The 57671-nt window shown below is 68.3% G+C and carries 50 protein-coding genes and 1 pseudogene (1 of these 51 running past the window's edge); 34 read left to right on the top strand and 17 right to left on the bottom strand.

Annotation, left to right across the window (positions count from 1 at the left end; translation table 11 throughout):
- On the bottom strand, positions 1-141 hold the 5' end (the start) of the coding sequence (locus J0J01_RS25910) for a GNAT family N-acetyltransferase (RefSeq protein ID WP_296386030.1). The gene continues 279 nt to the left of window position 1, outside the view; the window shows 141 of its 420 coding nt (coding positions 1-141); its start codon is at positions 139-141; its stop codon lies off the left edge, out of view.
- Between the two features lie 79 nt (positions 142-220).
- Between J0J01_RS25910 and boxC the strand changes: the two genes are divergently transcribed.
- Complete coding sequence (gene boxC / locus J0J01_RS25905; RefSeq protein ID WP_296386027.1) at positions 221-1879, top strand: 2,3-epoxybenzoyl-CoA dihydrolase; 1659 nt, start codon at positions 221-223, stop codon at positions 1877-1879.
- A gap of 9 nt (positions 1880-1888) precedes the next feature.
- The gene (gene boxB, locus J0J01_RS25900) at positions 1889-3307 is read left to right on the top strand and encodes a benzoyl-CoA 2,3-epoxidase subunit BoxB (protein WP_296386025.1); all 1419 of its coding nucleotides are present in this window, start codon (positions 1889-1891) and stop codon (positions 3305-3307) included.
- On the opposite strand, the gene J0J01_RS25895 is transcribed toward boxB, so the two are convergent.
- A complete protein-coding gene (locus J0J01_RS25895) occupies positions 3304-4965 on the bottom strand; it encodes a SulP family inorganic anion transporter (RefSeq protein ID WP_296386024.1) in 1662 nt (553 codons plus the stop codon). The two genes, boxB and J0J01_RS25895, sit on opposite strands and share 4 nt — an antisense overlap.
- A gap of 111 nt (positions 4966-5076) precedes the next feature.
- Between J0J01_RS25895 and J0J01_RS25890 the strand changes: the two genes are divergently transcribed.
- The 7 genes from J0J01_RS25890 (at position 5077) to J0J01_RS25860 (ending at position 11931) form a co-directional block, all read left to right on the top strand.
- The gene (locus J0J01_RS25890) at positions 5077-5331 is read left to right on the top strand and encodes an addiction module protein (protein ID WP_296386022.1); all 255 of its coding nucleotides are present in this window, start codon (positions 5077-5079) and stop codon (positions 5329-5331) included.
- Positions 5332-5663: 332 nt separating this feature from the next.
- Positions 5664-7217 (top strand): benzoate-CoA ligase family protein, encoded by a 1554-nt coding sequence (locus J0J01_RS25885; RefSeq protein WP_296386020.1) that lies wholly within the window; start codon positions 5664-5666, stop codon positions 7215-7217.
- A gap of 47 nt (positions 7218-7264) precedes the next feature.
- Positions 7265-8443 (top strand): ABC transporter substrate-binding protein, encoded by a 1179-nt coding sequence (locus tag J0J01_RS25880; protein WP_296386018.1) that lies wholly within the window; start codon positions 7265-7267, stop codon positions 8441-8443.
- A 167-nt stretch (positions 8444-8610) separates the two neighbouring features.
- The gene (locus tag J0J01_RS25875) at positions 8611-9525 is read left to right on the top strand and encodes a branched-chain amino acid ABC transporter permease (RefSeq protein ID WP_296386016.1); all 915 of its coding nucleotides are present in this window, start codon (positions 8611-8613) and stop codon (positions 9523-9525) included.
- On the top strand, positions 9525-10484 hold the full coding sequence (locus J0J01_RS25870; RefSeq protein WP_296386096.1) for a branched-chain amino acid ABC transporter permease: 960 nt from the start codon (positions 9525-9527) through the stop codon (positions 10482-10484). The genes J0J01_RS25875 and J0J01_RS25870 overlap by 1 nt, the downstream gene beginning before the upstream one ends.
- Positions 10481-11230: an ABC transporter ATP-binding protein gene (locus tag J0J01_RS25865; protein ID WP_296386015.1), complete on the top strand. Its 750-nt coding sequence runs from the start codon at positions 10481-10483 to the stop codon at positions 11228-11230. The genes J0J01_RS25870 and J0J01_RS25865 overlap by 4 nt, the downstream gene beginning before the upstream one ends.
- The gene (locus J0J01_RS25860) at positions 11230-11931 is read left to right on the top strand and encodes an ABC transporter ATP-binding protein (protein WP_296386012.1); all 702 of its coding nucleotides are present in this window, start codon (positions 11230-11232) and stop codon (positions 11929-11931) included. Before J0J01_RS25865 ends, J0J01_RS25860 begins: the two co-directional genes overlap by 1 nt.
- Here J0J01_RS25860 and J0J01_RS25855 read toward each other — a convergent pair.
- From J0J01_RS25855 to J0J01_RS25845, 3 genes are all read right to left on the bottom strand, one after another.
- A complete protein-coding gene (locus J0J01_RS25855; RefSeq protein WP_296386010.1) occupies positions 11916-13280 on the bottom strand; it encodes an MmgE/PrpD family protein in 1365 nt (454 codons plus the stop codon). The two genes, J0J01_RS25860 and J0J01_RS25855, sit on opposite strands and share 16 nt — an antisense overlap.
- Before the next feature lie 110 nt (positions 13281-13390).
- Complete coding sequence (locus J0J01_RS25850; protein WP_296386008.1) at positions 13391-14980, bottom strand: ATP-binding protein; 1590 nt, start codon at positions 14978-14980, stop codon at positions 13391-13393.
- A 9-nt stretch (positions 14981-14989) separates the two neighbouring features.
- Positions 14990-15661 (bottom strand): response regulator transcription factor, encoded by a 672-nt coding sequence (locus tag J0J01_RS25845; RefSeq protein WP_296386006.1) that lies wholly within the window; start codon positions 15659-15661, stop codon positions 14990-14992.
- A gap of 132 nt (positions 15662-15793) precedes the next feature.
- Between J0J01_RS25845 and creD the strand changes: the two genes are divergently transcribed.
- The 7 genes from creD (at position 15794) to J0J01_RS25810 (ending at position 22831) form a co-directional block, all read left to right on the top strand.
- Positions 15794-17086 carry a cell envelope integrity protein CreD gene (gene creD, locus J0J01_RS25840; RefSeq protein ID WP_296386004.1) on the top strand — a complete coding sequence of 431 codons (1293 nt, stop codon included), beginning with the start codon at positions 15794-15796 and terminating at the stop codon, positions 17084-17086.
- A 74-nt stretch (positions 17087-17160) separates the two neighbouring features.
- On the top strand, positions 17161-18243 hold the full coding sequence (locus J0J01_RS25835; protein ID WP_296386002.1) for a polyamine ABC transporter substrate-binding protein: 1083 nt from the start codon (positions 17161-17163) through the stop codon (positions 18241-18243).
- Positions 18244-18252: 9 nt separating this feature from the next.
- On the top strand, positions 18253-19245 hold the full coding sequence (locus J0J01_RS25830; protein ID WP_365738327.1) for an ABC transporter ATP-binding protein: 993 nt from the start codon (positions 18253-18255) through the stop codon (positions 19243-19245).
- Positions 19246-19248: 3 nt separating this feature from the next.
- A complete protein-coding gene (locus J0J01_RS25825; protein WP_296386000.1) occupies positions 19249-20085 on the top strand; it encodes an ABC transporter permease subunit in 837 nt (278 codons plus the stop codon).
- On the top strand, positions 20082-20894 hold the full coding sequence (locus J0J01_RS25820; RefSeq protein WP_296385998.1) for an ABC transporter permease subunit: 813 nt from the start codon (positions 20082-20084) through the stop codon (positions 20892-20894). Before J0J01_RS25825 ends, J0J01_RS25820 begins: the two co-directional genes overlap by 4 nt.
- Positions 20895-21212: 318 nt before the next feature.
- Entirely contained in the window at positions 21213-22394 is a 1182-nt protein-coding gene (locus J0J01_RS25815; RefSeq protein WP_296385995.1) for a sulfite oxidase, read from the top strand.
- 32 nt (positions 22395-22426) lie between these two features.
- Complete coding sequence (locus tag J0J01_RS25810) at positions 22427-22831, top strand: hypothetical protein (protein ID WP_296385994.1); 405 nt, start codon at positions 22427-22429, stop codon at positions 22829-22831.
- A 1-nt stretch (position 22832) separates the two neighbouring features.
- Here the strand turns inward: J0J01_RS25810 and J0J01_RS25805 are convergent, their stop codons facing one another.
- Together J0J01_RS25805 and J0J01_RS25800 are read right to left on the bottom strand one after the other, a co-directional pair.
- Complete coding sequence (locus J0J01_RS25805; RefSeq protein ID WP_296385992.1) at positions 22833-24200, bottom strand: hypothetical protein; 1368 nt, start codon at positions 24198-24200, stop codon at positions 22833-22835.
- On the bottom strand, positions 24197-24505 hold the full coding sequence (locus J0J01_RS25800; RefSeq protein WP_296385990.1) for a helix-turn-helix domain-containing protein: 309 nt from the start codon (positions 24503-24505) through the stop codon (positions 24197-24199). Before J0J01_RS25800 ends, J0J01_RS25805 begins: the two co-directional genes overlap by 4 nt.
- A gap of 64 nt (positions 24506-24569) precedes the next feature.
- Here J0J01_RS25800 and J0J01_RS25795 point away from each other — a divergent pair, with 64 nt between their 5' ends.
- Entirely contained in the window at positions 24570-25133 is a 564-nt protein-coding gene (locus J0J01_RS25795; protein WP_296385988.1) for a carboxymuconolactone decarboxylase family protein, read from the top strand.
- On the opposite strand, the gene J0J01_RS25790 is transcribed toward J0J01_RS25795, so the two are convergent.
- Both J0J01_RS25790 and J0J01_RS25785 read right to left on the bottom strand, forming a co-directional pair.
- Positions 25069-26238: a benzoate/H(+) symporter BenE family transporter gene (locus J0J01_RS25790; protein ID WP_296385986.1), complete on the bottom strand. Its 1170-nt coding sequence runs from the start codon at positions 26236-26238 to the stop codon at positions 25069-25071. The genes J0J01_RS25795 and J0J01_RS25790 overlap by 65 nt on opposite strands.
- Positions 26235-27473 (bottom strand): Zn-dependent hydrolase, encoded by a 1239-nt coding sequence (locus J0J01_RS25785; RefSeq protein ID WP_296385984.1) that lies wholly within the window; start codon positions 27471-27473, stop codon positions 26235-26237. The genes J0J01_RS25790 and J0J01_RS25785 overlap by 4 nt, the downstream gene beginning before the upstream one ends.
- 326 nt (positions 27474-27799) lie before the next feature.
- On the opposite strand from J0J01_RS25785, the gene J0J01_RS25780 reads away from it, so the two are divergent.
- From J0J01_RS25780 to J0J01_RS25735, 10 genes are all read left to right on the top strand, one after another.
- The gene (locus J0J01_RS25780; protein ID WP_296385982.1) at positions 27800-28972 is read left to right on the top strand and encodes a CaiB/BaiF CoA-transferase family protein; all 1173 of its coding nucleotides are present in this window, start codon (positions 27800-27802) and stop codon (positions 28970-28972) included.
- Between the two features lie 13 nt (positions 28973-28985).
- Entirely contained in the window at positions 28986-29870 is an 885-nt protein-coding gene (locus J0J01_RS25775; protein WP_296385980.1) for a dienelactone hydrolase family protein, read from the top strand.
- Positions 29867-30883 carry a histone deacetylase family protein gene (locus J0J01_RS25770; RefSeq protein ID WP_296385978.1) on the top strand — a complete coding sequence of 339 codons (1017 nt, stop codon included), beginning with the start codon at positions 29867-29869 and terminating at the stop codon, positions 30881-30883. The genes J0J01_RS25775 and J0J01_RS25770 overlap by 4 nt, the downstream gene beginning before the upstream one ends.
- A gap of 98 nt (positions 30884-30981) precedes the next feature.
- Entirely contained in the window at positions 30982-31752 is a 771-nt protein-coding gene (locus J0J01_RS25765) for a FadR/GntR family transcriptional regulator (protein WP_296385976.1), read from the top strand.
- Positions 31749-32195: a ribose 5-phosphate isomerase B gene (gene rpiB / locus J0J01_RS25760; protein WP_296385973.1), complete on the top strand. Its 447-nt coding sequence runs from the start codon at positions 31749-31751 to the stop codon at positions 32193-32195. Before J0J01_RS25765 ends, rpiB begins: the two co-directional genes overlap by 4 nt.
- A 24-nt stretch (positions 32196-32219) precedes the next feature.
- A complete protein-coding gene (locus J0J01_RS25755; RefSeq protein WP_296385971.1) occupies positions 32220-33011 on the top strand; it encodes a transporter substrate-binding domain-containing protein in 792 nt (263 codons plus the stop codon).
- A gap of 8 nt (positions 33012-33019) precedes the next feature.
- The gene (locus J0J01_RS25750) at positions 33020-33808 is read left to right on the top strand and encodes a transporter substrate-binding domain-containing protein (protein ID WP_296385969.1); all 789 of its coding nucleotides are present in this window, start codon (positions 33020-33022) and stop codon (positions 33806-33808) included.
- A 122-nt stretch (positions 33809-33930) separates the two neighbouring features.
- Positions 33931-34614, top strand: coding sequence for an amino acid ABC transporter permease (locus J0J01_RS25745; protein WP_296385967.1), 684 nt, complete (start codon positions 33931-33933; stop codon positions 34612-34614).
- On the top strand, positions 34611-35258 hold the full coding sequence (locus J0J01_RS25740) for an amino acid ABC transporter permease (RefSeq protein ID WP_296385965.1): 648 nt from the start codon (positions 34611-34613) through the stop codon (positions 35256-35258). The genes J0J01_RS25745 and J0J01_RS25740 overlap by 4 nt, the downstream gene beginning before the upstream one ends.
- Entirely contained in the window at positions 35245-35991 is a 747-nt protein-coding gene (locus tag J0J01_RS25735) for an amino acid ABC transporter ATP-binding protein (RefSeq protein ID WP_296385963.1), read from the top strand. The genes J0J01_RS25740 and J0J01_RS25735 overlap by 14 nt, the downstream gene beginning before the upstream one ends.
- A gap of 62 nt (positions 35992-36053) precedes the next feature.
- Here the strand turns inward: J0J01_RS25735 and J0J01_RS25730 are convergent, their stop codons facing one another.
- From J0J01_RS25730 to J0J01_RS25710, 5 genes are read right to left on the bottom strand one after another with little or no spacing between them, the layout of a single operon-like run.
- Positions 36054-36893 (bottom strand): MBL fold metallo-hydrolase, encoded by an 840-nt coding sequence (locus tag J0J01_RS25730; protein ID WP_296385961.1) that lies wholly within the window; start codon positions 36891-36893, stop codon positions 36054-36056.
- Positions 36894-36939: 46 nt separating this feature from the next.
- Entirely contained in the window at positions 36940-37626 is a 687-nt protein-coding gene (locus J0J01_RS25725; RefSeq protein WP_296385960.1) for a Crp/Fnr family transcriptional regulator, read from the bottom strand.
- Positions 37627-37643: 17 nt separating this feature from the next.
- Positions 37644-37904: a DUF4242 domain-containing protein gene (locus tag J0J01_RS25720; RefSeq protein ID WP_296385958.1), complete on the bottom strand. Its 261-nt coding sequence runs from the start codon at positions 37902-37904 to the stop codon at positions 37644-37646.
- A 14-nt stretch (positions 37905-37918) separates the two neighbouring features.
- Positions 37919-41515, bottom strand: a complete 3597-nt coding sequence (locus J0J01_RS25715) for an adenylate/guanylate cyclase domain-containing protein (RefSeq protein WP_296385957.1) — start codon at positions 41513-41515, stop codon at positions 37919-37921.
- Positions 41516-41560: 45 nt separating this feature from the next.
- Positions 41561-42733, bottom strand: coding sequence for an acyl-CoA dehydrogenase family protein (locus tag J0J01_RS25710; RefSeq protein WP_296385955.1), 1173 nt, complete (start codon positions 42731-42733; stop codon positions 41561-41563).
- A 399-nt stretch (positions 42734-43132) separates the two neighbouring features.
- Between J0J01_RS25710 and J0J01_RS25705 the strand changes: the two genes are divergently transcribed.
- The 3 genes from J0J01_RS25705 to J0J01_RS25695 are packed head-to-tail and all read left to right on the top strand — an operon-like array spanning position 43133 to position 48756.
- Positions 43133-43840, top strand: coding sequence for a damage-inducible mutagenesis protein (locus tag J0J01_RS25705; RefSeq protein ID WP_296385953.1), 708 nt, complete (start codon positions 43133-43135; stop codon positions 43838-43840).
- Positions 43758-45395, top strand: a complete 1638-nt coding sequence (locus J0J01_RS25700; protein ID WP_296385951.1) for a DNA polymerase Y family protein — start codon at positions 43758-43760, stop codon at positions 45393-45395. The genes J0J01_RS25705 and J0J01_RS25700 overlap by 83 nt, the downstream gene beginning before the upstream one ends.
- On the top strand, positions 45379-48756 hold the full coding sequence (locus J0J01_RS25695) for an error-prone DNA polymerase (RefSeq protein ID WP_296385949.1): 3378 nt from the start codon (positions 45379-45381) through the stop codon (positions 48754-48756). The genes J0J01_RS25700 and J0J01_RS25695 overlap by 17 nt, the downstream gene beginning before the upstream one ends.
- Here J0J01_RS25695 and J0J01_RS25690 read toward each other — a convergent pair.
- Positions 48753-49865, bottom strand: coding sequence for a serine hydrolase domain-containing protein (locus tag J0J01_RS25690; protein ID WP_296385946.1), 1113 nt, complete (start codon positions 49863-49865; stop codon positions 48753-48755). The two genes, J0J01_RS25695 and J0J01_RS25690, sit on opposite strands and share 4 nt — an antisense overlap.
- A 23-nt stretch (positions 49866-49888) precedes the next feature.
- Positions 49889-52339: a ligase-associated DNA damage response DEXH box helicase gene (locus tag J0J01_RS25685; protein ID WP_296385944.1), complete on the bottom strand. Its 2451-nt coding sequence runs from the start codon at positions 52337-52339 to the stop codon at positions 49889-49891.
- A gap of 28 nt (positions 52340-52367) precedes the next feature.
- Here J0J01_RS25685 and J0J01_RS25680 point away from each other — a divergent pair, with 28 nt between their 5' ends.
- From J0J01_RS25680 to moaA, 4 genes are all read left to right on the top strand, one after another.
- Positions 52368-53393 (top strand): ligase-associated DNA damage response exonuclease, encoded by a 1026-nt coding sequence (locus tag J0J01_RS25680; RefSeq protein WP_296385942.1) that lies wholly within the window; start codon positions 52368-52370, stop codon positions 53391-53393.
- A 118-nt stretch (positions 53394-53511) separates the two neighbouring features.
- A complete protein-coding gene (locus J0J01_RS25675; RefSeq protein ID WP_296385940.1) occupies positions 53512-55104 on the top strand; it encodes a cisplatin damage response ATP-dependent DNA ligase in 1593 nt (530 codons plus the stop codon).
- A complete protein-coding gene (locus J0J01_RS25670) occupies positions 55097-56476 on the top strand; it encodes a DUF2252 domain-containing protein (protein WP_296385937.1) in 1380 nt (459 codons plus the stop codon). Before J0J01_RS25675 ends, J0J01_RS25670 begins: the two co-directional genes overlap by 8 nt.
- Before the next feature lie 51 nt (positions 56477-56527).
- Positions 56528-57520, top strand: a complete 993-nt coding sequence (gene moaA / locus J0J01_RS25665) for a GTP 3',8-cyclase MoaA (RefSeq protein WP_296385935.1) — start codon at positions 56528-56530, stop codon at positions 57518-57520.
- A gap of 42 nt (positions 57521-57562) precedes the next feature.
- On the opposite strand, the pseudogene J0J01_RS25660 reads toward moaA, so the two are convergent.
- Positions 57563-57671 (bottom strand): annotated as a pseudogene (locus J0J01_RS25660) (IS110 family transposase); the annotation flags it as partial.

The raw sequence follows: 57671 nt of genomic DNA, 5'->3' as shown, positions 1-57671 counted from the left end.
GGTCTCGGCCAGCAGGAAGTGCCGGCCCGGGGCCTCCAGCATTTCCCGCCAGTAATCGGGCTTCTCCGACCCGGTCAGGCGCGCATCCAGGGCGGAAATCGCCGGTAAATCAGAGGCTTGTACGGGACGGATGGCGGCCATAGGTCTGCGCAGAGAATGCGCTTGCAGCGGCGAAAGTAAATAGGTATTTCAGTACCGAATTACAGAAATAGGGAACGCCATGGCTGACACCATCGACTTCCGCACCGAGCCGGCCGCTTACAAGCACTGGAAGCTCGAGACCGAGAACGGCGTCGCCTATCTCACCATGGACGTGAACGAGGATGGCGGCTTGCGGCCCGGCTACAAGCTCAAGCTCAACTCGTACGACCTCGGCGTCGACATCGAGCTCGCCGACGCCGTGCAGCGGCTGCGCTTCGAGCATCCGGAGATCGGCGCGGTGGTGATCCGCAGCCAGCGCGACCGCATCTTCTGCTCCGGCGCCAACATCAACATGCTTGGCCTGTCGAGCCACGACCACAAGGTCAACTTCTGCAAGTTCACCAACGAGACGCGTCTGGCCATCGAGGACGCGACCGAGCATTCGGACCAGACCTACATCTGCTCGATCAACGGCATCGCCGCCGGCGGCGGCTACGAGCTGGCGCTGGCCTGCGACCAGATCCTGCTGGCCGACGACGGCTCGAGCGCGGTGTCGCTGCCCGAGCTGCCCTTGCTCGCCGTGCTGCCCGGCACCGGAGGTCTCACGCGACTCGTCGACAAGCGCCTGGTGCGGCGCGACCACGCCGACTTCTTCTGCACCACCGCCGAGGGCGTGCGCGGCAAGCGTGCCCAGCAATGGCGCCTGGTCGACAAGCTGATCCCGCCGAGCAAGCTCACGGCCGAGACGCAGAAGATCGCGCAAGAGGTCGCCACCAAGTCCAAGCGCCCGAAGGACGCAAAGGGCATCGCCCTGCCCGCCGTCGAGCGCACCGTCGAGGGCGACACGCTGCGTTACCCGCATCTCACGGTCGAGCTCGACCGCGAGCGCCGCGCCGCCCACTTCCGCATCGGCGGCCCGTCCTCCGCAGCCCCGGCCGATGCCGCGGCAATCCAGGCGCAAGGCGCCGCCTTCTGGCCGCTGGCACTGGCCCGCTCGCTCGACGACGCGATGATGCATCTGCGGCTGAACGAGACGGAGATCGGCACCTGGGTGCTGCACAGCCAGGGCGACGCCGCGCTGGTCGAGGCCTACGATGCGCTGCTCGCGAAGGAACAGGCGAACTGGCTGGTGCGCGAGATCGTTCTGTACTGGAAGCGCACGCTGAAGCGGCTCGACGTCTCCTCGCGCAGCCTGATCGCGCTGGTCGAACCCGGCTCGTGCTTCACCGGCACGCTGTTCGAGCTCGTGCTGGCGGCCGACCGCTCCTACATGCTGGATGGCGTGTTCGAGGGCTCGAACCTGCCGGCCGCGGCGATCAAGCTGACCGGCATGAACTTCGGCCCCTACCCGATGGGCAATGGCCTGACGCGGCTCGGCACGCGCTTCCTCAGCGAGCCCAAGCACGTCGGTAACCTGAAGAATGAGATTGGCGAAGCGATCGATGCCGAAGCGGCCGACGAACTCGGCCTCGTGACCTTCACGCCCGACGACATCGACTGGGAGGACGAGGTGCGCCTCGTCCTCGAGGAGCGCGCCGGCTTCTCGCCCGATGGGCTGATCGGCATGGAGGCGAACCTGCGCTTCGCCGGCCCGGAGACGATGGAGACCAAGATCTTCTCCCGCCTCTCGGCCTGGCAGAACTGGATCTTCCAGCGGCCCAACGCCACCGGACCGGAGGGCGCGCTGAAGCTCTACGGCACCGGCAAGCAAGCCAAGTACGACCGCAAGCGCGCGTAGGAGGAAACAATGGCCATCGACTACACCCAGCGCATCCCCAACAACGTCGACCTCTCGTCCGACCGCCGCCTGCAGCGCGCGCTCGAGAACTGGCAGCCGCGCTTCCTCGACTGGTGGAAGGACATGGGGCCGGACGGCACGTTGAACTTCGACGTCTATCTGCGCACCGCGATCTCGGCCGAAGCCAACGGCTGGGCGAACTTCGGCTACGTCAAGATGCCGGACTATCGCTGGGGCATCTTCCTCGCCGGCCAGGACCCCAACCGCGTGATCGCCTACGGCGACAACAAGGGCAAGCCGGCGTGGCAGGAAGTGCCGGGCGAGCTGCGCTCGACCCTGCGCCGCCTGATCGTCACCCAGGGCGACACCGAGCCCGCGTCGGTCGAGCAGCAGCGGATGCTCGGCAAGACCGCGCCGTCGCTCTACGACCTGCGCAACGTCTTCCAGATCAACTGCGAGGAAGGCCGGCACCTGTGGGCCATGGTCTACCTGCTGCACGCCTATTTCGGCCGCGACGGGCGCGAGGAGGCCGAGATGCTGCTGGAGCGCCATTCCGGCGACCCCGACAAGCCGCGCATCCTCGGCGCCTTCAACGAGCAGACGCCGGACTGGCTCTCCTTCTTCATGTTCACCTACTTCACCGACCGCGACGGCAAGTACCAGCTCGCCTCGCTCGCCGAGTCGGGCTTCGATCCGCTGGCGCGCTCTTGCCGCTTCATGCTGATCGAGGAGGCGCACCACATGTTCGTGGGCGAATCGGGCGTGCAGCGCATCGTCCAGCGCACCTGCGACCTGATGAAGGAGCACAAGACCGACGACGTGCGCAGCCTGGGCGCGATCGACCTCGCGACCATCCAGAAGTACCTCAACTTCCACTTTTCCGTGTCCTTGGACCTTTTCGGCCAGGAGGCGTCGACCAACGCCGCCAACTACTACACGATGGGCGTCAAGGGCCGGTACCTCGAGACCCGGATCGAGGACGACCACGTCCTGACCGCCGCCACCTTCGAGATCGACACGGCCGACGACGGCCGCATCGTGCGCAGGACCGTGCCGGCGCTGTCGGCGCTGAACGAGCGGCTGCGCAACGACTATGTCGAGGACTGCGCCAAGGGCCTGCTGAAGTGGAACAAGGCGATCGCCGATTCAGGCATCGCCTTCGAGCTCGAGCTGCCGCATCGCGCCTTCAACCGCCGCATCGGCGCCTTCAACGAGCTGCACGTCTCGCCCGAGGGCAAGCCGATGAGCGCCGAGGCGTGGAAGGCCAACGCCCACAAGTGGCTGCCGACCGACGAGGACCGCGCCTACGTCACCTCGCTGATGGGCAGCGCGGTGGTCGAGCCCGGCAAGTTCGCCAACTGGATCGCGCCGCCGCAGCACGGCATCAACCGCCAGCCGGCCAACTTCGAATATGTCCGCTTCAACTAGAGCCTGATCGCTTGCACGGCGGCGGCGACACTGGGATAGGTCGGGTCGGGCTCGTCGGGCCCGAGCGCCAGGCCGCGCTCGATGTCGCGCTTCACGCGGTCGCGCAGGTTGCCGAACAGGAGCTGGATGCCGCGCTCGCGCAGCTCGCCGTCGAGCTCGACCAGCATGTCGCAGGCCATCAGGTCGATGTCGTTGATCGCGCTGCAATCGATCACGACCGCCTTCACCGGCGGCGCGGCGCCGGCGACCAGCGCCTCGATGCGCTCGCGGAAGAGAGTGCTGTTGGCGAAGAAGATCAGCGCCGAGAAGCGATAGACCACCACGCCCGGCACCGGCACCGCGTCGGGACGGTAGGCCGGGTCGTGCCACTCGCCGTCCGGCGTGCGGCCGAGCACGGCGTCGGGCGGAAAGGCGAAGGCGCGCAGCAGCAGCACGATCGCGAACACCACGCCGAGCAGGATTCCCTCCATGACGCCGAGCGTCACTACGCCGACCAGCGTCACCAGCGCGCCGACCAGCTCGACGCCGCGGAAGCGCCACAGCCGGCCGAACTCGTGGAACTCGCACAGGCTCCAGGCCGCCGCCATCAGCACGCCGCCCAAGGCCGCCATCGGCAGGTAGGCGAGGAAGCGCGACAGCCACAGCATGACGGCGACGATCACCAGCGCGGCGACCAGCGACGTCACCTGGCTGCGCGCGCCGGCCGCCTCGGCGACGGCAGTGCGCGAATCGCTGGCGCTGATCGGCAGGCCCTGGCTCGCCCCCGACACCAGGTTGGCGATGCCCAGCGCCACCAGCTCCTGGTTGGCGTCGATGCGGTAGCGGTTGCGCGCGGCGAAGGCGCGGGCGGCAATGACGGTGTCGGAGAAGGACAGCAGCGCCGTCACGAAGGCGATCGGCAGCAGGTCGTCGAAGTCCTGCAGCGACGGGATCGGCAGGACCAGCGACGGCAGGCCGGCCGGCACGTGGCCGACCAGCGCGACGCCGTAGCGGTCGAGCCCGAGCAGCGGCACCGCCGCGGCCGCGGCAGCGAGCGCGACGACGGCGCCCGGCACGCGCCTGGCGAAGCGGCGGCACAGCAGGATGACGGCGAAGCAGGCCGCGCCGATCGCCAGGCTCGCGAGATTGGACTGGCCGAGATGCGCCAGCAGGCTCAGGAACTGCTCGAGCGTGGTCTCGCCTTGGGCCTTGATGCCCAGCACCTTGGGCAGCTGGGCGCCGACGATGACCAGCGCCAGGCCGTGCATGAAGCCGACGATCACCGGCTTGGACAGGAAGTTGGCGATGAAGCCCAGCCGCAGCAGGCCGCCCAGCAGGCAGAGCACGCCGACCATGAGGCCGAGATCGGCGGCCAGCATGGCGAGCCGCATCGGGTCGCCCTTGGCCAGTGGGATCAGGGTAACGGCGACGATCGCCGCCATCGCCGAATCGGGGCCGACGATCAGTTGCCGCGAGCTGCCGAACAGGGCGTAGGCCAAGAGCGGCAGCATGCTGCCGTAGAGGCCGGCCATCGGCAGCCCGGCCAGCTCGCCGTAGGCGAGCCCGACCGGCACCATCACGGCGCCCAGCGTCAGGCCCGCCGCGAGATCATGCGGCAGGAACGACGGCTGATAGGTTCGAAGAGCCGCCAAGCCCGGCAGCCAGCGCGCAAAATCCATGGCGATCTCCCCACCCCGATATGACATTTGCCGGCCGGTTAAGCTACACGGCGGCCGTGACGACACGCTGGCCGTTGGGAGACAGCAAGAAAGGGAGGTAAACTCGCAGCCATGGCACAACCTACTGACCCCGCTTCGCTCACTGTCGAAGAGCGGCTTCGTCTCATCGAGGAGCTGTGGTCCAGCATCGAGAAGGACGCTGAACGCGGCGATCCTGCTGCCCTGGAGGCGCTGGCATTCGACGACACGATCGACCCCAAACTGCTCGCCGAATTTGAACGGCGGGCGGACGAGTTGGAGCGTGACCCGTCGAAGGGCGTCCGATGGGAAGACCTGCGTGAGGAGCTGCGGCGCAAGTACGGATGAAGCGCGCCGTCATCCTCGCCGACGCAACCGCGGAAGAATTGAAGGATCGTCTTTCCTATCTTGCGGAGGTCTCTCCAGGCACCGAACGGGCGCTTTGGCGCGATTTCGCCCGCCTCCTCGACCTGCTGTCGGAGTTCCCCGAGCTGCACGAAGAGTATGCACGCCGTCTCCGTCGAGCCGTACTCAAGCGCTGGTCGCTCGGCGTTTTCTACCGGACGACCGAGCGCTTCGTCATCGTCACCGGATTGATGGATCTCCGCCGAGATCCGGCTGCCATCCGCCGACGCTTCGGTCTACATGAAGAACCTGCAACCTTTGCTTCGCATCCTGCCATGACCCTTCCGCACGATATCTCCTTCGGTCCGGACAACAAGGTCCGGCTGCCCCAGCGCTTCAACGTCGCGGTGCCGTTCATCGACCGGCATCTGACCGAAGGTCGCAGCGACAAGGTCGCGATCCGCACGGTGCACGGCGAGGCCGTCACCTTCGGCGCGCTCGCCGAGCGGGTGAACCGCGCGGGCAACGCGTTGCTGGCGCAGGGGCTCAGGCCGGGCGACCGGCTGCTGATGGCGGTGAAGGATTGCCCGGCGTTCTTCTATCTGTTCTGGGGCGCGATCAAGGCCGGCATCGTGCCGGTGCCGCCCAACACGCTGCTGCGCGCCGCCGACTACGCCTACATGTTCGAGGATTCGGGCTGCGGCCTGGTCGTCTACTCGACGGAGTTCGCGGGCGAGATCGAGCCGGCGCTGAAGCAGTTCCCGGTCAAGATGCTGACGGTCGATGCCTTCCTCGCCGAGATGGCGAAGGCGTCACCGCAGCTCGAGGCGCGATTGGCGGCGCCGACCGACGACTGCTTCTGGCTCTATTCCTCCGGCTCGACCGGCCGGCCGAAGGGCGCAGTGCACGGCCATCGCGACATGGTGGTGACCAGCGAGCTCTACGGCGTGCGCGTGCTCGGCGTCACCGACAAGGACGTCTCCTACTCCGCCGCCAAGCTGTTCTTCGCCTACGGTCTCGGCAACGCCATGACCTTCCCGCTGTGGACCGGCAGCACCGCGATCCTCGACGACCGCCGGCCGACGCCGGACACCACCTTCGACAACATCGAGAAATTCCAGCCGACGCTCTATTACGGCGTGCCGACGCTCTACGCCGCGCAGCTCGCGGCGCTCGACCAGAAGCCGCGCCAGCTCGACAGCATCCGCGCCTGCGTCTCGGCGGGCGAGCCGCTGCCGGCCGACATCTTCCGCCGCTGGAAGGAGAAGACGGGCACGGTGATCCTCGACGGCATCGGCTCGACCGAGTGCCTGCACATCTTCATCGGCAACCGGCTCGACGACTATCGCCCCGGCACCAGCGGCAAGCCGGTGCCCGGCTACGAGGTCAAGGTGGTCGACGATGCCCGCCAGCCAGTGAAGAAAGGCGAGAGCGGCGCGCTGTGGATCCGCGCCGAATCGGCGGCCAAGTATTACTGGAACAAGCCCGAGAAGACCGCCGAGACCATGATCGACGGCTGGCTGAACACCGGCGACACCTACCGCGAGGATCCCGACGGCTACCTGGTCTACGAGGGCCGCAGCGACGACATGCTGAAGGTCGGCGGCATCTGGTGCTCGCCGATCGAGATCGAGAGCTGCCTGATCACCCATCCGGCGGTGCTCGAGGCCGCGGTGATCGGCCAGGCCGACGCCGACCAGCTCATCAAGCCCAAGGCGATCGTGGTGCTGAAGCAGGCGGGCGGCGGCGGCGCGGCCCTCACCGACGAACTGACCGACCTCTGCCGGAAGAGCCTGGCGCCCTACAAGTACCCGCGCTGGATCGAGTACGTCGCCGAGCTGCCCAAGACGGCGACCGGCAAGATCCAGCGCTTTAAATTGCGCGCATGAAGGTTTTCGGCTCATATACAGACCGACTGAAACAGGGAGTGGGGCACATGACGGCCAAATTGTTTGGGTCCGCAACAATCGCGTTGGCGGCGCTCGCGCTGCAGCCCGCGGGGGCGCAGCAGAGCGTCAAGATCGGTTTCGTCAGCACCTTCTCGGGCCCGCAGGCGGCGATCGGCGAGGACATGCGCCGCTCGGTCGAGCTCGCCAAGGAGCATCTCGGCGGCAAGATCGCCGGCAAGCCGATCGAGATCGTCTACGAGGACGACCAGTTCAAGCCCGACGTCGGCAAGGCGCGGTCGGAGAAGCTCGTGCAGCAGGACAAGGTGAGCTTCGTCGCCGGCTACATCTGGTCGAACGTGCTGCTCGCCTCGCTCAAGACCGTGACCGACGAGGGCGACACCATCCTGATCTCGGCCAATGCCGGCCCGTCGCAGATCGCGGGCGAGCTGTGCAACAAGAACTACTTCTCGACCTCGTGGCAGAACGACCAGACGCCGATGGCGATGGGCGACTACCTCAACACCAAGGGCGTCAAGAGCCTCTACGTCGTCGGCCCGAACTACGCTGCCGGCAAGGACATGCTCGCGGGCGTCAAGCGCACCTACAAGGGCAAGCTGCTCGGCGAGGACTACACCAAGTGGCCCGACCAGCTCGACTTCTCGGCCGAGCTGACCAAGATCGCCCAGGCCAAGCCCGACGGCATCTTCATCTTCTATCCCGGCGCGCACGGCGTGCAGTTCGTCAAGCAGTGGGTGCAGGCCGGCCTCAACAAGACCGTGCCGCTCTACCAGGTGTTCTCGATCGACGCGATCACGCTGCCGCAGCAGGGCGAAGCGGCGCTCGGCACGCTCGGCGCCCAGGAGTGGGTCAACGACCTGCCGAACGAGCAGAACAAGCGCTACGTCGCCGACTTCAAGAAGAAGCACAACGTCTACCCGTCCTACTACGGCGCGCAGAGCTACGACGCGATCATGCTGATCGCCTCGGCCGCCGAGGCGCTGAAGGGCGACCTCTCCAACAAGGACAAGGTGCGGGCCGAGCTGAAGAAGGCCAACTTCAAGTCGCTGCGCGGCGACTTCAAGTTCAACACCAACCAGTTCCCGATCCAGAACTTCTACATCCAGGAGACGGTGAAGGACGCCGCCGGCATGATGACGGTCAAGACCATCGCCACCGCGGTCAAGGACGGCAAGGACGCCTACTACGACAAGTGCTCGATGAAGTGAGGCATGGATTCCTCCCCAGTCTTCTGGGGAGGTGTCAGCGTCTTACGCTGACGGAGGGGTCATGAGTCTTGACCCCGCCGTCGCCGTGAGGCGGCGACACCTCGCCATCGGAATGGGGAGGAAAGGAATGGGAGCGCTCTCGCGCTCCCGTTTCGTTTGAGGGGACAATGGACTATCTCCTGATCCAGGTGCTGAACGGCGTCCAACTCGGGCTGCTGATGTTCCTGCTCGCGGCCGGGCTGACGCTGACCTTCGGCATCATGGACCTCGTCAACCTGGCGCACGGCTCGCTCTACATGGTGGGCGCGTACCTCGCCTGGACCTTCATCACCTGGACCGATTCGTTCGTGCTGGGTGCGCTGCTCGCCCTCCCGGCGACCTTCGTGGTCGGCGTGCTGCTCGAGATGACGGTCGTGCGAAGGCTGTACGCGCGCGACCATCTCGACCAGGTGCTGGCGACCTTCGGCCTGATCCTGTTCTTCAACGACCTGGTGCGCCTGGTCTGGGGTCCGGCCGGCAAGAGCATCGCCGTGCCGTCGTTCCTGAGCCACACCGTGCAGATCCTGCCGGGCGTGCCCTACCCGGCCTACCGCTTCGCCCTGATCGTGGTCGGCAGCCTGGTGGCGCTGCTGCTCGCCTGGCTGGTGGCGCGCACCCGCATGGGCATGCTGATCCGTGCCGGCGCCTCCAACCGGCGCATGATCGCGGCGCTGGGCGTCAATATCGAGCTGCTGTTCAGCCTGGTGTTCGGCCTCGGCGCGGTGTTCGCAGGCCTGGCCGGCCTGATGGCGGCGCCGATCGCCTCGGTGAAGATCGGCATGGGCGACGACATCCTGATCCTCGCCTTCGTGATCATCGTCATCGGCGGCATCGGCTCGATCAAGGGCGCGTTCGTCGCCGCCATGATCGTGGGCCAGATCGACATCGTCGGCCGCGCCTTCCTGCCCGAGCTGCTCAAGGCCTTCCTGCCGCCCGCCTCGGCGTCGGCCGCCGCGCCCGCGATCAGCCAGGTGCTGATCTACGTCCTGATGGCCGCCGTGCTGGTGTGGCGGCCGACCGGCCTGTTCGGGCAGCGCACGTGATCGAGCGTCTCAAACAGCCGCGCGCGATCGTCACGGCACTGCTGCTGGTGCTGCTGGCGGTCCTGCCGCTGCTCACCCAGGCGTTCGACCAGCGCTACCTGCTGTCGGTCGGCACGCGCATCGTCATCTGGTCGATCGCCGCGGTCAGCCTGAACATGATCCTGGGCTATGGCGGGCTGGTGAGCTTCGGCCATGCCGCCTTCTTCGGCATCGGCGGCTACGCCGTCGGCATCCTCTCGGCCGAGGGCATCCAGAGCGGCTGGATCCAGTGGCCGGTCGCGCTCGCCGTCTCGATCGCGTGGGCGACGCTGGTCGGCGCGCTGTCGCTCAGGACCCGCGGCGTCTACTTCATCATGATCACGCTCGCCTTCGCGCAGCTCGTCTACTACCTCGCCTCGGGACTCGAAGGATATGGCGGCGACGACGGCCTGAACATCAGCCGCAGCCGCTTCGGGATCATCGACCTGCGCGACAAGGCGCAGTTCTACTGGCTGTGTTTCGCGCTGCTCTGCGGCACCCTGTGGTTCTGCGGCCGGCTCGCCCATTCGCGATTCGGCTACGTGCTGCGCGGCGCCAAGTCGAACGAGCTGCGCATGACCGCGCTCGGCTTCCCGGTGTTCCAGGTCCGCCTGGTCGCCTGCATCATCGCCGGCGCCTTCGGCGGGCTGGCCGGCATCCTGCTCGCCAACGAGGGCGCCTATGTCTCGCCCGCGATGATGTCGTGGGTGAAGTCGGGCGACCTGATCGTGATCGTCGTGCTGGGCGGCATCGGCGTACGCTTCGGGCCGCTCTACGGAGCCGTCGTCTTCTTCGCGCTGGAGGAGCTGCTGAAGCCCTTCCTCGACCTGCTGCACAAGGGCTGGGGCGAATACTGGCAGCTCGCATTCGGCCCGCTGCTGGTGATCGTCGCCCTCTATGCCCGGGGCGGCATGGCCTCGCTGCTGAGGGCGCGCGAATGACCGCCCTGCTCACCGCCGACCGGCTGGTCAAGCGCTTCGGCGGCCTGATCGCCACCGACAACGTCTCGATCGACGTGGCGGACGGCGAGATCCACGCCCTGATCGGTCCCAACGGCGCCGGCAAGACGACGCTGGTCGGCCAGCTCACCGGCAACCTCGCGCCCGACTCAGGGACGATCCGCTTCGCCGGCCGCGACGTCACCCACCTGCCGACGCATGCGCGGGTACGGCTGGGCCTCGGTCGCTCGTTCCAGATCACCTCGGTGCTGCGCGAGTTCTCCGCTCTCGACAACGTGGCGCTCGCCCTCCAGGCACACGACGGCCATTCCTTCCGCTTCCTCGCCGACGTCCGCCGCGACCGCGCACGGCGCGCCAAGGCGCAGGCCGGCCTCGACGCCGTCGGCCTCGGTGCGCGCGCCACGACGCCCGCCGCGGCGCTCAGCCATGGCGAGCAGCGCCAGCTCGAGATCGCCATGGCGATGGCGGGCGAGCCCAAGCTGCTGCTGCTCGACGAGCCGATGGCCGGCATGGGCGCCGAGGAGAGCCAGCGCATGGTCGAAACCTTGCGCGGCCTCAAGAGCCGCTGCGGCATGCTGCTCATCGAGCACGACATGGATGCGGTGTTCGCGCTGGCCGACCGCATCACCGTGCTGGTCTATGGCCGCGCCCTCTTCTGCGGCACGCCGGACGAGATCCGCCGCCATCCCGAGGTCCGCCAGGCCTATCTCGGCGAGGACGGCGCGTGATGCTGAAGGTCGAGAACCTCGAAGGCTTCTACGGCGCCAGCCAGGCGCTGTTCGGCATGGCCTTCGCGGTCGATGCCGGCGAGGTCGTGACCCTGATGGGCCGCAACGGCATGGGCAAGACCACGACCGTGCACGCCGTCATGGGCCTGCTGGCGGCGCGCCGCGGCACCATCGAATTCGAGGGCCAGCGCGTCGACCAGCTCCCCGCCTTCCGGATCGCGCGGCTCGGCCTCGGGCTGGTGCCCGAAGGCCGCCAGATCTTCCCCAACCTCTCGGTGCGCGAGAACCTGGTCGCGGCGTCGGCCAACCGCACCGCCCGGCCGAGCCCGTGGACGCTCCGGCGCGTGTTCGAGTTCTTCCCGCGGCTCAAGGAACGGCAGGCCAATCGCGGCAACCAGCTCTCGGGCGGCGAGCAGCAGATGCTGGCGATCGGCCGCGCGCTGATGACCAACCCCAAGCTGCTGATCCTCGACGAGGCGACCGAAGGCCTGGCGCCGCTGATCCGGCAGGAGATCTGGGCCTGCCTGCGACGGCTCAAGGCCGAGGGCCAGGCGATCCTGGTGATCGACAAGAATGTCGGCGCCCTGATCGGCCTCGCCGACCGCCACTACATCGTCGAGAAAGGCCGCGTGGTCTGGTCCGGCCCGTCATCGGCGCTGGCCGCCGATCCCGAGCTGCAGCACCGCTATCTCGGGGTGTAGCCCGCCGCCAATTCGCCGAGCGCGCCGACATCGTCAGCGCTTTCCAGGCGGTCAACGGTTTCGATCAGGCGGTCGGCCGTGCCCGGCGGCAGCGGGGTCGCGGCGAACGCGAGGCAGCGGTGGAACTTGGCGAGGTGCTGATCGCGCGTCAGCGGCCGCGCCGGATGGGCAAGCATGGTCTTGCAGCGCCAGGAGAGCGCCGCGCCATTCTTGAGATGGACGGTCACGGTCTGCGGCGCGAGGGCATTGGGATCGGGATTGCCGTCGTCGCGGGTCGCGACGCGCGCGGCGAGCACATGCGTCTCGGGATCGGTCAGCGCCTGCCCGCGGAAATCCGACAGATCGATTGCGCCGTTCTTCAGCACCCTGGCCACGGCGTAGGCCACGCAGAGGCGCAGGTAGCTCGCCCTCGCATCGGCCCGCGGCGGGCGCCCGACCAGGCGGACGATCAGCGGCGGCGCATCGATTTCCACCTTGGCCACGTCGGCAGCCGCGAAGCCGTGGTCGGCCTGCAGCGCCATGACGCCTTCGATCCCGCCATGGGTGGCGCGGCCGGCCGGGAACGGCTTGTGGCTGAATTCGGCGATCCGCCAGTCGCGGCCGAGGCTCTCGAGGATCGGTTCCAGCTCGAAGGCGCCCTCGAACAGGCTGAGATAACCGTAGGGTCCCTCGAAGATCGCCTGCGGCGGCGCCCAGCCGAGTGTCGCCAGCTCGCAGGACTGCAGCGCCGCCCGCGCATTGAACGCGACCTGTGCCGGCAGGATGGGGCTGCCCTCGGTGTGGGCCTGCATGGTGCCGCTGACCTGAGCGAGCTGCCAGGCGAAGGCCGCTTCCAGTGCCTTCCGATCGAGCCCCAGCAGGCGCGCGGCTGCCGCGACGGCGCCGAAACCTCCGGCCGTCCCCGGCCGGAAGAAGCGAAACCCGGCCTTCGAGGCGAGGCCGAGCCCCGCCGCGATATCCGCGCCGACCGCGACCGCGGCGATCAGCTTGCGGCCCGTCACGCCGCGCTGAGTCGCGGCGGCCAGCGCCACCGGCAGGGTCGTCGCCAGGGCATGCACCACGGCGCCCTCGTGCAGGCAGTCGTATTCCTGATTGTGCATCTGCCAGGCGTTGAGGAAGGCGGCCGCCGGCGCCGCGAGCCGCGTCGCCCGTCCCCAGACCGGCACCGCCGGCGCGCCCCAGCCGGACGCGACGCGCAGCAGCCCGTCGCCGCCGTCGACCGAGGAGCCGGCGATGCCGACCCCGAGGCTGTCGAGGACGTACACCTTGGCTCGTTCGACGGCCGTCGCCGGCAGATCGGAAAAGCGCATCTCGAGCGCATGGGCGGCAAAGCGGGCGGCAACGGTCATACGCGGTATCCTAACACCATGGGGGAGGGAGGGTGTGTCGGCAGGATTCCCGGAAAAGCCTTGTGCCAAGTGCATCGGAGGCTTCCCACGGCGGTGGGAAGTCTCGGCCCTTAGGCCGGTTTCAGCCGAATCCGGAACAGGGCGCCCTTCTCGGCCGCCTCCAGCGACAGCTCGCCGCCGAACGCCTGAACGCGGCGCTGGGCGATAGCGAGGCCCAGCCCCGTGCCGCCGGCGTCACGCCGGGTGGTGAAGAAGCGGTCGAAAATGCGCTGGGCATTGCCCGGCGAGACGCCGACGCCGTCGTCGCGCACCTCGACCACAACGCCGTCGGCCAGGCGGCCGGAGATCGTCACCGAGGCTTGGGCACCGGCATGCTGGCGCGCATTGTCGAGCAGGTTGGCCAGCGCGATGTCGAACGAGGTGCGGTCGATGGTGGCGGGCAAGGATGCCGGCATAGCCTCGACCGCGACCCGCTGCCCGGCCTTGCGCGCCTCGGCCGCGATCTCGGCCGCCGCCGCGGCGACATCGCAGCGCTCGTCGCCCTGCGGCGTGACGGCGTCGGCGCGGGCCAGCTCGAGGATGCGGGTGACCAGCCGCTCCAGCCGCGCGGTGTCGGCCAGCATGTTCGACAGGAAGCGCCGCCGCTCGTCCTCCGACATCTCGCCGAGATGGTCGCGCAGCAGCTCGGCGCCGCCGCGGATGCCGGTGAGCGGCGTCTTGAACTCGTGGCTGATGCCGAGCGCCAGCTCGCGCACATAGTCGGCGCGCGCCTCGAGCTTGCGCGCCATGGTGACGATCGAGTCGGAGAGCTCGCGCGCCTCGCGCATCAGCGGCCGGTGCAATGGCTCGACGGCGCGGATCTCGCCGCGCGCCACCCGCCGCGCCATCGCCGCGAGCTGGCGGGTCGGCCGGATCACCGTCTGGCCGGTGAACCAGGCGAGCGCCGTCACCGTCGCCAGCAGCACGATCGCCAGCTCGAGCAGCGCATAGCGCTTGCTGTACAGCGTCTGCACGATGTTGCGCGGCGTGCGCGACACCAGCACGGCGCCCAGCACATGGCCCTCGGCCAGGATCGGCACCGCCACGAACACGCGCAGCGCCGTGTTTCGGCTGATCGAGATCATGCTGTAGTCGGCCGGATCGACGTCGCGCTCGCGCAACGCCGCCTTGGGTGCGCCGCGCAGCGCATGCGCCACCTCGTCCTGCGCCGCCAGGCTCTTGCCGAGGTCCTCGTCCTGCGTCGCCGCCACCACGACGCCGCTTGCGTCGAGGATGCGCATGCCGGCGAGCGTCATGCGCCGCGCCTCCTTGACCACGGGGTCGAGCGAGCGCGCGACCGCCAGCGCCACCGGATCGGCGGGCTGCGGCGGCGGCACGGCGTCGGCCGGCCGCGGCAGGATCGGCGCGTCGGCAAGGTCGAGCTGCGGCAGCAGCGGGATCCAGCCGGCGCCATACTGGACGCTGCCCGCCCATTGCAGCTCGACCTTGGGCATCGCCTCGAGCGCGCCGGCCGGCGCGCGTTCCAGCCAGGTGGCGCGGTAGGACGCGGACAACACCGCGGCCTGCGCCATCAGCTCGGCCTCGGTCTGGCGGATCAGCGCGCTCTCGTAGAGCCGCAGGATGCCGATGCCCGCGACCGGCAGCAGCAGGACGGCGAGATAGGTCGCCAGCAGCAGCGTGCGGATGCCGGGCAGACGCAACGGACCGGCTCAGCTCGCGAGCTTGTAGCCGACGCCGTGCACCGTCTCGATCGGGTCGCCGCCCAGCGCCTGGAACTTGGCGCGGATGTGGCGGACGTGGCTGTCGATCGTGCGGTCGCTGACGAAGCGGGCGTTGGCATAGGCCGCCGTCATCAGGTTGTCGCGGGTGAAGGCGCGGCGCGGCTGGGCGGCGATCGCCTTGAGCAGCGAGAACTCGGTGGCGGTGAGCGGCACCTCGGTGCCGGCCCACGAGGCGGTGTGGGCCTCGAGGTCGATCACCAGCGCGCCGCGCACCAGACGCTCGGTCTCGGGCGCGGCGCCGCCCTTGCGCCGCAGCACCGCCTTGACCCGCGCCACCAGCTCGCCCGGGCTGAACGGCTTCACGACATAGTCGTCGGCGCCGAGCTCGAGCCCCAGGATGCGGTCCATCTCCTCGTCCTTGGAGGTGAGGAAGATGATCGGCACATCGGACTGGCTGCGCAGGCGGCGGCAGACCTCGGTGCCGTCGAGCTCGGGCATCAGGATGTCGAGGATCACCAGCGCCGGCAGCTCACGCGCCGCCGTCTCCAGCCCGGCCTTGCCGTCGCCGGCGGCGCGCGGCTGGAAGCCCGCCCGCCGCAGGGCGAAGCACACCACGTCCCGGATATGCGCATCGTCGTCGACGACCAGAACCTTTCGCATGGGTTGCAACTCTAGCGCCGGCCCGCGGCCTGTCGACGGGGGCGCCGCGCTTTGCATCGAAAATCCATGACTCCTGCGCCTTCCCTGCACGCCCCGGCCGCACGGTCCCGCCGTCACAACCGGAGACCGCCGATGATCTTCCGCCTTGCCTACGAGTTTCTGTCGGGCGGCAGCCTGCTCGCCCGCGCCCTCTTGCTGGCCGCGCTCACGCTGGCGCTCAAGATCCCGCTCGACCTGGTCGGCACCGTGGTCGCCGACCGTCAGGGCTACCAGGAGGAAGCGATCAAGAGCGTCCAGACGTGGTGGGGCAAGGCGCAGACCTTCGTCGGCCCGCGCATCCTGGTGCCCCACAAGGAGCGGCCGGTGTCGCGGCAGGCCATCCTGCTGCCGCAGAAGCTCACCCTCAACGGCGAGATCATGCCCGAGCAGCGCCGGCGCGGCCTGTTCGCCGTGCCGGTCTATCGCGCCAGCCTCGACGTGGTGGCCGAGTTCGACCTGCGCGAGCTGCGCGCGCTGTCGGCCGGCGACAACGAGCTCGACTGGAGCGCCGCCCGCCTGCTGGTCGGCGTCAGCGAGGACCGTTCGCTCTCCGCCGAGACGGTCGATGTCGACGGCACGCCGGTCGAATGGACCGCCGATACCGGCAGCTGGCTCAGCTCCCTGCAGGCGAGCCTCGGTAGCGGCCTCGCCGCGCGCGACTCCGTGACCGTGCGTTTCCGCATCACCTTCGCGGGCAGCGGCCGGTTGTCGCTGGTGCCGCTCGGCAAGCGCACCGAGGCGACGCTGGTCTCGCCGTGGCCGTCGCCGAGCTTCGTCGGCCCCTACCTGCCCGCGAGCCAGACGGTCGGCCGGGACGGTTTCCGGGCGACCTGGATGACCTCGTCGCTGGGCCGCGGCTATCCGCAGCTCTGGGGCCGCCTGCCCGCCGATGGACCGGCGCCGTCGGCGGTGCTCGAATCGGCGTTCGGCGTCACCCTGGTCACGCCGATCGACGCCTATCGCGAGACCGACCGGGCGATCAAATACGGCGTGCTGTTCATCGGCCTGACCCTGGCCGCCTGCCTGCTGTTCGAGCTGGCGACCGGCACGCGGCCGCATCCGCTGCAGTACGGCCTGATCGGCCTGTCGCTCTGCGTCTTTTACCTCCTGCTGCTGTCGTTCAGCGAGCAGATCGGCTTCGGGTCAGCCTATCTGGTGAGCGCCGCCGCCGTCGCCGGCCAGGCCGCGGTCTATACCGGCGCCGTGCAGCGCCGGTTTGCGCCGGGCCTGGCCTTCGGCGGTTTCCTCGCCGTCCTGTACGCCGCGCTCTACGCCCTGCTGCAGCTCGAGGACGTCGCCCTGCTGGCGGGCTCGCTGCTGCTGTTCGCCATGCTGTCGCTCGCCATGTGGTTCACGCGCAACCTGCATCGCCCGCAGACAGCTTGAACCTCGAACGGGGCAGGCGCTTGCCTTTCGGCCGAGCCGCCGGGATCATGCGCCCGCCCCGTTCGGAGTATTCGATGCGCTTTCTTGCTGGCCTGCTGCTGTTGCTGACATTGGCGTCGCCCGCGACCGCCCAGAAGCAGGTCAATGTCTACAACTGGTCGGATTACATCGCCGAGGACCGGCTCAAGGTCTTCACTGCCGAGACCGGCATCAAGGTCAACTACACGACCTACGACAGCAACGAGATCCTCGATGCCAAGCTGAAGGCCGGCCGTTCGGGCTACGACGTCGTCGTGCCGACGGCCTCGCCTTTCCTGGTGCGCCAGCTCGCCGCCAAGCTCTACCAGCCGATCGACAAGGCCAAGCTCAAGAACCTGGGCAACCTCGATCCCAAGCTCATGGCCGAGCTCGCCAAGTACGATCCCGGCAACCGGCACGCCATCCCGTGGATGTGGGGCACGATCGGCGTCGGCTACAATGTCGCCGAGATCAGGAAGCGGATGCCCGACGCGCCGGTCGAGTCGCTCGGCATGATCTTCGATCCCAAGATCGTCAGCCGCTTCGCCGATTGCGGCGTCATGGTGCTCGACAGCGCCACCGACATGTTCCCGGCGGCGCTGAAGTATCTCGGGCTCGATCCCGATTCCAAGAGCAGCGCGGATCTCGCCAAGGCGGCCGAGGTGATGAAGGCGATCCGGCCGTCGATCCGCAAGTTCCATTCGTCGGAGTACATCAACGCGCTGGCCGGCGGCGACATCTGCCTGGCCTTCGGCTACTCGGGCGACATCCTCCAGGCACGCGACCGCGCCGCCAAGGCCGCGCAGAAGCGCGAGATCGCCTACGGCCCGCCCAAGGAAGGCGCGATGCTGTGGATCGATACAGCGGCGATCCCCAAGGACGCGCCCAACCCGGAGCAGGCCCATCGCTTCCTCGACTTCATGCTGGAGCCCAAGGTCGCGGCGGCGTCGAGCACCCTCACCGGCTACGCCAACGCCAACCTCCCGGCAACGGCGCTGCTCGACAAGGCGATCGCCGGCAACCCGTGGATCTACCCGCCCGCCGAGGCGCGGGCCAAGCTCTACACCATCACCGCCGCCAACGCCGAGCAGACCCGCGAACGCACGCGGCTGTGGACCGCGATCAAGACCGGCCGCTAAGTTGGCCGGGTGAGCGGACCCATCGTCAAGATCGACGGCGTAGCCAAGAGCTTCGGCGCCGTGCAAGCCGTTGCGGGTGTCGATCTCGAGATCGCCCGCGGCGAGCTGTTTGCGCTGCTGGGCGGCTCGGGCTGCGGCAAGACCACGCTGCTGCGCATGCTGGCGGGCTTCGAGACGCCCGACTCGGGCCGCATCGTCATCGACGGCCAGGACATGACCGGCGTGCCGCCGCACCTCAGGCCGGTCAACATGATGTTCCAGTCCTACGCGCTGTTCCCGCATCTCGATGTCGCGAACAACGTCGGCTACGGCCTGAAGCGCGAGGGCGTGGCGAAGACCGAGATCGCCGAGCGCGTCGCCGCGGCGCTGGCGCTGGTCAAGCTCGACGGCCTGGGCGCGCGCCGGCCGGCGCAGCTCTCGGGCGGCCAGCGCCAGCGCGTCGCGCTCGCCCGCGCATTGGTCAAGCGACCCAAGCTGCTGCTGCTCGACGAGCCGCTGGCGGCGCTCGACCGCAAGCTGCGCGAGGGCACGCGCTTCGAGCTGGTGCGGCTGCAGGAGCAGCTCGAGCTCACCTTCGTCATGGTCACCCACGATCAGGAGGAGGCGATGGGCATGGCCAGCCGCCTCGCCGTGATGAAGGACGGCCGGATCGTGCAGACCGGCACGCCGCACGACGTCTACGAGCGGCCGGCGACGCGCTTCGTCGCCGACTTCATCGGTGTCGCCAACATCCTGCAGACCGCGCCACGCCGCTGGCTGGCGCTGCGACCCGAGAAGATCGTGCTGGCCGCCAATCGGCCGGCCACGGCGCACGCCGCGACCGGCAAGATCGTCGACATCGCCTACGAGGGCGACCGCTCGCTCTACCGGGTGGCGATCGGCAACGGTCCCGTCATGCTGGTGGCGCAGATGAACACCGAGCGTGTCCGAGAGAGCCATCGCCGCGGCGACGCGGTATGGCTCGGCTGGAGCGACGATGCCGGCCAGCCGCTGGAGGAGTAGGCGGTGAGGCTGGTCATCGCGCTTCCCTATCTCTGGCTGGTCGTGTTCTTCCTGCTGCCGCTCGGCCTGGTCCTCGGCCTGTCGCTCGCCACCAACGCGCCGGACCTCGCACCGCCGGTCGAGCTCGGCCTCTCCTTCGCGAGCTTCAAGCTCCTGTTCACCGACGATCTCTATCTCGCGGCGTGGCTGTCGTCGCTGCGCATCGCCGCGACCTCGACGCTGGTCTGCCTGCTGCTGGGCTATCCGATGGCCTATGCCATCGCCCGCGCGACACCGCCGCGCCGGCCGCTGCTGCTGATGCTGGTGATCCTGCCGTTCTGGACCTCGTTCCTGATCCGCGTCTATGCCTGGATGGGCCTGCTGGCCGAGAACGGCATCCTCAACCAGTTCCTGCGATGGTCGGGACTGATGAGCGATCCCGGCACCATCCTCGGCACCGAATGGGCGATCCATCTCGGCATCGTCTATGCCTATCTGCCCTTCATGGTGCTGCCGCTCTACACCGCGCTGGAAAAGCTCGACTGGAGCCTGCTCGAAGCCGCGTCCGATCTCGGCGCCAGGCCGCTGCCTGCCTTCCTCACCGTCACCCTGCCGCTGTCGTTGCCCGGCATCGTCGCCGGCTGCCTGCTGGTCTTCATCCCGGCAGTCGGCGAGTTCGTCATCCCCGACCTGCTGGGCGGCACGCGCACGCTGATGATCGGCAAGGTGCTGTGGGACGAGTTCTTCACCAATTCCGACTGGCCGCTCGCCTCGGCGGTCGCGATCTGCCTGCTGATCCTGCTGGTCGGGCCGATCCTGCTCTTCCAGCGCCAGCAGCAGCGCAGCCTGGAGCGGACATGACCATCGGCCGCGCCCGCTTCGCCTTCACGGTGCTGGCCTTCGGCTACGCCTTCCTCTACCTGCCGATCGCGCTGGTGATCGTCTATTCGTTCAACGAATCGCGGCTGGTGACGGTGTGGGGCGGCTTCTCGACCAAATGGTGGATCGCGCTGTTCCACAACGACGCGATGCTCGACGCCGCCTGGCTGTCGCTGCGCATCGCCCTGGTGAGCGCCACGCTCGCCACCGCGCTCGGCCTCGCCGCGGGCTATGTGCTGGCGCGCGTGCCACGCTTCATCGGCCGTACCCTGTTCGCGAGCCTGGTCATCGCGCCCATGGTGATGCCGGAAGTCGTGATGGGCATCTCGATGCTGCTGCTGTTCGTCGGCAGCGACCAGCTGCTGGGCGGGCCCGAGCGCGGGTTCCTGTCGATCACCGCCGCGCACGTCACCTTCTCGCTCGCCTTCGTCGCCATCGTCGTGCAGGCCCGCCTCGCCGACTTCGACCGCACGCTCGAGGAGGCAGCGATGGATCTCGGCGCGACGCCGTGGACGACCTTCGTCACCGTCACCCTGCCGATGATCGCGCCGGCGCTGGTGTCGGGCTGGCTGCTCGCCTTCACGCTGTCGCTCGACGACCTGATCCTCACCCAGTTCGTCGCCGGGGCGCAGTCGCAGACCCTGCCGATGCGCGTCTATTCCAGCGTTCGCCTGGGCGTCGATCCGCAGATCAACGTGCTCGCGACGATCGTCATCGCCGTCGCCGCGAGCACGCTCATTGCGTCAACAGTCTTGACCCGAAGAATCGTTGACAAGCGCGGCGCGCGGTGACGAGATATCTCTACGCAGCAACGGATACGGAGGTTTAGATGCTTCCACCGGACAAGCGTGCCGCGTTGACTGCCGGGGCAGCCATTCGGGCAACGGCACAGCGGTAACTCGCGAATGACGCACCGGGAGCGGCCCCCGCGGGTCGCATCAGTCAGGCTAGACCCCACCATGGCCGCTCCCGTTGTGCCGTCCTCCTTTTCCCATCTCTTCCCATCATCCTGTTGATTTTTCACAACATGTGCTGACACGCGGCACGGCGATGGGTTAACGTTTTCCCAAACGGGGGAAACGATGGGACACACGACGACAAGGCGCACGATGCTGAAGGGAACTGCGTTCGTCGCAGCGAGCGCCGCGCTGCCGGCTGCCGCCTTGGCGCAGAGTGCGCCCGCCTCGAAGGGCCCCAAGCTGCTCGAGATGGACGGCAAGGCCAAGCTTCACGTGCTGGGCGACAGGCCGCTGGTGGCCGAGACGCCGGCGGCGCTGCTCGACGACGACGTCACACCGACCGAGAAGCTGTTCGTCCGCAACAACGGCCAGTTCCCCGAGATGCCGGCCGACCTCAAGGCCTGGAAGATCAAGATCGACGGCGAGGTCAACACGCCGCTGGAGATCAGCCTCGGCGACCTGATGGCGAAATACGAGAACGTGACCCTCCAGCTGATGCTGGAATGCGGCGGCAACGGCCGTTCCTTCTTCACGCCCGAGGCGCGCGGCAACCAGTGGACCAACGGCGGCGCGGGCTGCCCGCAATGGACCGGGGTGCGGCTGGCCGACGTGCTGAAGGCGGCCGGCCTGAAGTCGAGCGCGGTCTATACCGGCCACTACGGCGCCGACCCGACGCTTGCCGGCGAGACCGACAAGCCGACCCTCTCGCGCGGCATGCGGATCGACAAGGCGATGGACCCGCACACGCTGATCGCCTTCAAGCTCAACGGCAAGGATCTGCCGCTGGCGCACGGTGCGCCGGTGCGGCTGATCGTGCCGGGCTGGGCGGGCTCGCTGTCGACCAAGTGGCTGACCCGCATCTGGGTGCGCGACAAGGAGCATGACGGCCCGGGCATGGGCGGTTTCTCCTATCGCACGCCCAAGAAGCCGATCGTCCCCGGCAGCAAGGGCGACGACAAGGACATGGCGGTCCTGGAAGCGATGCCGGTGCGCTCGGTCATCACCTCGCCGGCCGACGGCAGCAAGCTCAGCGGCCGCAAGATCGAGCTGCGCGGCCATGCCTGGGCAGGCGACCACGAGGTCAAGACCGTCGAGGTCTCGATCGACCACGGCACGACCTGGAAGCCGGCCAAGGTCAATCCGCCAGCCAACAAATTCGCCTGGCAGCGTTTCACCGCCACGGTCGACCTGCCGAGCGGCGGCTACTACGAGGTGTGGTCGCGCGCCACGGACGCGGCCGGCAAGACCCAGCCGTTCGCCGCGACCAACTGGAACCCGCAGGGCTACGGCGCCAACCCGGTCACCCCCGTTCGCGTGCTCGCCGAAGCTTGAAACTCACGATAGCCCATGTCTGCGTCATAACCATGGGCGCGACATTCCTGCTGCTGGCGTTCGATCGCGCGGGTCACCTGCGCGGCAAGCAACCTGCCTGGACGCCAGCCATTGCGGTCGCACCGCGCGTCGCCGATGCAAAGCCATCGCCCGACGCCGGCAAGCCGCCGCCGCATAACGACAAGGTCGAGGACATGCCCGAGGGCAAGGGGCGCGAGGTCACCTTCTACACCTGCACCGCCTGCCACGGCGTGGCGCTGATCAAGGCGCAGGGCCTGACCCGCGATCTCTGGGACAACACCTTCGACACGATGCTGGAGAAGCATCGCATGCCGCCGGTGAAGGCCGACGAGCGGGCCGAGATCCTCGACTATCTCGCCGAGCAGTTCCCGCCGCGCCGCAAGGGCCGCGGCGCCGGCAACCCGTTCCTGAAGTAGCTCAGCAACCGACATTCTCGAGCAGGGTCCAGGGGCCCGACGCCTTGCGCGGCCGCCATGGGCAATCGACGGCCTGCGGCGCCGCGCCGCGCACGAAGACGTAGCGGTAAGCCGATGCCGGCAACTCGGTTTGCGCCTTGGGATCGCGGAAGCGGACGACTTGCGTCGGGTACGCCGCGAAGTTGAAGTCGACGAAACCCGCCTTCTCCGCCTGGTACCAGAGCGCGAAGTTCTGGTAGGCCATGGGCGTGCGCGCCGCCCGACTCGTCATGTCCAACACCTGTTGCTGCGCGCGATGGCCGGGCTCGGCCGCCGCCAGCACCTCCTCGAACGCCCGGCTTTCGGCCGCGAAGGCCAGCAGGCGCTCGACCTGGACACCGAGCGCCCACCAGGTCAGCAGCGCGATCGGAAGCAGGCGCCAACCCGGCGCCGGCGCGGACGCAAACAGCAAGGCGACGAACGGCAGGAAAAAGACGGCGAAGCGCGAGCCGACGAAGTAGGTTTCCATCACCGTCTCCGGCACCAGCACGATCCAGAGAAGCAGCATGGCGATGGGAACGACGGCGGCCTTGTTGCGATTGAAGCGGCCGCCGAGCAGCCAGGATGCGGCAAGCAGCAGCGGCACGAGCGGCGCCAGGAGCGGATCGATCGCCGGCGATCCCATGGGGAAGAAGGCGACATAGCTCAATCCGCCGAGGCCCAGCCAATCGGCGCGCGTGGCAAGCAGGGTCGTTGCCGCCGGACGCAACAGGAAATAGGCAAGGGAGACCAGCCCCAGAAGCAGATAGGGCAGGACAGCAGCCGGCGACGGCCGATGAATCACGAGAAAGGCCGCCGCCACGGCGACGGCGAAGACGAACACCAGGCCGTGGGAGAAGAAGAGCAGCACGCCGAGCACGACGAGGAGGAATGCGCGCCTCAGCGTGGGCTTATGCGCATGGCTCTGCGCCAGCACGATGAACGCCATCGCGATCGGCAGGGCGACGAGGAAGGGGAAGAACCCGTAGAGCCAGCCGAGCCCGAAGAACGGCGTGACGCTCAGCCAATCCACGCGTGGGTCGGCGTCCAGGCGCCTGCGCAGCAGCACCGAGCCGGCAACGAAGCCCCAGTACGACAGCATCAGCACGATCTTCAGCGCCGCCGAGACCGGCACCAGGAAGCTCAGCAGCAGCGCCAGCCCGAAGCCCAGCCAGTAGGGCGTGAAATAGTTCACCTCGGCCAGCCCCTGCCATCTCGAGGTGCCGAGCAGCAGGTCATGGCATAGCGCCACCTGGGCGGCATGCTGCGCGAGATCGGCGAGGGGCAGGTGCGGCGCCAGCCAGACCGTGCCGCCGGCGAGCAGGACCGTGATCCAGAACGCGATCCTCATCGCTCGGCCCACTTTTCGGCCCAGCGGTGCAGCGGCAGAAAGAGCTCGAGCAGCTCGCGGCCGAGCCCGGTCAGCCGATAGCCGCGCTCGGGGTCGAGCTCGACCAGCCGCGCCTCGCGGAGCTCGGCCAGTCGGGTGTTGATGATGGTCGGGCTGGCGCCGATCGACTCCTGCAGCTCGCGGAAGCGCCTGGGCTCCTCGCGCAGCTCCCAGATCAGCCGCAGCGCCCAGCGCCGGCCCAGCAGGTCGAGCAGCGCCATGATCGGCCGCCCGGTGCGCGAGCCGCGAACCGGCTTCTTCACCATCTATTTCACTCCGTTACTACAATTTCTGTAGCATCGCCGACGAGCTTACTACATATTCTGTAGCGTGTCCCGCATCGCTCCCGCCGAACCGCCCTATGAGCCCGCCATCGCCGAGGCCCTGAACCGCATCATGCCGCCCGGCATCGAGCCGCTGGTTCTGTTCCGGACCATGGCGCGAAGCCCACGCGTCCTCGCCAAGATGTTCGCCGGCGGCCTGCTCGACAAAGGCCCGCTCAACCTGCGCCAGCGCGAGATCGTGATCGACCGCACCATGGCACGGCTCGGCTGCGAGTATGAATGGGGCGTCCATGTCGCCCTGTTCGCCGGCAAAGTCGGCTTCGGCGAGGTCGAGACTGCGGCCACCGTGACCGGCGCGCCGGATGCCGACTGCTGGTCTGCACCGGAGCGGGCCTTGATCGCACTGGTCGACGATCTGGTCGACCGCCGCACGATCGGCGACGCCACCTGGACTTTGCTGACAGAGCACTTCGACGAGACGCAGATCCTCGAGGCGATCGCGCTCGTCGGCTACTACCACACGATCAGCTTCCTGTGCCGCGGGCTCAGCCTCCCCCTCGAAGCCTGGAGCGCGCGCTTTCCAGACCCAGCACCAGCAGACCGAAGATGAGCCCCCAGAAGGCCGAGCCGACGCCCATCAGGGTCACGCCCGACGCCGTGACCGCCAGCGTCCCCACGGCGGCGAGGCGATCCTTCTCCGGCCCCAGCGCGACGCCGAGCGAGCTCGCCGTCGAGCCGAGCAAGGCCGTGCCGGCCACCGTCATCAGCAGCGCCGGCGGCAACGCACCGAACAGGCCGACCAGCGAGGCGCCGAACAGCGCGATCAGCCCCCACCACAAGGCGTAGAACACACCGGCCATCCAGCGCTTGGCCGGATCGGGATGCGCCTCGGGGCCGGTGCACAGCGCCGCCGAGATCGCGGCCAGGTTCGAGGTATGGGCGCCCATGAACGCCGTGGCCAGCGACGCCGCGCCGGTCGCCGCCAGCACCGGCTGGGTCGGCGGGTGGTACCCCGACGCGCGCAGCACCGCGAAGCCCGGCAGGTTCTGCGACGCCATGGTGACGAGATAGAGCGGCACGCCGAGCCCGACCAGGGTCGCGGCATCCCAGGCCGGCGGCTCGAAGACCAATGCCGACACGCCGAGCGGCGGGATCGGCTTCACCAGTCCCAGCGCCCAGGCGAGCAGCGCGCCGGCCGCCAGCACGACCAGCGAAGCCATCGTCGGCACGACATGGCGCATCACCAGGAACAGCACGATCAGCACCAGCACCAGCAGCGGCTGGTGCGGCACCTGCTCGATCATCGCGATGATCAGCCGCAGCAGGATGCCGCCCAGCATGGCCGCGGCGATGCTTGTCGGGATGCGCTCGATCAGCCGGCCGAGCGGACGGATCGCTGCGGTCAGCAGGATCAGCACGGCCGACAACGCGAAGGCGCCGATCGCCGCGCGGAGGCCAGGCACGCCCTGGCTCGAGGCGATCAGCGCCGCGCCCGGCGTCGACCAGGCGGTGATGATCGGCATGCGATAGCGCACGCTGAGGAACAGCGCGCTCGCCGCGGTCGCGATCCCGAGGCCGGAGACCCACGAGCTCGCCTCGGCGGGCGTCGCGCCGACCGCCTGCGCCGCGGCGAGCACGATCGGCAAGGTGCCGCCGACACCCGCCACCGTGGCGATCAGGGCGGCGGAGGCGGCTGAGACGACGCCCGACTTCATGTGTTGGCGCGTTCCACCATCGCCTGCAGCAGGATCTGGCAGCCGGCGCCGATATCGACCTTGTCGGCGTCCTCGACCTCGTTGTGGCTGATGCCGTCCTTGCAGGGCACGAAGACCATCGCCGTCGGCGCGACGCGGCTGACGTAGCAGGCGTCGTGGCCGGCGCCGCTCACGATGTCCATGTGCGGATAGCCCGCCTGCTCCGCGCCACGACGCACCGACTCGACCAGCTCCTTGGCGAAGGGCGACGGCGGGAAGTACCAGATCTGCTCGATCTTCGCCTCCAGCCGATGGCGCCTGGCGATGTCGGCGGCGGCCGCGCGCATCTCGGCGTCCATCTTCGTCAGCTCGCCATCGTCGGGATGGCGGAAATCGATGGTCATGAAGACGCGGCCGGGAATGGTGTTGCGCGACTGCGGCAGGCTCTCGATCACGCCGACGGTCGAGCGGCCGTTCGGCCGGTTGCCGATCTCGCGGCACTTCACGATCAGCTCGGCGGCGCCGACCAGCGCGTCGCGCCGCCCCTCCATCGGCGTGGTGCCGGCATGGCTCTCCATGCCGGTCCACGACACCTCGTACCAGCGCTGGCCCTGCGCGCCGGTGACGACGCCGATCGTCTTCTTCTCGCGCTCGAGGATCGGGCCCTGCTCGATATGCGCCTCGAAGAAGGCGCCGACCTTGCGGCCGCCGACCTGCTCGGGACCGTCGTAGCCGATCTTCCTCAGCGCCTCGGCGAAGCTCACGCCGTCGCGGTCCTTGATCGACAGCGCGTGGTCGAGCGTGAAGGCGCCGCCGAACACGCCCGACGCCACCATCGCCGGCGCGAATCGGCAGCCTTCCTCGTTGGTCCACACCGCGACCTCGATCGGCGATTCGGTGACGTAGTTGGAATCGTGCAGCACGCGCAGCACCTCGAGCCCCGCCATCACGCCATAGGCGCCGTCGAACTTGCCGCCGGTCGGCTGGGTATCGAGATGGCTGCCGGTCATGATCGGCGGCTTCGACGGATCGCGCCCCTCGCGCCGCGCGAAGATATTGCCGAGCTGGTCGACCTTGATGGTCGCCCCCGCCGCCTTGGCCCAGCTCACGAACAGGTCGCGCCCCTGCCGGTCGAGATCGGTCAGCGCGATGCGGCACACGCCGCCCTTCTCGGTGCCGCCGATCTTCGCCAGCTCCATCAGGCTGCCCCACAGCCGGTCGGCATCGATGCGCAAATTCGGGCGGTCGGACGTCATGGCAACTCCACGGGTGACGGACTATCATCGGTCAATGCGGCATGGAAACTAGCATGGCTCGACGACCGCGAAGCAAATTGGCAGGGATGGGCGCTCCGGTTGGCCACGATAGGGCATTGGCGTTGCTCGAGATTCTCGAGCTGGGCGAAGAGCAAGTGCGACAGGGCAAGACTGTGCCCGCGACAGAAGCGATGAAGCGCTTTTGTCAACGGATCAAAGCTCGCGCCAAGGCTCGCTCCGCGTTGCAGCAATAGTCGGCACCTGCGGAGCGAAAGCAGCGCGGCCCAGCGCTGGCCCGGCGAGCCGGGCAAGGCTATTGCTCGATCATGCTTCCTCTTTCCGACACGCTCGTCCTCGACCTCACGCAAGTCATCGCCGGCCCGACGGGCGGCCAGATCCTGGGCGACATGGGCGCCGACGTGATCAAGGTCGAGCCCTTGAACGGCGAGCATTTCCGGCCGCATTTCGGCGGCGCCTGGGTGCCGTCGATGAACCGCAACAAGCGCGGCCTCGCGCTCGACCTGCGCACCTCAGGTGGCCGCGACGTGCTGATGCGGCTGGTGAAGAAGGCCGACGTGTTCATGGAGGCGTTCACGCCGGGCGTGATCGACAAGCTGGGCTTCGGCTGGGACGTCGTGTCGACGGCGAACCCGCGGCTGGTCTACGCCTCGGTGTCGGGCTACGGCCAGACCGGGCCCTACTCGCATCGCGCCGGCTACGATCCCTGCATCCAGGCCGAGATCGGACTGATGGACGCGACCGGCCCCTTCAAGGGCGAGATGTGCCGCGTCGGCACCGCGCCGATCGACTACTCGACTGGCCTCGCCTGCGCCGCCGGCATCGCCTTCGCGCTGCTGCATCGCCACAAGACCGGCAAGGGCCAGCGGCTCGACCTGTCGCTGTTCGATGTCGGCATGCACCTGATGAGCCACTGGATCACCAACCATGGGCTGACCGGCGAGGATCCCGAGCGCATGGGCACCTCCAACACCATCCTCTGCCCGCTGCGCGTGTTCCCGACGAAGACGCAGCCGGTGTTCATCGCCGGTACCAACGATGCCTTCTGGAAGCTGCTGTGCACCGCGCTCGGCAAGCCGGACTGGCTGGCCGATACCCGCTTCGCCACCAACAAGGATCGCGTCGCCCACCGGGCCATCCTCGAGCCGATGATCGAGGCGTATTTCCTGCAGCACACCGCCGACGAGCTGCTCGACAAGCTGATCCCCGCCGGCATGCCCTGCTCGGCCGCCTACAAGATCAGCGAGGCGATGGCGACCGACCATGCCAAGGCGCGCGGCAGCGTGCTCGAGGTCGACTATCCCGGCATCGGCTCCGTGAAATCGGCCAACAACCCGATCAAACTTTCTGACGCTCCCGTGAGCGTGCGCCGAAAGTCGCCCGGCGTGGGCGAGCACACCGTCGAGATCATGCACGAAGTGGGCTATAGCGATGGCGAGATCGCCGCCCTCAGGGAGGCCAAGGCGATCGCCGGAACTTGAGGGAGGCTGGGCGATGGACGGACTGGTGAAGCAGCACGACTGGATCGATCAGCGCGTTTTCGATCTCTACGACGAGTACTGCCACGGTCGCATGGACCGGCGAACGTTCCTGCAGCAGGCGGCGCTGGTCGCCGGCGGCCTCGCCATGGCGCAGGCGCTGATGCCGCGCTACGCCAACGCCCAGACCATCTCCTTCACCGACGAGCGCATCAAGGGCCAGTACGTCACCTACCCCTCGCCCGGCGGCAACTCGGGCACCATGCGCGGCTACCTCGCGCAGCCCAAGGGCACCGGCCCGTTCCCGGTCGTGCTGGTGGTGCACGAGAATCGCGGCCTCAATCCCTACATCGAGGACGTGGCGCGCCGCGCTGCCGTCGAGGGCTTCCTGGCGCTGGCGCCGGACGGACTGTTCCCGGTCGGCGGCTATCCCGGCAACGACGATGACGGCCGCGAGCTGCAGGCCAAGCTCGACCAGAACAAGCTGCGCACCGACATGCTGAACAGCGCCAAGTGGCTGAAGGCGCACCAGCTCTCGTCGGGCAAGCTCGGCGTGACCGGCTTCTGCTGGGGCGGCGGCACGACCAACTACCTCGCCGTCATGATGGGCGCCGACGTGAAGGCCGCGGCGCCCTACTACGGCGCGGCGCCCGCACCGACGGCGGTGGCCGATATCAAGGCGGCGCTGGCGATCCACTACGCCGAGAACGACGAGCGCATCAACGCGATGTGGCCGGACTACGAGAAGGCGCTGAAGGCCGCCGGCACGTCGTTCGAGCAGTTCACCTATCCCGGCACGCAGCACGGCTTCCACAACAACTCGACGCCGCGCTACCAGGCGGCGGCGGCCAAGCTCTCCTGGGAACGCACGATCGCCCTGTTCAAGAAGAACCTCGCGTGAAGATCGTCTATTCCGACAAGCACGCCGCGCACGATCCGCAGACCTTCTTCGTGCGCGGCGTCAAGCAGCGCAGCACCGAGCAGCCCGAGCGGGCGACACGCCTGCTCGCCGCTGCCACGAGCGCCGACCATGAGGTCGTGGCGCCGCGCACCTACGGCACCGCGCCGGCGGCGACGATCCACACGCCCGAGTATCTCGACTTCCTGCGGACCATCGCGCGGGATTGGGCGACGCTGCCCAACGCCTCGGCCGAGGTCGTGCCGAATGTCCATCCTGCACGCTACCCCGCGACCTATCCCAAGGCGCTGGCCGGCCGCGCCGGCTGGCACCAGGTCGACCTCGCCTGCCCGATCGGGCCGGGCACCTGGGACGCGGCCCTCGCCGCCAGCGAGCTTGCGACGACCGCAGCCGACATGGTGCTCGAGGGCGCGCACGTCGCCTACGCCCTCTGCCGGCCGCCCGGCCATCACGCCTACGCCGACATGGCGGGCGGCTTCTGCTTCCTGAACAACACCGCGATCGCAGCGCAGCGCCTGCGTGGCCGGCATCAGCGCGTCGCGATCCTCGATGTCGACGTGCATCACGGCAACGGCACGCAGGGCATCTTCTGGGAGCGATCCGACGTCCTGACCGTGTCGATCCACGCCGATCCGTCGAATTACTACCCCTATTTCTGGGGCCATGCGCACGAGACCGGCTCGGGCAAGGGCGAAGGCTTCAACCTCAACCTGCCGCAGCCGCTCGGCTCGGCCGACGCGCCGTGGCTCGCGGCTGGCGACACCGCTCTCGCACGCATCAAGGACTTCGCGCCGACGGCGCTGGTCGTGGCGCTCGGCCTCGATGCCAGCGAGAGCGATCCGCTGCAGGGGCTCAAGGTGACCGGACCCGGCTTCCATGCGATGGGCCAGAAGATCGCTTCGCTCGGCCTGCCGACAGTGCTCGTGCAGGAAGGCGGCTATCTCAGCGACGATCTCGGCCGCAACCTGGTGCAGTTCCTCGGCGGCTTCGGATAAGGTCTCGCCGGGGTGGCCTGGACACTCCGACTTTCGGGCGTCGAAACGAGCGGCTAGCCAGCACTTCTGGCTCTCCTATAAAGTGGTCAGACCACGGCATGACCACGATAGAAGTCACCAAGCCGGACCCGGAGGAAAGCCAGAGCGGCGCGGCGCGCGTGCTCACCTTCTTCCGCGACCGCCTGCTCTCGGGGGAGCTCAAGGCCGGCGACCGGCTGCTGCCCGAGCGCGAGCTGGCGGCGGCGCTCGAGGTCAGCCGGCCGGTGCTGCGCGAGGCGCTGCGCTCGCTCGCCATGCTCGGCCTGCTCGACATCCGGCATGGCCGCGGCGCCTTCGTGAAGAGCGCCGACGCCTCGGTGCTGGGCCAGGCGCTGACCCTCTGCCTCGCGCCCGAGCCCAACATCCTCGACGACGTGCTGCAGGCGCGCATCGCCATCGAATGCCAGGCGATTCGCCTTGCCTGCGAGCGCGCCAGCGAGCGCGACCTGCAGGCGATCGCCGGCACCCTCGACACGCTGGTCGATTCGCTCGACGACCCCGAGCGCGGCGGCAGCGCCGACTACGCCTTCCATCTCGCCATCGTGAAGGCGAGCGGCAGCGCCTCGCTGATGAAGATCTACGAGGCGATCTCGCCGCTCCTGATGCGCTCCCACGTCGAGCGCCGGCGCGACACCTTCCGCGAGCCGGCCATCACCGCGGGCCTGGTCGAGGCTCACCGCCGCGTCTTCCATTCGCTCGCCAACCGCGATCCCGACGCAGCCGAAGCCGGCCTGCGCGACCACTTCGCGATCGGCGACGAGTTGCGCCGCCGCAGCCTGATCTCCGCCTACCAGCCCCCCGACCACCAGTCCAAGAGGAAACGTTCATGAAGCTCGTCGTCGGCTCCGACCATGCCGGCTTTCCGATGAAAGCCGAGATCCTCGCCTTCCTGAAGGAGAAGGGCCACGAGGTGCTCGACGTCGGCTCCCACGATCCCGCGCCGGTCGACTTTCCCGACGTCGCCCGCCAGGTCGCCGCGGCCATCACCTCGGGCAAGGCCGAGCGCGGCCTGATGATCTGCGGCACCGGCGTCGGCGCCTCGATCGGCGCCAACAAGATGAAAGGTATCCGTGCCGCGGTCGGGCACGACGTGCATTCGGCGCACCAGTGCGTCGAGCACGACGACGTCAACGTCCTGTGCATCGGCGCGCAGATCGTCGGTCCCTGGCTCGCCAAGGACCTGATCGCCGCCTACCTCGACGCCAAGTTCTCGACGGCGGAGGAGTTCCGCCGCCGGGTCGCCAAGCTCGCCGACATGGATGCGGGCCGATAGAGAGTTCTCAAGGAGGAGGAAACGATGAAGAAACTCATGATGGCGGCGCTCGCCGTCGCAGCGATGGTCGGCGCAAGCCACGTCGCGCGGGCTGATACGCTCGACGACATCAAGAAGGCCGGCAAGATCCGCATCGCCATCGACCTCGGCGTGCCGCCCTACGGCATGACCGACGCGCAGATGAAGCCGACCGGCCTCGACGTCGAGGCGGCCGAGATGCTGGCCAAGGACTGGGGCCTGCAGTTCGAGCACGTGCCGACCACCGGCGCCTCGCGCATCCCGAGCCTGCAGACCGGCAAGGCCGACCTGGTGATATCGAGCCTGTCCTACACCGCCGAGCGCGCCAAGGTGATCGACTTCTCGCAGGGCTACGCCGTGCTGCGCACGGTGATCGCCGCGCCGAAGTCGGTGAACGTCAAGAAGCTCGCCGATCTCGACGGCAAGACCGTCGGCACGGTGCGCGGCACCACGCACGACACCCAGCTCACCAAGGAAGGCCCCAAGGGCATGAAGCTGACGCGCTACGAGGACGACGCCACCGAGGGTCAGGCCTTCCTCAGCGGCCAGGTCGACATCTTCTCGACCGCCGAGATGATCGTGCCGCAGCTCGACAAGAAGAACCCGGCCCGCCAGGTCGAGGTCAAGTTCATCCTCGACAACTTCAAGCTCTGCGTCGGCGTCAAGAAGGACGAGACGCGGCTCCTCGAAGAGGTCAACAAGTGGGTGCTGGCCAACATCAAGAACGGCAAGCTGAACGCGCTGAACCAGAAGTACTTCGGCAGCGACCTCCCCGAGCTCATCACCAAGCAGCAGTAGGAGCAGCCATGAAGACCCTGCTCGCAAGCGTCCTGATCGCCCTGATGTCGCTCGGCGCGGCGGCCCATGCCGACACGCTCGACGACATCAAGAAGGCCGGCAAGATACGGATTGCCATCGATACGGCGATCCCGCCCTTCGGCATGACCGACGACAAGATGCAGCCGTCGGGCTCCGACGTCGACACCGCCCAGCTCCTGGCCAAGGATCTGGGCGTGCAGCTCGAGATCGTGACCACCACCGGTCCGACGCGCATCCCGAGCCTGCAGACCAACAAGGCCGACCTGGTCGTCTCGACGCTGTCGATCACGCCCGACCGCGCCAAGGTGATCGACTTCTCGATCCCCTACGCCGACCATCCATCGGTCGTGGGCGCCCTGAAAGGCGTGGCGATCTCGAGCTACGCCGATCTCGCCGGCAAGAAGGTCGCGGTCGTGCGCGGCACCACCCAGGACACCGACCTCACCCGCGAGGCCAAGGGCGCGCAGCTCGTGCGCTACGAGGACGACGCCACCATGGCGCTGGCCTTCGCCTCGGGTCAGGTCGACATCCTGGCGACGGCGCGCTCGCTGCTGCCGGCGATCAGCAAGAAGAACCCGGCGCGCACCGCCGAGTCGCGGATCACGATGCAGACCAACTACCTCGCGATCGGTCTGCGCAAGGACGAGCCCAAGCTCAAGGCGTGGGTCAACGACTGGGTGAAGACCAACCTGCAGAACGGCAAGCTCGGCGCCATCTACCAGAAGTGGCACGGCGTCGACATCCCGGTCGACGAGCTGCTGAAGATCGGCGGCTAGGTAAGCTCGATGGTCCACGCACCGTGTCATCCCGAGCGTAGCGAGGGATCTATGACGACCCGCATAGATCCCTCGGCCTGCGGCCTCGGGATGACACCGGTGGTGCCGGACGCGCTCCCAGCATGAGCTACAAGTTCGACTTCTCGTTCCTGGCGGAGAGATGGCCGGACTTCGTGGCCGGCGCGTGGCTCACGGTCCAGCTTACCGTCGTGTCGATCGCGCTCGGCCTGCTGGTCGGCACGGTCTGCGCCCTGATCCGCGTCTACGGCACGCGGTGGATGAAGGCGCCGGTCGGCGTCTATGTCGAGCTGATCCGCAACACGCCGCTGCTGGTCCAGATCTTCATCGTCTATTTCGGGCTGTCCAGCCTGGGCCTCAAGCTCTCCGCTGAAGTCTCCGCCGTGATCGCCCTGGTCGTGAACATGGGCGCCTACACGACGGAGATCATGCGCGCCGGCATCCAGTCGATCCAGCGCACCCAGCTCGAGGCTGCCGATTGCCTGGGCCTCACCCGGCTGCAGACCATCCTGCACGTCGTGCTGCTGCCGGCGATGGAGCGGGTCTATCCCGCGCTGTCGAGCCAATTCGTGCTGCTGATGCTCGCCTCCTCGATCACCTCGCAGATCTCGGCCGAGGAGCTCACCGCCACCGCCAACCTGGTGCAGTCCGACACCTACCGCAGCTTCGAGGTCTACATCATCGTCGCGATGGTCTATCTCGCGCTGTCGTTCCTCTACCGCCTCGGCTTCTGGCTGATCGGGCTGGTGCTGTTCGCGCGCAAGCGCAAGCTGGGGACCGCGCTGTGATCCAGCTCAACGCCAACCACTTCGTTTACCTGCTGCAGGCCGCGACCTGGACCTTGCTGCTGTCGCTGATCGCCTTCGTCGGCGGCTCGGTGGTCGGGCTGATCGTGGCACTGATGCGGGTATCGAAGGTCGCGGCGGTGCGCGCCCTCGCCAGCGGCTACATCCAGCTCATCCAGGGCACGCCGCTGCTGATTATCCTGTTCCTGTCGTATTTCGGCCTCGGCATCATGGGCTACAAGCTGGTGCCGATCGTCGCCGCCGGCCTGTCGCTGACGCTCTATGCTGCGGCCTTCCTCGGCGAGATCTGGCGCGGCTGCATCGAGGCGGTGCCGCGTACCCAGTGGGAGGCTTCGGATTGCCTCGGCCTCAACCGCTTCCAGCAATATGCCTACGTGGTGCTGCCTCAGGCGGTGAAGCTCGCCATCCCGCCGACCGTCGGCTTCATGGTGCAGATCGTGAAGAACACCTCGCTGGCCTCGGTGATCGGCTTCGTCGAGCTCGCGCGCGCCGGCCAGATCGTCAACAACTCGACCTTCGAGCCGTTCGTGATCTTCACCGTGGTCGCCGCAATCTATTTCGCGATGTGCTACCCGCTGTCGCTGGCGGCACGCGCCCTGGAAAGGAAAACCCATGCTGGCCGCTGAGCCGCCGATCGTCCAGATCGAGAAGGTCGTCAAGGAATTCGGCCCGCTGCGCGTGCTGGACGGCGTCGGTTTCGACGTGGCGCGCGGCCAGGTCGCCGCCATCGTCGGTCGCAGCGGCTCAGGGAAAAGCACCTTGCTGCGCTGCATTGCCGGCCTTGAGACCGTGCAGGCGGGCTCGATCAGCGTCTGCGGCCACGATGTCGGCCGGCCCGGCAGCGCCGCCCGTGCCCAGCTGCGCCGCGACGTCGGCATGGTGTTCCAAAGCTACAACCTCTTCCCGCATCTCACGGTCGAGCGGAACATCACGCTGGCGATGACCCTGGTGAAGAAGCAGTCGCGCGACGAGGCCAACGCCAAGGCGGCGGAGGTGCTGGCCATGGTCGGCCTGACCGACAAGCGCACCGCTTATCCCGAGCAGCTTTCCGGCGGCCAGCAGCAGCGCGTCGCGATCGCCCGTTCGCTGGCGCTGCAGCCGCAGGTCATGCTGTTCGACGAGGTGACCTCGGCGCTCGATCCCGAGCTCACCGCCGAGGTGCTGGCGGTGATGGAGGATCTCGCCAAGCGCGGCATGACCATGATCACCGTCACCCACGAGATGGGCTTCGCCCGCCGCGTCGCCGACCTGGTGGTGTTCATGCACAAGGGCAAGGTCTGGGAGATCGGCCCCACCGCCGAGCTGTTCGCGCGCCCCCGGACCGCCGAGTTCAGCCAGTTCGTGGCGAGCGAGCTCTAGGGTCATTGGACCGCGCGCATCCTGCGCGCTCATGAGCGGGCTGGAAGCCCACGGTCCAATGATCAGTCGCCACCTTGGCCGGCGACGGCGATCGCCGTGAGCTTCTGGGGCAGCTCTTCCTTCACCACCTCGATGCTGCGCTTGTCGGGCAGGACGAAGTCGGGCTCGAGCGGCGCCACCAGCCCCAGGAAGCGGTCGAGCTGGTGCTTGCCCCAGTAGTGCATCGGCAGGACGATCCTGGGATCGATCGACTTGATGACGTCGGCCATGTACGGCACGCCCATGGTGAAGGAGCCGTCGATCGGCACCATCAGCACGTCGATGCGGCCGAGCTCGTCGAGATGCTCCTTGGTCAGGCGATGGTGCAGATGGCCGAGATGGGCGATGCAGAGATCGCCGACCGCGAAGACGAAGATCGAGTTGCCGTTGATGCGCGCGGCACCGGTCCCCCAGTCGCGCGCGTTGGTCGGCACGTTCCACACCCGCACGTCCTTGTAGCGGACGTCATGCTTGGCCTCGCTCTCGCCGTCCTTGGGCCAGCCCTGCAGGACGTAGGAGATGCCGTCCTCCGGCTGGTCGGTGAAGTGCGTCGAATGGGCGTTGTTCATCGTCACAATGTCGGGATGACGCCCGAAGCCGTTGACGCCGTTGTAGTCGGTGATCGCCCGCACGCCCTGCGGCGTGTCGATCTGGTAGCTGGCATGGCCGACGAAGGTGATCAGCGCGCGGTTGGGTGAATCCTCGCTGCCGCCCCTGGCGAACTGCAGCCCGTCGAGCGAGGCGACCTGCGTTCCCGGCCCGAGCCGCTCGACCAGGTTCTTGGAGCAGCGCGCCAGCGCCGGGCCCGCGACCAGCACGAACGCCGCTGCGAACAACGAGAGCACGGACATCCGAACGGGCATCGGCCACCTCCCCTCACGCCACACAAGCAGAGGGTATGCCAGATTCTCAGCCCCCCGCCACGATGCGGTCGAAAAAGGTCACGTCGTGGACCACCAGCCGGCCGCGTCCGATCTCGACCGCGCCAGCCTCGCGCCACAACGCGAGCTGCCGGCTCACGACTTCGCGGGACACGCCCAGCATGTGGGCGAGCTCATGCTGCGACAGCGGAATGGTGACCGCGCCGGTCCGGCCGTCGGCCGGCGCGTAGTCCTGGGCGAGCGCGGCGACCTGCTTGGCGAGCCGCGCCGGCACGTCGAGGAAGGCCGAGTCCTGTACCAGTTGCGTGGTGCGCCGCACCCGCTCGCACAGGAAGGCGATCATGCGCAGCGCCGCCGCCGGCCGCTCCTTGAGAAACGGCAGGAAGACACTGCGGCCGAGGAAGACCAGCCGCGAGGCCTCGCGCGCCACCGCTGCGGCGCTGCGGCCCTGGCCGTCGAAGAAGGCGATCTCGCCGAAGAAGGTGCCGGGCCCGAAGCTGTTCAGGATCAGCGGCTTGCCCTCCGGCGATTCCACGGTGACGACGATGCGGCCGCTCATGACGCCGTAAAGGCCGTCGGCCTCGTCGCCTTCGTTGAAGATCACCGTGCCCGCCGCAGCGGAGCGCAGGCGCAGATGCTTGAGGAGGGCCGCCCGCTCGTTATCGGTGAGGGTGCCGAACAACGGATGGCGACGGAACATCTCCTCCGGGGTCATGCCATCCGGTTCGCCCCTCAGGCGAACATCTCGGGCCTTATCTCGCTGTCGATCTCGATGATGACATCGGCCGGCAGGCTGTTGCGCTTGGCGGCGATGCGGATCGCCTCGACGCTCGGCGCCTCGTACAGGCAGTAGGTCCGCATCTTGTCGGCGCTCAGGAACGAGAAGAGCCACTTCACGCCCTCCTCGTCGTTGATGCGCGTGATGCTGGCGGCCCCGTTCTTGTCGAGCTCGACCTTCTCGGCGAACCGGCGTTCGATCAGGTATCGCGGCATGGCCTCCTCCGTCCTCAGCGCCCCGGGTCCAGCTGCGCATTGCGCTGGAGCAGGCTTTTCATCCCCATCCGCTCCGCCGCCGCGACCGCCATGCTTCGCAGCTCGGTGGCGCGGAGCCTATCTTCGTTCCGCCCACGTGCCAATAGCATGCGGGCGTAGCCCAGTCGTGTGTTCGCCAGGCGCGGCCAGGCCTTCATCTGCTCGTTCATGAGCTGGGCGGCCTCGAAATGCGCCTCGGCCTTCTCCCACTCGCCCATCGTCCCGGCCAGCTGGCCGAGATAGTGCGCCGCCGCGCCGACGCACACCGTCGTCGGCGGCGCCAGGATCGCCGTATCGCGGTGCGGCCACAGCAGCTCGTAGAGCTTCTCGGCGCGCTGCGCGTCGCCGAGCTCGGCGCAGGCCTCGGCGACGTAAGAGAGCGTGATCGGCCGCTTAGCGTCGACCGGCAGGGCGAAGTCGCTCTCCGCCAGGGTCTCGAACTGGCGGCGCGCCTCGGTCTGGAAGCCGAGATCGAGCGCGATCAGGATGAAGCCCGGCCGCCACAGCGACTCTTCCGGATGCTCGCTGACGAACCGCTTGACCAGCGGCGCCACCTCTTTCAGGCGCCCCTGCTCGCGGCGGATGGTGAACATCTGCATGCCGTAGATGCCGAGCGCCGGGCTGAAGGCCGCCTCGCTGATCACCGCCGCCGCCTCCGACGCGCGCCGCTCGGCCAGGGTGTAGTTGCCGTGCAGGGTGGCACCCATCGCTTGCAGGCAGAGCAGCATCCAGCGGTCCGACTCGGCGTTGGTGATCTTGGCCATCTCCTCGATGCGCGGGATGCTCTCGGCGAAGGCCTCGAGGTCGCCCATCTCGAGCGAGCGGCTGCAGCCGACGACCACGGCGTACATGGCGTCGAGCATGTCGCCCTCCGCCTCCGACAGCCGGCAGAACTGGCGGATGTGGCGACGCCGCTCTTCGAACTCCGACGCGAGCGGCGGCGGCAGCATCAGGATCTCGCTCGCCATCACGTCGCGCAGGCTGCGCTGGTCGCCCAGCACCTCGGCCATCTGCCGCGCCTGCCGGGTGACTGCCGCCGCACGCTCGAACACGCCGTTCAGGATCAGCGCCCGGCCGAGCGCGCTGGTCAGCCGGCAGCGCAGCGCCGGCGAGGCGTCGGCGTTGGCCGCGAGCGCCTCCTCGACCAGGGTGATGCTCTCGCGGGTCGGCGACATGGTGGCGAGCTGCTCGGCCTCGGCGAGGCCGATCGCCGCCGCGGCGAGCTCGCTCGCCTGGTCGTTGCGGCGGGCGATGTCGGCGACCTCGCGATAGGTCGCCGCCGACTTGATCATCGTCTTCTTGACCTCGACCCGGCCGCGCACCAGCAGGATCGGCAGCGCCCGCTTGGAGCGCGCCCGCTCGTCGCCGGGCAGCCGCTTGATCAGCTCCAGCCCGCGGTCGAGATGGCTGTGCGCCTCGGCATAGGCGCCGCGGCGGATCGCGCTTTCGCCGGCGCCGTGCCAGGCGCTGATCGCCTGGTCGATTTGGTCGGCTGCGGTCAGGTGCTGGGCCACGATTTCCGGCTGTCCGGCGATCATCTCTGCGTACTCCGCGGTGAGGACTTCGGCGATCTGGGCGTGATACTGGCGGCGGCGCGCCAGCAGCAGCGACTGGTAGGCGGCATCCTGGATCAGAGCGTGGCGGAAGGCGTAGCTGATGCCCGACATCACCGGCAGCCGGACCGGCTGCACGATCTCGGCGTCGACCAGCTGCTCCAGCCCGTCCTCCAGCACCTCTTCCTCGCAGCGCGCGACCATGCGCACGAGGTCGCGGTCGAACTCGCGGCCGATCGCGGCGCCGATCTGGGCGATCTCCTTGGCCATCGGGTCGAGCCGGTCGAGCCGCGCCAGCAGCGAGCCCTGCAGCGAATCGGGGATGGCGACGCCCTGGAACGGCCCATCGAGCTCGTAGTGCGTCCCGGCATCGCGCCAGGAATTGCCCTCGAGCACGGTCTTGGTCAGCTCCTCGACGAACAGCGGCACGCCGTCGGTGCGGGCGACGATGGTGTCGATCACGAAGTCGGGCAGCGCCTTGCCGCCGGTGATCTGCCCGACCATCGCCTGGCGCTCGCGGCGCGACAGGCGGTCGAGATTGACCTGCACGAACTGCGGGTACCGCCACTCCGGCTTGAACTCGGGCCGCGCGGTGATCAGCATCATCAGCCGCGAGGTCGGCAGGCGCTCCTGCAGCTCGCGCAGCAGCTCGAGCGTCGAGGGATCGATCCAGTGCGCGTCCTCGATCGCCATGAACAGCGGCTGGCGCTCGGCCATCGCCTCGATGGTCGCGGCGAGCGCATCGAGCACCTTGCGTTTGAACACCAGCCCGGAGATCTCCGAGGTATCCGCCGTCTCCGCGTTGGCGAGGCCGAGCAGCGACGACAGCGTCTCGGTCGCCCCCGGCAGCCGCACGCCCAGGCTGCCGAGCGCCACCAGCAGCCGGTCGAAGCTGCTTTCCTCCTGCGCGTCGATGCTGAGCGCGCGGCTCAGCCACAGGATGGCGGGAAAGAACGGGCTGTTGCGGTAGGAGGCCGAGCAATACCAGGTGATCGACTGATGCGGCTCCTCGCGCAGCGCGTCGCGGAAGGTGCGGATCAGGCGCGATTTGCCGATGCCGGCCTCGCCGACCAGCAGCACGCAGCGCATCTCGCTGTCGCGCGCCTGGCTCCAGCGCTGGCGCAGCATCTCGAGCTCGGCGGCACGGCCGACCAGCGGCGTCAGGCCGCGAAGCACGCGCGCATCGAAGCGATCGACCGATTCGGCAGGACCGGTGACGCGCCACAGCCGCACCGGCGTCGACACGCCCTTGAGCGAGCGATAGCCCGCGTCATCGAAGGCGAACTGGCTCTCGATCAGCCGCCGCGTCGCGGCGCTGATCACGACGGTGTCGGGCTGCGCCGCCGCCTGGATGCGCGCGGCGACGTTGGGCGTCTCGCCGACGATCGCCTCCTTGTCGCGGCCGCTGCCGGCGCCGACATCGCCCACCACCACCAGGCCGGTATGGATGCCGACGCGCGCCTGCAGGCTGACGCCGTGCTGCGCCGCCAGGCCCTCGTTGGTCTTGCGCAGGCCGTCGACGATCGCCAGCGCCGAGCGCACGGCGCGCGCCGCGTCGTCCTCGTGGGCGCGCGGATAGCCGAAATAGACCAGCACGCCGTCGCCCATGGTGCGGGCGATGTGGCCGTCCTCCGCCTCGATCGCGGCGGCGCAGTTGGCGTGGAAGACGCGCAGCACGTCGCGCATGTCCTCGGGGTCGAGCTTCTCCGACATCGGCGTCGAGCCGACCAGGTCGACGAACATCACGGTGATCTGCCGCCGCTCGGCGGCGAGGTTGGGCGCCGTTGCGTCCCGGCGCGGCAGCGGCGCCGGCTCGGCCTGCCCCTGCCGGAGGACCGCCAGCGCCCGGACCAGCCGCTTGCGGTCGCCGAGCGACAGGCCGAGCTCGCGCAGGTCGGCCTCGGTGAGCTCGAACAGCACGTCCCAGTCGACCGCATGCTCGGCAAAACGGTCGGCATGGCTGCCCAGTCCGATGCCGGACAGCCACGTCTTGAGGTCGGAAGGTATGCCCGGTTCCATGGCACCACTCCAGGGCACTATATCATCGGGCATGTCCATGGTGGATCAGCCCCAGCGGGGCTGCTCACCCAGATCGATGCCCAGCGCGGTCTTGGCGACGATCTCGTGCGTCAGCATCGAGTTCGCCGGATGGAAGCGGCCGCAGCTGGCGTCGCGGAAGATCCGCTCGAGCTCACTGGTCTTGAACATGCCGGCGCCGCCCGACACGCCCATGGCGGTGTCGACGATCTTCCAGCAGGCCTCGACCGAGTGGTGCTTGGCGGCGCAGAACTTGGCCGGCCACAGCACGCCATGGTCGACGCCGGCGCTCCATTCGGCCGCGACGTGGTCGAGATGCGGCGCGATCGGCTCCAGGGCGAGCTGCATCTGGGCGATCGCGTGCTGCACCTCGGGGTGGTAGGCCATGCTGCGGGTGAGCGCCATGGAGGTCTTCTTCTTGACGTTGTCGATGGCAACGTCCATCGCCCGCCGGGCGAGGCCGCAATAGACGTTGGCAAAGCCCGTCAGCGCCCAGGCGAAGATGGCGACGATGAACATGTCCGGCGTGCCGGCCGGCAGGATGCGGGCGATGTACTTGTCGGGCACGAAGGCGCCTTCCAGATGCACGTCGTCGCTGCGCGTGGCGCGCATGCCGAGCGTGTCCCAGTTGGCGTCGATGCGGTAGTTCTTGGCGTCGCGCGGCATGAAGGCGTGGATGATCTTGGGCTGGCCGTTGTCCATCCACATCGCGTGCAGGCCGTAGCGGGTCCAGACCGGGGCTAGGCTGCCGAACATCTTGTGGCCGGTGATGCGGAAGCCGCCATCGACCTTCTCGGCCTGGGCGGTCGACAGCAGGACCGGCAGGTCGTTGCCGCGCTCGGCGTGACCGGCGGCGAAGACCTCGCCCGCCATCGCCTCGCGCAGGATCCACTCCAGCGACTTGTCGCCCATGCGCCACAGGTCGGCGGCGACGCCCACCCAGTAGAGATGCATGTTGACCGCCAGCGCGGTGGCCGGCGCGTGGTAGGCGATGCGGCGCTGCTCGCGCATCGTCTCGGCCAAGGTGAGGCCGCGGCCTCCCAGCTCCTTGGGCACGTTGATGGTGAGGTAGCCCGCCTTCTTGAGGACCTCGAAGTCCTCGGTGAAGAAGCGATTCTCGCGGTCGTAGGTGGCCGCCCGCTTGGCGAAGCCCTGCAGCATGTCCTGGGTCAGAATCTGGTCGGAAGTTACGGCGTTCATAGTTGTCTCCCTGTTGAGCGTCCGTGAGCGCACCCTAGGGAGCCATCCGGTAATGGTCTGTGAGGTGGGTCACACAGCCAGTTGAGAATGACACGCAGCGGGTTTTGCCAGCCTCCGTGGCCCGGCAAAAATGCAAGCTGGCGTGCATTTTTGGGCGGTTTTGCCATTTGCCATCCACTCCTTGGCCGGAAACGACAGGCCGTTGACTCTCGTTCTCCAAGGGAATAGAACAAAAACAGAACATTTTTATCACACCCTTGCTGGAAAAGAAACGAGGGGGCGATGCCCGTCATTTCCCCAAATGCCTTTGCTCCCCCTGCCGCCAACGCCAGCGGTCCCGTCTCCGCCGCCTTGCGTGAACGGGTACGCCAGCTCGAACGGGCCCATAGCGCCCAGCGGATGGGCCGGGAGACCGTGCCGCTCGGCCTGCCGGAGATCGACCGGCTGCTGCCCGACGGCGGCCTGCTGGCGGGCGCCCTGCACGAGGTCGAGGCAGGCCCCGCCCCGTCCGGCCGGGTCGCCGCCCACGACGGCGCGGCGCTGGGTTTCACCGCTTTCCTGCTGAGCCGCCTGGGCCCCGGCACCCTGCTGTGGTGCCGCCAGCCGGCGGGCGCCGATGCGCCGCTCTATGCGCCGGCGATCGCCGCCTGGTTCGATCCGGCGCGGCTGCTGATGGTCACGGCGCGGCGCGAGGAAGATCTCTTCTGGGCGATGGAGGAAGGCCTGCGCACGCCCGGCATCGCAGCGGTCGTGGGCGAGACCCGCGCAGCCGATCCGACGGCCGGGCGCCGGCTGTCGCTCGCGGCGGAGAAGAATGGCGTGCCGGCACTGCTGCTGCGTCCGCAGCCGGCACCGCCGCAAAGCGTCTGCACCACGCGCTGGCGGATTGCTTCAGCGCCGTCATCGGTCGCACCGGCGCCGTCGCCCGATCTCGTGCAGGCGCGCTGGCAGGTCGAGTTGCGGCGCAATCGCTTCGGCCTGCCATCGGTCGAGGAGACGCCATCCTGGCTCCTGGAGTGGAACGATGAAACGCGTCGTCTCGCTGTGGTTTCCCAAGCTCAGCACGGATCGGCTGGCGCGCCTCAACGCCAAAGACTGGTCGGCTAGGGCTGCGGCCACTGTCGTCTGGCGCGACAGCTGCCCGCGTCTGGCGGCGGTCAATCCGCATGCGCGCGCCGCGGGCCTGCGACCCTACATGCGGCTCGCCGATTCGCGCGCGCTGCTGCCCGATCTCGTCACCGCCCCCGTCGACCCCCAGGCCGATCGCCGCCTGATCGAGATCCTCGCCAGCTGGTGCGATCGCTACACGCCGTGGGTGGCGATCGACCCGCTGGGCGATGCCGTCGCCGTGGAAGATACCGATCCGTGCAGCGCCGGCGGCTTCGGCGGCGACGCGGGCCTGCTGCTCGACGTGACGGGCTGCGGCCATCTCTTCGGCCAAGGTAGCGACAAGGGCGAAGCCGGCGAGCGCGCCCTGCTCGCCGATCTCACCGAGCGGCTGAGCCGTCACGACTTCGCCTGCCGTGCCGCCATGGCCGACACCGCGGGCGCGGCCTGGGCGCTCGCCCGCTTTGCCGAGAAGCAGGCCGATCTCTTCTGCCCGGCCAAGGGCCAGCGCGACGCGCTGGCCGTGCTGCCGGTCGATGGCCTGCGTCTCGACAAGCCGATCCTCGAGACGTTCCTCAAGCTCGGCCTGCGCCGCATCGGCGATCTCTACTCCTTGCCGCGCGCGCCGCTCGCCCGCCGCTTCGGCGACCAGCCGCTCACCCGCCTCGACCAGGCGCTGGGCCGTATCGACGAGCCGATCGAGCCGCGCCGTCCGCCGCCCGCCTTCCGCACGCGGCTCGCCTTCGCCGAGCCGATCGGCCGACCCGAGGACATCGCCGCCGCCACCAGCCGCCTGCTGGCCGCGCTGTGCCGGCAATTCGAGCAGGCGAGCGTGGGCGCGCGCCAGCTCGAAATCGCGCTCTATCGCGTCGACGGATCGGTCGATCGCACGGCGATCGGCACCAGCCGGCCCAACCGCGACGCGCCCAAGCTGATGAATCTGTTCGAGGAGAAGCTCGGCGAGCTCGATCCCGGTTTCGGCGTCGAGCTGGTGATCCTGTCGGCGCCCGAGGTCGAGGAATGGACCGGCTCGCAAGATGCCTTGCCCGAGGCGGCGATGCGCAATCCGCTGGCCGAAGACGGCACGATCGATCTCGCCGACCGGCTGGCGATCCGGCTCGGCAAGGACAACGTCGTGCGCCTGCTGCCGCGCGACAGCCACATCCCCGAGCGCGTGCAAACGACCGCGCCGATCTCCGATCCACCGGCTCCTGAAGGCGCCTGGGCGCGTCTCGCGTCGATGAAAGGCCCACGACCGACGCGCCTGCTGCAACGGCCCGAGCTGGTCGAGATCATGGCCGCGATGCCCGACGATCCGCCGCGCCAGTTCGTGTGGCTCCGCCACGCCCACAAGGTCGTGAAGGTCGAGGGGCCCGAGCGCATCGCCGACGAATGGTGGCGGCCGCGCCCCGGCGGCAAGGTGATGCCGGCCAACATCGTGCCGCCGGTGCGCGACTACTATCGCGTCGAGGACGACGACGGCGGCCGCTTCTGGCTGTTCCGCGACGGCCCGATGAACGCGGCCAAGTGGTTCCTGCATGGCTTTTGCGCGTGACGTCATGCCGTACGCCGAGCTTCAGGTCACCACCAACTACAGCTTCCTGCGCAGCGGCTCGCACCCGGGCGAGCTGGTCTTCCAGGCGGCAAGCTTCGGCCATTACGCGATCGGCATCGCCGACCGCAACACGTTGGCCGGCGTGGTGCGCGCCTACTCGGCGGTGAAGGAATACTACGAAGACACCGCCATTCCCGAAGAGAGCTGGATCAAGCTGCTGGTCGGTGCCCGACTTGAAACGCTCGATGGCTATTCGTTGCTCGCCTATCCAATGAATGTCGAGGGCTACAAGCGGCTGTCACTGCTGTTGAGCAAAGGCAATGAGAAGGCGGCGAAGGGCGAGTGCAAGCTTACCTTCGAGATGCTCGCCCAGTACGCCGATCACATCCTGGCCATCGTCCTGCCGCCGCGGAACATCGAGGATCCCGACTTCCACGACAAGCTGCGCCGACTCGCCGGCCTCTACCGCGGCCGCTGCTACCTCGCCGCCACCATGCTGTTCCGTGGCGACGATGCAACACGCGTCGCCTACCTCGACAATCTCGCGACGCAGATGAAGGTGAAGCTCGTCGCCACCAACGACGTGCACTATCACGTGCCCGAGCGCCGGGCGCTGCATGACGTGGTCGCCGCGATCCGCCTCAAATGCACCGTCGAGGAGCTGGGCTTCCGCCGCTTCGCCTCGGCCGAACGGCACCTCAAGCCGGCGGCCGAGATGGAGCGGCTGTTCCGCAAGCATCTGCATGCGATCGAGCGCATCCGCGAGATCGTCGATCGCTGCCAGTTCAGTCTCAACCAACTGCGTTACCAGTATCCGGTCCTGTACGAAGGCGGCGAGACGCCGATGCAGAAGCTCGAGCGCCTTACCTGGAAAGGGGCGGCTCGCCGCTTTCCCACGGAAATCCCGGAGAAGGTCGTCACGAACCTGAGAAAAGAGTTCGATCTGATCGCCAGCAAGGAGATCGCACCGTACTTCCTGACGGTCCATGAGATCGTCGAGAAGTCGCGGGAGATGGGCATTCTTTGCCAAGGCCGTGGATCCGCCGCCAATTCCTCCGTCTGTTACTGCCTGGGCATCACGGAGGTGGATACCAATCGGAGCGAGGTCCTGTTCGAGCGTTTCCTGTCCAACGAACGCGAGGAGCCGCCCGATATCGACGTCGATTTCGAGCACGAGCGCCGTGAAAAGATCATCCAGTGGATCTACGAAACCAAGGGCCGCACCCGCGCCGCGCTGGCCGCCACCGTGATCGCCTATCGCAGCCGAAGCGCAATCCGCGACGTCGGCAAGGCGCTCGGTCTGTCGCCCGACACCTTGGGCGTGATGGCCGACACGGTGTGGGGCTCGGGCTCGAGCGGCGTCGAGCGCAAGCACGTGGTCGAAGCCGGCCTCGATGTGCACGACCCGCGGCTCGCCCTGGCACTCGAGCTGTCGGCGACCCTGTGCGGCTTCCCGCGCCACCTTTCGCAGCATGTCGGCGGCTTCGTGCTGACCGAAGGCCCCCTCATCGAACTGGTTCCTATTCAGAACGCGGCGATGGAAGATCGCACCGTCGTCGAATGGGACAAGGACGATCTCGATGCGCTGAAGATCTACAAGGTCGATGTCCTCGCGCTCGGCATGCTGACGGCGTTGCGCAAGAGCTTCGACCTGATCAAACGGCATTACGGCGAAGAGCACGATCTCGGCATGCCGCCCGAAGATCCCGAGGTCTACGGCATGCTGTGCAAGGCCGATTCGGTCGGCGTGTTCCAGGTCGAGAGCCGGGCGCAGATGTCGATGCTGCCCAGGCTGAAACCGAAAGATTACTACGACCTCGTCGTCGAGGTGGCGATCGTGCGGCCGGGCCCGATCCAGGGCGGCATGGTGCATCCCTATCTCAAGAACCGCGACCTCCCCGAAGACAAGATCGAGTATTCCAGCGACAAGCTGAAAGCCATCCTGAAGCGCACGCGCGGCGTGCCGCTCTTCCAGGAACAGGCGATGCAGATCGCCATCGATTGCGCGGGATTCTCGCCGGCCAGAGCCGACAAGCTGCGGCGCGCCATGGCGACCTTCCGACGTGCGGGCACCATTCACAAGCTGAAGAACGACTTCATCAACGGCATGGTGAAGAACGAATACGAGGAAGAGTTCGCCGAACGCTGCTTCAAGCAGATCGAGGGCTTCGGCGAATACGGCTTCCCGGAAAGCCATGCCGCGAGCTTCGCGATCCTGGTCTACGTCTCGTCCTGGGTGAAGTACTACTACCCCGAAGTCTTCGCCGCGGCCCTGCTCAACTCCCAGCCGATGGGCTTCTATGCGCCGGCGCAGCTCGTGCGCGATGCCCGCGAGCACGAGGTCGAGGTGCGGCCACCCGATGTGAATGCCAGCGACTGGGATTGCACGTTGGAGCCCCCCACCCTTACTTCCCCCACAAGGGGAGGGTTAGGGAGGGGACGATGCGCCCTGCGGCTGGGGTTTCGGCAAGTGAATGGCCTCAAGGAAGACGACATCAAGCGCATGGTCGAACGGCGCACCACGCCCTATCGCGACCCGGCCGATCTGTGGCGACGCGGCGGGCTCAGCAAGCGTCAGATCCTGGCGCTGGCACGCGCCGATGCCTTCGCCTCGATGGGCCTGACGCGGCGCGACGTGCTGTGGGCGGTACGCGCCTTCTCCGAAGCGTCGCTGCCGCTGCTGGAAGCGCGACCGCAGCTGCGCGATCTCGAGCCGTCGGTCAGCCTGCCCAAGCTGACGCTCGGCGAGCAGGTGATCGACGATTACTCGACGATCTCGATGTCATTGCGCGCCCATCCGCTGCAACTCCTGCGGCCGACGCTGTCGGATAGGCGCATGGCGGATTCGAAGAAGCTGCGCGAAGCCCAGACTGGCGACTTCCTGCAGATGGCGGGGCTGGTGCTGGTGCGCCAGCGGCCGGGAACGGCCTCGGGCGTGGTGTTCGTCACTCTGGAGGACGAGTTCGGCATCGCCAATCTCGTTGTCTGGCCGCGAGTGTTCGACGCCCATCGCCGGATCGTCATGGGGTCACGCCTGCTCGGTGTCGCCGGCAAGGTCCAGCGCGACGTGCAGGCGGACGGAGAACCCGGGCTCGTGATCCACCTCGTCGCCGAACGGCTGTGGGACTGGTCGGCCGATCTAGACCGCATCGCCGACCTCGACGGCCACTTCGAGCTGCGCACGGGCCGCGGCGATGAAGTCAACACCGATCCCGGCGACCGTCGCGTGCCGGTGCCCGAGGCCAACGCCACGCGACATCGCGCCGGCAAGGGCCGCCCCGTCGTCAAGCAGCCCTACGATCGAAGCCGCATCCACCTCGACCGGCCGGTCATCAAGATCGCCTCACACGACTTTCACTAGAGGCTGGCGTAGACCGCCCGCTCGAAGTTCTCGAACGCCGCGATGGCGCGCGGATCGTAGAATGGCAGGAGCTGCGTGGCCCACACGCCGGTCACCTTCTTCGCCGGATCGATCCAGTAGTAGGAGTTGGCGAGCCCGCCCCAGGTGAGGCTGTCGGCCGAGCGGCGGCCGGGGAACGCCGTGGGGTTGATCATGAAGCTGAGGCCCCACTTCATGCCGTCGACGAAGTCGAGGTCGGTGCTCATGTGCGGCAGCTGGCTCTTGAGCGGCCGGCACAGCACGCCCTCGGCCATGTGGTTCTGCGCCATCAGCTTCACGGTCTCCGGCTTCAGGATCGGCCCGCCGCCCATCAGCAGCGCCTGGGTGAACTTGAGATAGTCGCTGACCGTCGAATAGAGCCCGCCGCCGCCCATGTGGAATTCCGGCGTCTGCGGGATCTCGTGCTCCATGACCGTGAAGCCGCCCGGCCCCCGCGTATGCATGCGCGCCTTGCGCAGCCGTTGCGCCGGCCCGATCGCAAAGCCGGTGTCGCTCATGCCGAGCGGCACGAACAGCCGCTCTGTCATGTAGCGGTCGAGCCGCTGGCCGCTCGCCGCCTCGACCATCTTGCCCGCCCAGTCGATCGAGATGCCGTATTCCCAGCGCTCGCCCGGCTCGGCGAGCAGCGGCGTGGTCAGCGCCGCGTTCTGGCACGAGCCGACCGCGGGAATGCCGGTGGCCTGCCGGTATTTCATGATGTCGGCGTTCCAGGTGTCGTAGCCCAGGCCCGAGGTGTGGGTCAGCAGATGACGCAGGGTGATCGGCCGCTGCGGATTGCGCGTGATCGCCTTGCCCTCCTTGTCGAAGCCTTCGAGCACGCCCTTGCTGCCGAGCTCCGGCACGACGTCCGATGCAGGCGCGTCGAGCGAAAGCTTGCGGCGCTCGACCAGCTGCATCGCCGCCGCCGCCGTCACCGCCTTGGTCATCGACGCGATCCAGATCACCGAATCGGGCCGCAGCATGCCTGCGCCGCCCTCGAAGATCACACCCTTGTCGGTCGCGGCTGCCGCCGCGACGCCCGGCACCGCGCCCGAGTCGACGGCATCCTTCAACGTGCCCGCGATATCCATGATCCCTCCGACCGGGCCGGAGCCTACGTCAAACGAGTCGCCTCATCGATCAATTCCTGGGCAGCGATGTCCAGGAGCTCGTCCTCCGCCGTGCCGTCGAGCACACGCTCCCTGCCGATCTCGAGCAGCACCGGCACGGCGAGCGGCGAGATGCGGTCGAGCCGGCGGTACTCGATGCGCCCCTTGGCGCGGCGCAGCAGCTCGCCCAGGCGCCGGATGTCGGCGAGCTGGTGGGCCGCGTCCTGGCGCGTGGCACGCAACAGGATGTGGTCGGGCTCGTGCTTGCGCAGCGCGTCATAGATCAGGTCGGAGCTGAAGGTGACCTGGCGGCGCGACTTCTCCTCGCCCGGGAAGCGCCGCTCGATCAGGCCTGCGATCACCGCGACGTTGCGGAAGGAGCGCCGCAGCATGGTCGATTCGTCCATCCACGCCTCGAGGTCGTCGCCCAGCATGTCCTCGTCGAACAGCCGGTCGAGCTGCGCCTGGGTCGGCGGCCTGAGGCCCCAGAGGCCGAGCACGTAGTCGGTGGCGACGAAGCCCAGCGGCTTCAACCCCATGCGCTCCATGCGCCGGGTCAGCAGCATGCCCAAGGTCTGGTGCGCGTTACGTCCCTCGAAGCAGTAGGCGACGATGAACTGCTTGGTGCCGCGCGGGAAGCCCTCGACCAGCAGGCTGCGGGCGCTCGGCAGGCCCGAACGCCAGCGCTGGATGTCGAGCCACTGGCGCACCTCGGCCGGCAGCTTCGGATGCCGTGACGGATCCTGCAGGATGCCGCGTACCCGATCAGCCAGGAAGGTCGAGAGCGGCAGCCGGCCGCCGCCATAGGCCGGCACCTTGGGATCGCCGCCGCCGGACGCCACCGAGCATTGCGCCGCCAGCTCTTTCACGCCCTCGAAGCGCAACAGGCGGCCGGCGAAGACGAAGGTGTCGCCCGGCACCAGCCCCTGGATGAACGCCTCCTCGACCTCGCCCAGAACCGGCCCGCGGCGCAGCTTCACCTTGATCAGCGGCAGCTCGACGATGGTGCCGACATTCATGCGGAACTGCCGCGCGATCAGCGGCGAGGAGAGCATCCAGCGCCCGTCGGGAAGCTGCTTCAGGCGATGCCAGCGCTCGTAGGCGGCCAGCGCATAGCCGCCGGTAGCGACGAAGTCGAAGGTGTCGTCGAAGTCCTTCTTCGGCAGGTCGCGATAGGGCTGGGCGCGGCGCACCTCGTGGAAAAAGGCCTCGCGGTCGATCGGCTGGGCGCAGGCGGTGCCGACGATGTGCTGCGCCAGCACATCGAGGCAGGCCGGCCGCGGCGGGTCGCCGTCGAGCTCGCGCGCCTCGATGGCTTCGAGGGCGGCCAGCGATTCCAGCACCTCGAAACGGTTGGCGGGCGCGATCATGGCGCGGCTCGGCTCGTCGAGCCGGTGGTTGGCGCGGCCGATCCGCTGCATCAGGCGGCTAACGCCCTTCGGTGCGCCCATCTGGATCACCAGGTCGACGTCGCCCCAGTCGATGCCTAAATCGAGCGAGCTCGTTGCCACCACCGCGCGGAGCTTGCCGGCCGCCATCGCCGCCTCGACCTTGCGGCGCTGCTCGACGGCCAGCGAGCCGTGATGCAGGCCGATCGGCAGGTTCTCGTCGTTGATGCGCCAGAGATGGTCGAACACCAGCTCGGCCTGCGCGCGCGTGTTGACGAACACGATCGAGGTCTTGTGCTGGCGGATGATGTTGTAGACCTCAGGCACGGCGTGATGGCCCATGTGGCCGCCCCACGGCAGGCGCTCCTGCGTGTCGACGATGGTGACCTTGGGTGCCGCCCCCGACTCGCCCTGCACGATACAGACCGTCTCGCCGTCGCGCAGCCGCAGGTAGTCGGCCAGCTCCGGCGGGTCGGCGACCGTGGCCGACAGGCCGACGAAGCGTGCCTGCGGCGATACCGCCGCCAGCCGTGCGAGGCACAGCGCCAGATGATGGCCGCGCTTGGAGGTCGCGAAGGAATGCAGCTCGTCGATGATGACGCAGCGCAGGCTCGCGAAGAACTTCTCTGCGTCGGGATAGGAGAGCAGCAGCGCCAGCGATTCCGGCGTGGTCATCAGGAGGTCGGGCGGCCGCTCGCGCTGGCGCAGACGGCGGCTCTGTGGCGTGTCGCCGGTGCGGCTCTCGGCGCGCACGGGGAGCTGCATCTCGGCGATCGGCAGCTCGAGATTGCGGCGGATGTCGGTCGCCAGCGCCTTGAGCGGCGAGATGTAGAGCGTGTGCAGCTCGCCCTTGCCCTTGGCGTGGGCGAGGTCCTTGCCGGCAAGCCGCCGCTCGGTGAGCTCGATCAGCGACGGCAGAAATCCTGCCAAAGTCTTGCCACCGCCGGTCGGCGCGATCAGCAGCGCGCTTTTGCCCTGCCGCGAAAGGTCGATCAGCGCGAGCTGATGGGCGCGGGGCGTCCAGCCGCGGCCTTCGAACCAGCGTGCAAACAGGTCCGGCAGCCCCATATCCGGGGAGTATGATGGCTCGCGCTCAATGACGACCGATTCGCTCAACCCTCGCTCCTGGCTCTATCCGACTCCGCGCGGGCTCTATTGTGAGCCGGGCGACTTCTATGTCGACCCCGCCGTGGCGGTGAACCGCGCCGTCATCACCCACGGCCATGGCGACCATGCCCGGCCGGGCCATCGCAACGCGCTCGCCACGCCCGAGACGCTGGCGATCATGCGCGCCCGCTTCCAGGACATGCCCGACACCGCCCAACAGCCGTTGAAGTACGGCGAAAGCGTGAGGGTCGGCTGTATCGAGGTGAGCCTGGTCCCGGCCGGCCACATCCTCGGCTCGGCACAGGTCGTGCTGGAACATCGCGGCCAGCGCATTGTCGTGTCCGGCGACTATAAGCGCCGGCCCGACGCCACCTGCCCGCCGTTCGAGCCGGTGCCGTGCGACGTGTTCATCACCGAGGCGACCTTCGCGTTGCCGGTCTTCCATCATCCGCCTGACATGGTCGAGATCGGCAAGCTGCTGCGCTCGCTCGAGACCTTTCCCGAGCGCACTCATCTGGTGGGCGTCTATGCGCTGGGCAAGTGCCAGCGGGTGATCAGGCTGCTGCGCGCTGCCGGCTACGACAAGCGCATCTGGCTGCACGGGGCGCTGGCGTCGCTGTGCACTCTCTACCAGCAGCACGGCATCGATCTCGGCGACATCGCCCTCGTCTCGGACGCCATCCTCGAGACCTTCCGCGGCGCGATCGTGCTCTGCCCGCCCTCGGCGATCTCCGACCGCTGGACGCGACGCTTCAACGAACCGATCCCGGCGATGGCTTCGGGCTGGATGGGCGTGCGCGCCCGCGCCCGCCAGCGCGGCGCCGAGCTGCCGCTGATCATCTCCGACCACGCCGACTGGTCGGAGCTCTGCATGACGCTGAAGGACGTCGGCGCGCCCAAGGTCTGGGTCACGCACGGCCGCGAGGAGGCGCTGGTCCATATGGCGCGCTCGATCGGGATCGAGGCCGAGGCGCTGCATCTCGCCGGCCGCGAGGAAGACGAGGGCGAAACGTGAGTCACTTGGACCCACCTCCCCCGTCCTACGGGGGAGGCCGGGAGGGGGAAGGCCACAGGCCCGTCCTGCTGCTTTCCCCCTCCTCTATCCTCCCCCGTATGACGGGAGAGGAGACCTGATGCAGGCGTTTGCCGAGCTGCTCGACGCCCTCTCCTTCCAGCCGGCACGCAATGCCAAGCTGCGGCTGATCGAGCACTACCTGCAGCACACGCCCGATCCCGATCGCGGCTGGGCGCTGGCGGCGTTGACCGGCGGACTCGACTTCCCCGGCGCCAAGCCGGCGCTGCTGCGCAGCTTCGGCGAGGACAAGATCGGCGCGGAGCTGTTCCACTGGTCCTATGACTATGTCGGCGATCTCGCCGAGACGCTGGCGCTGATCTGGGAGACCAATCCCGAGGCCGGCCCGCCGCCCCGCCTCGGCGAGGTGGTCGAGACCTTACAGCGCGCCACCAAGATGCAGACGCCGGCGATCCTCAAGCGCTGGCTGGATTCGCTCGACGCCACAGGCCGCTGGGCGCTGCTCAAGCTGCTGACCGGCGCGCTGCGGGTCGGCGTGTCGGCGCGACTCGCCAAGCAGGCGGTCGCCAATGTCGGCAAGCAGCCGGTCGACCAGGTCGAGGAGGTCTGGCACGCGCTGTCGCCGCCCTACCGGCCGTTGTTCGACTGGCTGCAGAACGGCGGTCCGAAACCCAGTACCAACAGCGGCGGCGCCTTCCTGCCCGCGATGCTGGCCAACCCGATCGAGCGCGCCGAGCTCGACACGCTCGATCCCACCCACTTCCGCGCCGAATGGAAATGGGACGGCATCCGCGTACAGGTCTCGTCGTCCGGCGGCGTGAAGCGGCTGTACAGCCGCGCCGGCGAGGACGTGTCGGCCGCCTTCCCCGACATCGTCGAGGCGATCGACTTCGACGGCGTGTTCGACGGCGAGCTGCTGGTCCGCCGCGAGGAGGCGATCGCTCCGTTCAACGACCTGCAGCAGCGGCTGAACCGCAAGGTCGTGACGTCCAAGATGCTGAAGGAGCATCCCGCGCATGTCCGCCTCTACGACGCGCTGTGGATCGAGGGCGAGGACCTGCGCGCCCTGCCCTTCGACCAACGCCGTGCCCGGCTCGAGGCCTGGATGGCCCGGCAGCCGCGACCCCGCTTCGACCTGTCGCCGCTGGTGCAATTCACCGACTGGGCCCATCTCGCCCAGTTGCGTGAGGAGATGCGTGGCGATGGCATCGAAGGACTGATGCTGAAGCGCGCCGATTCGCCCTATCTCGCCGGCCGGCCCAAGGGTCCGTGGTTCAAGTGGAAGCGCGATCCGCACCTCGCCGACTGTGTGCTGATGTACGCCCAGCGCGGCCACGGCAAGCGCAGCTCGTTCTATTCCGACTACACCTTCGGCTGCTGGCGGGATGCAGAGGGCAAGCGCGAGCTGGCACCGGTCGGCAAGGCCTATTTCGGCTTCACCGACGAGGAACTGCGCTGGCTCGACAAATGGGTGCGCGACCACACCACCAGCCGCTTCGGCCCGGTGCGCGAGGTCGAGCCCAATTTGGTGCTGGAGATCGCCTTCGACGGCATCGCCCGCTCGACCCGGCACAAGTCGGGCGTCGCGATGCGCTTCCCGCGCGTCAATCGCATTCGCACTGATAAACCCGCGGGAGAAGCTGACACGGTCGACAACCTCCTCAGGTTGGTGCCACCCTCCGGCAATGGCTGACATCCCCGATCCTCTGCCTCCGCAGACCCATGCGCAGCCCTTCCAGACCCGCGCCGATCTCGGCCGAGCGCTGCGCGAAAAGTGCAAGCGCGGCAACCACGCCGCATGGGAAGCCCCCGCTGACCGCCGCGATCCGATCGACATCCTGATCGAGCAGGGCGAGTACCGCCTGCCCGAGCTCTTGCCGCTGCGCTATGCCCGCATGAAGGCCTCGCCCTTCGCTTTCCTGCGCGGCTCGGCGGCGGTAATGGCGGCCGACCTCGCGGGCACGCCGTCGACCGGCCTGCTGGTGCAGGCGGCCGGCGACTGCCACTGCCTGAACTTCGGCGGCTTCGCCACGCCGGAGCGGCGGCTCTCCTTCGACATCAACGATTTCGACGAGACCGCGGTCGCGCCGTGGGAATGGGACCTCAAGCGCCTGGCCACCAGCTTCGCGGTCGCGACCCTGGGTGAATTCGATAAGGCGACGCGCCGCGGCCTCGCCGAATCGGTCGGCGGCGGCTATCGCTCGATGATGGCCGAGATTGCCGCCGCATCGATCCTCGAGACCTGGTACCGCGTGCAGTCGCTGGACGACGGCAACGCCGCCCGCTCGATCGGCCTCGATCCGGCCAGCGTCGCGAAGGCCGACCGCCAGCTCAAGCACCGGCCGATGCTGATCACCATCGAGCACAGCGACGGGCCGGCGCCCAAGCTCACCGACAAGCTGCCCGACCTCTACCATCCGCCGGCGAACGCGCTGCCGGAGTTCCTGGCCGGCGTCGAGGCCCTGCTGGAGGCGTACCGGCAGTCGCTGATCCCCGAGCGGCGCATCCTGATCGAGCGCTATCGCTTCGCCGACGCCGCCTACAAGGTGGTCGGCGTCGGCTCGGTCGGCACGATGTGCGGCGTGGCGCTGATGGCGTCGGGCGACGGCGAGACCCTGCAGCTGCAATTCAAGGAGGCCGACGCCTCGGTGCTCGAGGCGTTCAGCAAGCCCAGCCCCTACGCCAACCATGGCGAACGGGTGGTGCGCGGACAGCGGTTGCTGCAGGCGGCGTCCGACATCCTGCTCGGATTCGGCAAGGGGCCGCGCGGCCGGGACTTCTATGTCCGCCAGTTGCGCGACGCCAAGATCAAGCCGGTGCTCGACGGGCTCTCGTCCCGCGGCTACCGGCGCTACGCCTGGACCTGCGGCGAGGTGCTGGCGCGTGCCCATGCCCGGTCGGCCGACGCGGTCGTGCTGTCGGGCTATCTCGGCAGGAGCGAGACCTTCGACCAGGCGGTCGGCCAGTTCGCCATGGACTACGCCCGGCAGACCGAATCGGACCATGCCGCCCTGCTGGACGCCATAAAAAGCGGACGGGTGCCGGTGACCCCGCAGGATTCCTAGGGTTTTCAAACCCTTGCGGGGTGCCCGCGGGGTGCCCATTATCGAACCGTCATGATCGATCCGTTTGGCCGGCATATCACCTACCTGCGCGTCTCGGTGACGGACCGCTGCGATTTCCGCTGCGTCTATTGCATGGCCGAGGATATGACCTTCCTGCCCAAGGCCGAGGTGCTGTCGCTGGAGGAGCTCGAGCGGCTGTGCAGCGTCTTCGTGCGCCGCGGCGTCAAGAAGCTGCGGCTGACCGGCGGCGAGCCGCTGGTGCGCAAGAACGTGATGAGCCTGTTCCGCGGGCTGGGCCGCCATCTCGAGAGCGGCGCGCTCGAGGAGCTGACGCTGACCACCAACGGCAGCCAGCTCGCCAAGTACGCGAAGGAGCTTGCCGCGATCGGCGTGAAGCGCGTCAACGTGTCGATCGACACCCTTGATGCCGACAAGTTCCGCGAGCTCACCCGTTGGGGCGACCTCGACCAGGTGATGCGCGGCCTCGATGCGGCACAGGACGCCGGCCTCAGGATCAAGATCAACGCGGTGGCGCTGCGCGGCGTCAACGACATGGAGTTCGAGGAGCTGATCCGCTGGAGCCACGGCCGTGGCATGGACCTGGTGCTGATCGAGGTCATGCCGATGGGCGAGATCGGCGACCAGGCGCGGCTCGACCAGTACCTGCCGCTGTCGATGGCACGCGCCGACATCGCGCGGCACTTCACGCTGACCGAGTCGGACTATCGCACCGGGGGGCCGGCGCGCTACTTCACGGTCGAGGAGACCGGCGGGCGGCTGGGCTTCATCACGCCGCTCACCCATAACTTCTGCGAAAGCTGCAACCGCGTGCGGCTGACCTGCACCGGCACGCTCTATATGTGCCTGGGCCAGGAGGACGCGGCCGACCTGCGCGCGCCGCTGCGCGCCTCGGAGAGCGACGAGATCCTCGACCGCGCCATCAGCGAGGCGATCGCCCGCAAGCCCAAGGGCCACGATTTCATCATCGATCGCCGCCACACCGCCCCGGCCGTGCGCCGGCACATGAGCGTGACGGGCGGATAGCACTTTCCTCCCCATTCATATGGGGAGCAACTGTCTTTTGGCCTAAGCGCCGGCAGGCTGCCAAGGGAGGTTGTGTCGGCTCATGGCGTTGAGGGTGACGATGAGCTTACGCATGACGGCGACGATGGCGACCTTGGGCTTCTTGCCGGCA

It is taken from the genome of Reyranella sp., from assembly GCF_017305915.1.
In the GTDB taxonomy this organism is placed as follows: Bacteria; Pseudomonadota; Alphaproteobacteria; order Reyranellales; family Reyranellaceae; genus Reyranella.
Note: the sequence above shows the minus strand (reverse complement) of the source record. Positions and strands in the feature narration are given on the sequence as shown.

Coding starts and splice junctions, on each gene's coding strand:
- J0J01_RS25670 (WP_296385937.1), top strand. CDS start 55,097: ATGGCTGACATCCCCGATCCTCTGCCTCCGCAGACCCATGCGCAGCCC.
- J0J01_RS25705 (WP_296385953.1), top strand. CDS start 43,133: ATGGGCCGGGAGACCGTGCCGCTCGGCCTGCCGGAGATCGACCGGCTG.
- J0J01_RS25720 (WP_296385958.1), bottom strand. CDS start 37,904: ATGCCGCGATACCTGATCGAACGCCGGTTCGCCGAGAAGGTCGAGCTC.
- rpiB (WP_296385973.1), top strand. CDS start 31,749: ATGAAGCTCGTCGTCGGCTCCGACCATGCCGGCTTTCCGATGAAAGCC.
- J0J01_RS25780 (WP_296385982.1), top strand. CDS start 27,800: ATGCTTCCTCTTTCCGACACGCTCGTCCTCGACCTCACGCAAGTCATC.
- J0J01_RS25885 (WP_296386020.1), top strand. CDS start 5,664: ATGACCCTTCCGCACGATATCTCCTTCGGTCCGGACAACAAGGTCCGG.
- J0J01_RS25730 (WP_296385961.1), bottom strand. CDS start 36,893: ATGCCCGTTCGGATGTCCGTGCTCTCGTTGTTCGCAGCGGCGTTCGTG.
- J0J01_RS25810 (WP_296385994.1), top strand. CDS start 22,427: ATGGGCGCGACATTCCTGCTGCTGGCGTTCGATCGCGCGGGTCACCTG.
- J0J01_RS25765 (WP_296385976.1), top strand. CDS start 30,982: ATGACCACGATAGAAGTCACCAAGCCGGACCCGGAGGAAAGCCAGAGC.
- J0J01_RS25755 (WP_296385971.1), top strand. CDS start 32,220: ATGAAGAAACTCATGATGGCGGCGCTCGCCGTCGCAGCGATGGTCGGC.
- J0J01_RS25890 (WP_296386022.1), top strand. CDS start 5,077: ATGGCACAACCTACTGACCCCGCTTCGCTCACTGTCGAAGAGCGGCTT.
- J0J01_RS25875 (WP_296386016.1), top strand. CDS start 8,611: ATGGACTATCTCCTGATCCAGGTGCTGAACGGCGTCCAACTCGGGCTG.
- J0J01_RS25880 (WP_296386018.1), top strand. CDS start 7,265: ATGACGGCCAAATTGTTTGGGTCCGCAACAATCGCGTTGGCGGCGCTC.
- J0J01_RS25895 (WP_296386024.1), bottom strand. CDS start 4,965: ATGGATTTTGCGCGCTGGCTGCCGGGCTTGGCGGCTCTTCGAACCTAT.
- J0J01_RS25775 (WP_296385980.1), top strand. CDS start 28,986: ATGGACGGACTGGTGAAGCAGCACGACTGGATCGATCAGCGCGTTTTC.
- J0J01_RS25690 (WP_296385946.1), bottom strand. CDS start 49,865: ATGGATATCGCGGGCACGTTGAAGGATGCCGTCGACTCGGGCGCGGTG.
- boxB (WP_296386025.1), top strand. CDS start 1,889: ATGGCCATCGACTACACCCAGCGCATCCCCAACAACGTCGACCTCTCG.
- J0J01_RS25835 (WP_296386002.1), top strand. CDS start 17,161: ATGCGCTTTCTTGCTGGCCTGCTGCTGTTGCTGACATTGGCGTCGCCC.
- J0J01_RS25785 (WP_296385984.1), bottom strand. CDS start 27,473: ATGACGTCCGACCGCCCGAATTTGCGCATCGATGCCGACCGGCTGTGG.
- J0J01_RS25820 (WP_296385998.1), top strand. CDS start 20,082: ATGACCATCGGCCGCGCCCGCTTCGCCTTCACGGTGCTGGCCTTCGGC.
- J0J01_RS25790 (WP_296385986.1), bottom strand. CDS start 26,238: ATGAAGTCGGGCGTCGTCTCAGCCGCCTCCGCCGCCCTGATCGCCACG.
- J0J01_RS25710 (WP_296385955.1), bottom strand. CDS start 42,733: ATGAACGCCGTAACTTCCGACCAGATTCTGACCCAGGACATGCTGCAG.
- J0J01_RS25685 (WP_296385944.1), bottom strand. CDS start 52,339: ATGGGGCTGCCGGACCTGTTTGCACGCTGGTTCGAAGGCCGCGGCTGG.
- J0J01_RS25845 (WP_296386006.1), bottom strand. CDS start 15,661: ATGCGAAAGGTTCTGGTCGTCGACGACGATGCGCATATCCGGGACGTG.
- J0J01_RS25700 (WP_296385951.1), top strand. CDS start 43,758: ATGAAACGCGTCGTCTCGCTGTGGTTTCCCAAGCTCAGCACGGATCGG.
- J0J01_RS25860 (WP_296386012.1), top strand. CDS start 11,230: ATGCTGAAGGTCGAGAACCTCGAAGGCTTCTACGGCGCCAGCCAGGCG.
- J0J01_RS25800 (WP_296385990.1), bottom strand. CDS start 24,505: ATGGTGAAGAAGCCGGTTCGCGGCTCGCGCACCGGGCGGCCGATCATG.
- J0J01_RS25725 (WP_296385960.1), bottom strand. CDS start 37,626: ATGACCCCGGAGGAGATGTTCCGTCGCCATCCGTTGTTCGGCACCCTC.
- J0J01_RS25675 (WP_296385940.1), top strand. CDS start 53,512: ATGCAGGCGTTTGCCGAGCTGCTCGACGCCCTCTCCTTCCAGCCGGCA.
- moaA (WP_296385935.1), top strand. CDS start 56,528: ATGATCGATCCGTTTGGCCGGCATATCACCTACCTGCGCGTCTCGGTG.
- J0J01_RS25750 (WP_296385969.1), top strand. CDS start 33,020: ATGAAGACCCTGCTCGCAAGCGTCCTGATCGCCCTGATGTCGCTCGGC.
- J0J01_RS25680 (WP_296385942.1), top strand. CDS start 52,368: ATGACGACCGATTCGCTCAACCCTCGCTCCTGGCTCTATCCGACTCCG.
- J0J01_RS25735 (WP_296385963.1), top strand. CDS start 35,245: ATGCTGGCCGCTGAGCCGCCGATCGTCCAGATCGAGAAGGTCGTCAAG.
- J0J01_RS25715 (WP_296385957.1), bottom strand. CDS start 41,515: ATGGAACCGGGCATACCTTCCGACCTCAAGACGTGGCTGTCCGGCATC.
- J0J01_RS25695 (WP_296385949.1), top strand. CDS start 45,379: ATGGCTTTTGCGCGTGACGTCATGCCGTACGCCGAGCTTCAGGTCACC.
- boxC (WP_296386027.1), top strand. CDS start 221: ATGGCTGACACCATCGACTTCCGCACCGAGCCGGCCGCTTACAAGCAC.
- creD (WP_296386004.1), top strand. CDS start 15,794: ATGATCTTCCGCCTTGCCTACGAGTTTCTGTCGGGCGGCAGCCTGCTC.
- J0J01_RS25855 (WP_296386010.1), bottom strand. CDS start 13,280: ATGACCGTTGCCGCCCGCTTTGCCGCCCATGCGCTCGAGATGCGCTTT.
- J0J01_RS25815 (WP_296385995.1), top strand. CDS start 21,213: ATGCTGAAGGGAACTGCGTTCGTCGCAGCGAGCGCCGCGCTGCCGGCT.
- J0J01_RS25805 (WP_296385992.1), bottom strand. CDS start 24,200: ATGAGGATCGCGTTCTGGATCACGGTCCTGCTCGCCGGCGGCACGGTC.
- J0J01_RS25865 (WP_296386015.1), top strand. CDS start 10,481: ATGACCGCCCTGCTCACCGCCGACCGGCTGGTCAAGCGCTTCGGCGGC.
- J0J01_RS25745 (WP_296385967.1), top strand. CDS start 33,931: ATGAGCTACAAGTTCGACTTCTCGTTCCTGGCGGAGAGATGGCCGGAC.